Origin of the sequence: Flavobacterium sp. Root901 (assembly GCF_001429765.1) — a bacterium.
Taxonomy (GTDB): domain Bacteria; phylum Bacteroidota; class Bacteroidia; order Flavobacteriales; family Flavobacteriaceae; genus Flavobacterium.
In genome coordinates, this window is the sequence record NZ_LMJB01000002.1 from 1 (window position 1) to 56,399 (window position 56,399).

General features: G+C 36.1%; 57 protein-coding genes and 2 pseudogenes. 29 read left to right on the forward strand and 30 right to left on the reverse strand.

The window, feature by feature from the left end; genetic code table 11:
- From ASE21_RS03400 to ASE21_RS03420, 5 genes and pseudogenes are all read left to right on the forward strand, one after another.
- The coding region (locus ASE21_RS03400; protein ID WP_242410212.1) for a dimethylarginine dimethylaminohydrolase family protein at positions 1 to 528 on the forward strand (528 nt) is incomplete at its 5' end.
- 71 nt (positions 529 to 599) lie between these two features.
- Positions 600 to 1,442 (forward strand): annotated as a pseudogene (ctlX, locus tag ASE21_RS03405) (citrulline utilization hydrolase CtlX); the annotation flags it as partial.
- 1 nt (position 1,443) lies between these two features.
- Positions 1,444 to 1,666: pseudogene (locus tag ASE21_RS22180) on the forward strand (arginine deiminase-related protein); the annotation flags it as partial.
- Positions 1,667 to 1,859: 193 nt separating this feature from the next.
- The gene (locus ASE21_RS21540) at positions 1,860 to 3,632 is read left to right on the forward strand and encodes a GEVED domain-containing protein (RefSeq protein ID WP_082603433.1); all 1,773 of its coding nucleotides are present in this window, start codon (positions 1,860 to 1,862) and stop codon (positions 3,630 to 3,632) included.
- Positions 3,633 to 3,842: 210 nt separating this feature from the next.
- Positions 3,843 to 4,823, forward strand: coding sequence for a fasciclin domain-containing protein (locus ASE21_RS03420; protein ID WP_057121176.1), 981 nt, complete (start codon positions 3,843 to 3,845; stop codon positions 4,821 to 4,823).
- Positions 4,824 to 4,882: 59 nt separating this feature from the next.
- On the opposite strand, the gene ASE21_RS03425 is transcribed toward ASE21_RS03420, so the two are convergent.
- From ASE21_RS03425 to ASE21_RS03440, 4 genes are all read right to left on the reverse strand, one after another.
- Entirely contained in the window at positions 4,883 to 5,302 is a 420-nt protein-coding gene (locus ASE21_RS03425; RefSeq protein WP_057121177.1) for a GtrA family protein, read from the reverse strand.
- Position 5,303: 1 nt separating this feature from the next.
- Positions 5,304 to 5,990 carry a CDP-alcohol phosphatidyltransferase family protein gene (locus ASE21_RS03430; RefSeq protein ID WP_057121178.1) on the reverse strand — a complete coding sequence of 229 codons (687 nt, stop codon included), beginning with the start codon at positions 5,988 to 5,990 and terminating at the stop codon, positions 5,304 to 5,306.
- Between the two features lie 152 nt (positions 5,991 to 6,142).
- Positions 6,143 to 6,949, reverse strand: a complete 807-nt coding sequence (locus tag ASE21_RS03435) for a phytanoyl-CoA dioxygenase family protein (RefSeq protein ID WP_057121179.1) — start codon at positions 6,947 to 6,949, stop codon at positions 6,143 to 6,145.
- A 232-nt stretch (positions 6,950 to 7,181) separates the two neighbouring features.
- Positions 7,182 to 7,970, reverse strand: a complete 789-nt coding sequence (locus ASE21_RS03440; RefSeq protein WP_057121180.1) for an SDR family NAD(P)-dependent oxidoreductase — start codon at positions 7,968 to 7,970, stop codon at positions 7,182 to 7,184.
- Positions 7,971 to 8,231: 261 nt separating this feature from the next.
- On the opposite strand from ASE21_RS03440, the gene ASE21_RS03445 reads away from it, so the two are divergent.
- Both ASE21_RS03445 and chrA read left to right on the forward strand, forming a co-directional pair.
- Positions 8,232 to 8,663 carry a DoxX family protein gene (locus ASE21_RS03445; protein ID WP_057121181.1) on the forward strand — a complete coding sequence of 144 codons (432 nt, stop codon included), beginning with the start codon at positions 8,232 to 8,234 and terminating at the stop codon, positions 8,661 to 8,663.
- Positions 8,653 to 9,783 (forward strand): chromate efflux transporter, encoded by a 1,131-nt coding sequence (gene chrA, locus ASE21_RS03450; RefSeq protein ID WP_057121182.1) that lies wholly within the window; start codon positions 8,653 to 8,655, stop codon positions 9,781 to 9,783. The genes ASE21_RS03445 and chrA overlap by 11 nt, the downstream gene beginning before the upstream one ends.
- 34 nt (positions 9,784 to 9,817) lie before the next feature.
- On the opposite strand, the gene ASE21_RS03455 is transcribed toward chrA, so the two are convergent.
- Positions 9,818 to 10,615 carry a helix-turn-helix domain-containing protein gene (locus tag ASE21_RS03455; RefSeq protein ID WP_057121183.1) on the reverse strand — a complete coding sequence of 266 codons (798 nt, stop codon included), beginning with the start codon at positions 10,613 to 10,615 and terminating at the stop codon, positions 9,818 to 9,820.
- Positions 10,616 to 10,721: 106 nt separating this feature from the next.
- Positions 10,722 to 12,134, reverse strand: coding sequence for an aldehyde dehydrogenase family protein (locus ASE21_RS03460; protein ID WP_057121184.1), 1,413 nt, complete (start codon positions 12,132 to 12,134; stop codon positions 10,722 to 10,724).
- 443 nt (positions 12,135 to 12,577) lie between these two features.
- Here ASE21_RS03460 and ASE21_RS03465 point away from each other — a divergent pair, with 443 nt between their 5' ends.
- From ASE21_RS03465 to ASE21_RS03515, 11 genes are all read left to right on the forward strand, one after another.
- Positions 12,578 to 13,003 carry a nuclear transport factor 2 family protein gene (locus ASE21_RS03465; RefSeq protein ID WP_057121185.1) on the forward strand — a complete coding sequence of 142 codons (426 nt, stop codon included), beginning with the start codon at positions 12,578 to 12,580 and terminating at the stop codon, positions 13,001 to 13,003.
- A 119-nt stretch (positions 13,004 to 13,122) separates the two neighbouring features.
- Positions 13,123 to 14,214, forward strand: coding sequence for an alkene reductase (locus tag ASE21_RS03470; RefSeq protein WP_057121186.1), 1,092 nt, complete (start codon positions 13,123 to 13,125; stop codon positions 14,212 to 14,214).
- A 328-nt stretch (positions 14,215 to 14,542) separates the two neighbouring features.
- The gene (locus tag ASE21_RS03475) at positions 14,543 to 15,121 is read left to right on the forward strand and encodes a Crp/Fnr family transcriptional regulator (RefSeq protein ID WP_057121187.1); all 579 of its coding nucleotides are present in this window, start codon (positions 14,543 to 14,545) and stop codon (positions 15,119 to 15,121) included.
- A gap of 185 nt (positions 15,122 to 15,306) precedes the next feature.
- Positions 15,307 to 15,738 (forward strand): DinB family protein, encoded by a 432-nt coding sequence (locus tag ASE21_RS03480; protein WP_206779243.1) that lies wholly within the window; start codon positions 15,307 to 15,309, stop codon positions 15,736 to 15,738.
- Positions 15,739 to 16,053: 315 nt separating this feature from the next.
- Positions 16,054 to 16,887 carry a helix-turn-helix domain-containing protein gene (locus tag ASE21_RS03485; protein WP_057121189.1) on the forward strand — a complete coding sequence of 278 codons (834 nt, stop codon included), beginning with the start codon at positions 16,054 to 16,056 and terminating at the stop codon, positions 16,885 to 16,887.
- A gap of 269 nt (positions 16,888 to 17,156) precedes the next feature.
- Positions 17,157 to 17,702: a carboxymuconolactone decarboxylase family protein gene (locus ASE21_RS03490; protein WP_057121190.1), complete on the forward strand. Its 546-nt coding sequence runs from the start codon at positions 17,157 to 17,159 to the stop codon at positions 17,700 to 17,702.
- Positions 17,703 to 17,721: 19 nt separating this feature from the next.
- A complete protein-coding gene (locus ASE21_RS03495; RefSeq protein WP_057121191.1) occupies positions 17,722 to 18,588 on the forward strand; it encodes an alpha/beta fold hydrolase in 867 nt (288 codons plus the stop codon).
- Positions 18,589 to 18,676: 88 nt separating this feature from the next.
- Complete coding sequence (locus ASE21_RS03500; RefSeq protein ID WP_057121192.1) at positions 18,677 to 19,579, forward strand: alpha/beta fold hydrolase; 903 nt, start codon at positions 18,677 to 18,679, stop codon at positions 19,577 to 19,579.
- Between the two features lie 3 nt (positions 19,580 to 19,582).
- Positions 19,583 to 20,347, forward strand: a complete 765-nt coding sequence (locus ASE21_RS03505; protein ID WP_057121193.1) for a sulfite exporter TauE/SafE family protein — start codon at positions 19,583 to 19,585, stop codon at positions 20,345 to 20,347.
- Positions 20,348 to 20,364: 17 nt separating this feature from the next.
- A complete protein-coding gene (locus ASE21_RS03510; protein ID WP_057121194.1) occupies positions 20,365 to 21,348 on the forward strand; it encodes a type I glyceraldehyde-3-phosphate dehydrogenase in 984 nt (327 codons plus the stop codon).
- A 107-nt stretch (positions 21,349 to 21,455) separates the two neighbouring features.
- On the forward strand, positions 21,456 to 22,076 hold the full coding sequence (locus tag ASE21_RS03515; protein ID WP_057121195.1) for a pyridoxamine 5'-phosphate oxidase family protein: 621 nt from the start codon (positions 21,456 to 21,458) through the stop codon (positions 22,074 to 22,076).
- A gap of 161 nt (positions 22,077 to 22,237) precedes the next feature.
- Here the strand turns inward: ASE21_RS03515 and ASE21_RS03520 are convergent, their stop codons facing one another.
- The 6 genes from ASE21_RS03520 to ASE21_RS03545 all read right to left on the reverse strand — a co-directional run bounded on the left by ASE21_RS03520 (position 22,238) and on the right by ASE21_RS03545 (position 27,090).
- The gene (locus ASE21_RS03520; RefSeq protein WP_057121196.1) at positions 22,238 to 22,699 is read right to left on the reverse strand and encodes a VOC family protein; all 462 of its coding nucleotides are present in this window, start codon (positions 22,697 to 22,699) and stop codon (positions 22,238 to 22,240) included.
- Between the two features lie 393 nt (positions 22,700 to 23,092).
- Positions 23,093 to 24,397 carry a glutamyl-tRNA reductase gene (hemA, locus tag ASE21_RS03525; RefSeq protein ID WP_057121197.1) on the reverse strand — a complete coding sequence of 435 codons (1,305 nt, stop codon included), beginning with the start codon at positions 24,395 to 24,397 and terminating at the stop codon, positions 23,093 to 23,095.
- A 260-nt stretch (positions 24,398 to 24,657) separates the two neighbouring features.
- A complete protein-coding gene (locus ASE21_RS03530; protein WP_057121198.1) occupies positions 24,658 to 25,251 on the reverse strand; it encodes a hypothetical protein in 594 nt (197 codons plus the stop codon).
- 19 nt (positions 25,252 to 25,270) lie between these two features.
- The gene (locus ASE21_RS03535) at positions 25,271 to 25,705 is read right to left on the reverse strand and encodes a hypothetical protein (protein ID WP_057121228.1); all 435 of its coding nucleotides are present in this window, start codon (positions 25,703 to 25,705) and stop codon (positions 25,271 to 25,273) included.
- A gap of 128 nt (positions 25,706 to 25,833) precedes the next feature.
- Positions 25,834 to 26,673, reverse strand: coding sequence for a DUF5777 family beta-barrel protein (locus tag ASE21_RS03540; RefSeq protein ID WP_057121199.1), 840 nt, complete (start codon positions 26,671 to 26,673; stop codon positions 25,834 to 25,836).
- A gap of 27 nt (positions 26,674 to 26,700) precedes the next feature.
- A complete protein-coding gene (locus ASE21_RS03545) occupies positions 26,701 to 27,090 on the reverse strand; it encodes an OB-fold protein (protein WP_057121200.1) in 390 nt (129 codons plus the stop codon).
- Positions 27,091 to 27,259: 169 nt separating this feature from the next.
- On the opposite strand from ASE21_RS03545, the gene ASE21_RS03550 reads away from it, so the two are divergent.
- The 6 genes from ASE21_RS03550 (at position 27,260) to ASE21_RS03575 (ending at position 32,232) form a co-directional block, all read left to right on the forward strand.
- Positions 27,260 to 27,628: a hypothetical protein gene (locus tag ASE21_RS03550; RefSeq protein ID WP_057121201.1), complete on the forward strand. Its 369-nt coding sequence runs from the start codon at positions 27,260 to 27,262 to the stop codon at positions 27,626 to 27,628.
- Between the two features lie 14 nt (positions 27,629 to 27,642).
- Positions 27,643 to 28,182, forward strand: a complete 540-nt coding sequence (locus ASE21_RS03555) for a YceI family protein (protein ID WP_057121202.1) — start codon at positions 27,643 to 27,645, stop codon at positions 28,180 to 28,182.
- Positions 28,183 to 28,226: 44 nt separating this feature from the next.
- Entirely contained in the window at positions 28,227 to 28,766 is a 540-nt protein-coding gene (locus ASE21_RS03560; protein WP_057121203.1) for a YceI family protein, read from the forward strand.
- Between the two features lie 867 nt (positions 28,767 to 29,633).
- The gene (locus ASE21_RS03565) at positions 29,634 to 30,812 is read left to right on the forward strand and encodes an IS3 family transposase (RefSeq protein WP_057121204.1); all 1,179 of its coding nucleotides are present in this window, start codon (positions 29,634 to 29,636) and stop codon (positions 30,810 to 30,812) included.
- Entirely contained in the window at positions 30,799 to 31,395 is a 597-nt protein-coding gene (locus ASE21_RS03570; protein ID WP_128414649.1) for an IS3 family transposase, read from the forward strand. The genes ASE21_RS03565 and ASE21_RS03570 overlap by 14 nt, the downstream gene beginning before the upstream one ends.
- Positions 31,396 to 31,803: 408 nt before the next feature.
- On the forward strand, positions 31,804 to 32,232 hold the full coding sequence (locus tag ASE21_RS03575; RefSeq protein ID WP_057121206.1) for a response regulator: 429 nt from the start codon (positions 31,804 to 31,806) through the stop codon (positions 32,230 to 32,232).
- Between the two features lie 784 nt (positions 32,233 to 33,016).
- On the opposite strand, the gene ASE21_RS03580 is transcribed toward ASE21_RS03575, so the two are convergent.
- From ASE21_RS03580 to ASE21_RS03625, 10 genes are all read right to left on the reverse strand, one after another.
- Positions 33,017 to 33,340 (reverse strand): hypothetical protein, encoded by a 324-nt coding sequence (locus ASE21_RS03580; protein WP_057121207.1) that lies wholly within the window; start codon positions 33,338 to 33,340, stop codon positions 33,017 to 33,019.
- A 480-nt stretch (positions 33,341 to 33,820) separates the two neighbouring features.
- Entirely contained in the window at positions 33,821 to 35,002 is a 1,182-nt protein-coding gene (locus ASE21_RS03585; protein WP_057121208.1) for a DUF3570 domain-containing protein, read from the reverse strand.
- Positions 35,003 to 35,019: 17 nt separating this feature from the next.
- Positions 35,020 to 35,253 (reverse strand): DUF4266 domain-containing protein, encoded by a 234-nt coding sequence (locus ASE21_RS03590; protein ID WP_057121209.1) that lies wholly within the window; start codon positions 35,251 to 35,253, stop codon positions 35,020 to 35,022.
- Positions 35,250 to 36,143, reverse strand: a complete 894-nt coding sequence (locus ASE21_RS03595) for an FAD:protein FMN transferase (protein ID WP_242410214.1) — start codon at positions 36,141 to 36,143, stop codon at positions 35,250 to 35,252. The genes ASE21_RS03590 and ASE21_RS03595 overlap by 4 nt, the downstream gene beginning before the upstream one ends.
- 40 nt (positions 36,144 to 36,183) lie before the next feature.
- On the reverse strand, positions 36,184 to 36,618 hold the full coding sequence (locus tag ASE21_RS03600) for a thioredoxin family protein (RefSeq protein WP_057121211.1): 435 nt from the start codon (positions 36,616 to 36,618) through the stop codon (positions 36,184 to 36,186).
- 103 nt (positions 36,619 to 36,721) lie between these two features.
- Entirely contained in the window at positions 36,722 to 37,411 is a 690-nt protein-coding gene (locus tag ASE21_RS03605; RefSeq protein WP_057121212.1) for a VIT family protein, read from the reverse strand.
- Between the two features lie 836 nt (positions 37,412 to 38,247).
- On the reverse strand, positions 38,248 to 38,445 hold the full coding sequence (locus ASE21_RS03610; protein ID WP_057121213.1) for a hypothetical protein: 198 nt from the start codon (positions 38,443 to 38,445) through the stop codon (positions 38,248 to 38,250).
- 60 nt (positions 38,446 to 38,505) lie between these two features.
- Positions 38,506 to 39,117 carry a porin family protein gene (locus ASE21_RS03615; RefSeq protein WP_157848767.1) on the reverse strand — a complete coding sequence of 204 codons (612 nt, stop codon included), beginning with the start codon at positions 39,115 to 39,117 and terminating at the stop codon, positions 38,506 to 38,508.
- A gap of 20 nt (positions 39,118 to 39,137) precedes the next feature.
- On the reverse strand, positions 39,138 to 40,178 hold the full coding sequence (locus ASE21_RS03620) for a hypothetical protein (RefSeq protein WP_057121215.1): 1,041 nt from the start codon (positions 40,176 to 40,178) through the stop codon (positions 39,138 to 39,140).
- Between the two features lie 6 nt (positions 40,179 to 40,184).
- Positions 40,185 to 41,618, reverse strand: coding sequence for a hypothetical protein (locus ASE21_RS03625; protein ID WP_128414650.1), 1,434 nt, complete (start codon positions 41,616 to 41,618; stop codon positions 40,185 to 40,187).
- A 759-nt stretch (positions 41,619 to 42,377) separates the two neighbouring features.
- On the opposite strand from ASE21_RS03625, the gene ASE21_RS03630 reads away from it, so the two are divergent.
- Positions 42,378 to 42,827, forward strand: a complete 450-nt coding sequence (locus tag ASE21_RS03630; RefSeq protein WP_057121217.1) for a response regulator — start codon at positions 42,378 to 42,380, stop codon at positions 42,825 to 42,827.
- Between the two features lie 175 nt (positions 42,828 to 43,002).
- Entirely contained in the window at positions 43,003 to 43,248 is a 246-nt protein-coding gene (locus ASE21_RS03635) for a hypothetical protein (protein ID WP_057121218.1), read from the forward strand.
- 25 nt (positions 43,249 to 43,273) lie between these two features.
- Here ASE21_RS03635 and ASE21_RS03640 read toward each other — a convergent pair whose 3' ends face one another.
- The 5 genes from ASE21_RS03640 to ASE21_RS03660 form a co-directional block, all read right to left on the reverse strand.
- Positions 43,274 to 43,588 carry a hypothetical protein gene (locus ASE21_RS03640; RefSeq protein ID WP_057121219.1) on the reverse strand — a complete coding sequence of 105 codons (315 nt, stop codon included), beginning with the start codon at positions 43,586 to 43,588 and terminating at the stop codon, positions 43,274 to 43,276.
- 54 nt (positions 43,589 to 43,642) lie between these two features.
- Positions 43,643 to 45,691: a DNA ligase D gene (ligD, locus tag ASE21_RS03645; RefSeq protein WP_057121220.1), complete on the reverse strand. Its 2,049-nt coding sequence runs from the start codon at positions 45,689 to 45,691 to the stop codon at positions 43,643 to 43,645.
- Positions 45,692 to 45,823: 132 nt separating this feature from the next.
- Entirely contained in the window at positions 45,824 to 46,003 is a 180-nt protein-coding gene (locus ASE21_RS03650) for a DUF3606 domain-containing protein (RefSeq protein WP_057121221.1), read from the reverse strand.
- A gap of 483 nt (positions 46,004 to 46,486) precedes the next feature.
- Entirely contained in the window at positions 46,487 to 47,395 is a 909-nt protein-coding gene (locus tag ASE21_RS03655; RefSeq protein ID WP_057121222.1) for a helix-turn-helix domain-containing protein, read from the reverse strand.
- A 173-nt stretch (positions 47,396 to 47,568) separates the two neighbouring features.
- Positions 47,569 to 48,378 carry an SDR family oxidoreductase gene (locus ASE21_RS03660; protein WP_057121229.1) on the reverse strand — a complete coding sequence of 270 codons (810 nt, stop codon included), beginning with the start codon at positions 48,376 to 48,378 and terminating at the stop codon, positions 47,569 to 47,571.
- A gap of 238 nt (positions 48,379 to 48,616) precedes the next feature.
- On the opposite strand from ASE21_RS03660, the gene ASE21_RS03665 reads away from it, so the two are divergent.
- The 3 genes from ASE21_RS03665 (at position 48,617) to ASE21_RS22190 (ending at position 50,905) form a co-directional block, all read left to right on the forward strand.
- On the forward strand, positions 48,617 to 49,633 hold the full coding sequence (locus ASE21_RS03665) for a hypothetical protein (protein WP_057121223.1): 1,017 nt from the start codon (positions 48,617 to 48,619) through the stop codon (positions 49,631 to 49,633).
- Between the two features lie 226 nt (positions 49,634 to 49,859).
- Positions 49,860 to 50,192 (forward strand): hypothetical protein, encoded by a 333-nt coding sequence (locus ASE21_RS22185; protein ID WP_242410215.1) that lies wholly within the window; start codon positions 49,860 to 49,862, stop codon positions 50,190 to 50,192.
- A gap of 122 nt (positions 50,193 to 50,314) precedes the next feature.
- Entirely contained in the window at positions 50,315 to 50,905 is a 591-nt protein-coding gene (locus tag ASE21_RS22190; protein WP_242410216.1) for a hypothetical protein, read from the forward strand.
- A gap of 354 nt (positions 50,906 to 51,259) precedes the next feature.
- Here ASE21_RS22190 and ASE21_RS03675 read toward each other — a convergent pair whose 3' ends face one another.
- The 3 genes from ASE21_RS03675 to ASE21_RS03685 form a co-directional block, all read right to left on the reverse strand.
- Positions 51,260 to 52,357, reverse strand: coding sequence for an L-dopachrome tautomerase-related protein (locus ASE21_RS03675; protein ID WP_082603435.1), 1,098 nt, complete (start codon positions 52,355 to 52,357; stop codon positions 51,260 to 51,262).
- Positions 52,358 to 52,462: 105 nt separating this feature from the next.
- Positions 52,463 to 53,035, reverse strand: coding sequence for a Crp/Fnr family transcriptional regulator (locus tag ASE21_RS03680; protein WP_057121224.1), 573 nt, complete (start codon positions 53,033 to 53,035; stop codon positions 52,463 to 52,465).
- 207 nt (positions 53,036 to 53,242) lie between these two features.
- Complete coding sequence (locus ASE21_RS03685; RefSeq protein WP_057121225.1) at positions 53,243 to 54,268, reverse strand: Gfo/Idh/MocA family protein; 1,026 nt, start codon at positions 54,266 to 54,268, stop codon at positions 53,243 to 53,245.
- Between the last annotated feature and the right edge of the window lie 2,131 nt (positions 54,269 to 56,399).

The window sequence follows — 56,399 nt, forward strand, 5'->3', positions numbered from 1 at the left end:
GAAGTTCATATCGAAGGCGGAGATGTTATGCTTTGGAACGATCATATTTTTATAGGAACTTATAAAGGAAGCGATTATAAAGATTATATCACTGCGCGCACAAACATGCATGGCGTAAATTATATCAAAGAGCTGTTTCCGGATAAAATTGTCAAGGAATTTGATCTGGTAAAATCCAAATTGGAAGCCCGTGATAACGCATTGCATCTAGACTGCTGTTTTCAACCGGTTGGAAAAGATAAAGGCATTATTTATAAAAGAGGTTTTCGTGAAGAAGCCGATTATTTGTACTTAGTGAATCTTTTTGGAAAAGAAAATCTGTTTCATATCGAAAGAGAGGAAATGTATCATATGTTTTCAAATGTATTTTCGATTGATACAAATGTGGTGGTTTCCGAGAAAAACTTTACCCGCTTAAACAATTGGCTTCGGACAAACGGTTTTACTGTAGAAGAAATTCCGTATGCCGAAATTGCAAAACAAGAAGGATTGTTGAGATGCTCAACCCTGCCATTAATTAGAGACTAAAAAAGTTCAGGTTTAAGGTTTCAAGTTGTCATAACTTGAAACCTTAAACCTGAAACAAAAAAATAAAAAACATGAAACAAACAACAAATGCAATCGTAATGATTCGGCCTGCTGCTTTCAGAATGAATGAACAGACAGCGGTAAATAATTATTACCAAAAAGTATTGGACGGATTACTGCCAAGTACAGTTAATGCCAAAGCACAACAGGAATTTGATGTTTTTGTTGAAAAGCTGAGAGCCGTTGGAGTTGATGTTACAGTAATCGAAGATACTTTAGAAACAGATACTCCGGATAGTATTTTTCCAAATAACTGGGTTTCCTTCCATGAAAACGGTGACGTGGCACTTTATCCAATGTTTGCAGAAAACCGTCGTTTGGAACGTCGTGAGGATATTTTAGACACACTTGAAGAAAAAGGTTTTGTGATTTCTAATATAATAGATTACACATCAGCAGAAGAGGATGGTTATTTTTTAGAAGGAACAGGAAGTTTACTATTAGATCGTGCTAATGCAAAAGCCTATTGTGCCTTATCTCCTCGCGCAGACGAAGAATTGTTTATAGAATTTTGTGAAGATTTTGATTATGCCCCGGTAATTTTTGAAGCTTTTCAAACCGTTGACGGAGAGCGCAGACTAATTTATCATACCAATGTAATGATGTGTCTGGGTGAGACTTTTGCCGTGATCTGTGCTGATTGTATTGATGATAAAAAGGAGAGAAAAATGGTTTTGGATAATCTAAAAGAAGATAAAAAAGAAATCATTCTGATTACAGAAGACCAGGTTAATAATTTTGCCGGTAATATGCTTGAAGTTAGAGGGACAAACGATAAAAAATATATTGTTATGAGCGCCTCTGCTCATCAAAGTCTAACTCCGAAACAAATCCAGCAATTGGAGAAACATGCTNAGTTAGAGGGACAAACGATAAAAAATATATTGTTATGAGCGCCTCTGCTCATCAAAGTCTAACTCCGAAACAAATCCAGCAATTGGAGAAACATGCTGAAATATTAAGTTCGAGCTTAGATACAATTGAAGCCTGCGGAGGTGGAAGTGCACGATGCATGATGGCTGAGGTTTTCTTACCAAGAAACCATGATACTTTATTTCACGGATTTAAATTGACTTAGATTTCTATACTTCTGTATTGAGATTTGATATTCCATTTTATAACATTTTAAAAGAGTAAACATTAAATTTCAATAGGAATTTATGAGTGTTTATTTCTTCTTGCGATTATTATCTGACAAATAAATCAAAAGTGGAAAATAGGGCTAAGTTGCTATTGTTGTTTTTAGATTTTAACATTAAACAAAAAACACTATGAAAAATTATGCACTTAATTGGAATCGTTTAACGATCTTCCTATTCCTTTTCGGGATAAATTTAAGCTACTCACAAACTTACACAAGCTGGATTACCGGAAGCACTTCAGACGTTACAACAACTACAACAGGCGGCACCTGTTTAATGGGCGGAGGAACAGATAATGATGATGCCATAAAATGGATGATACAAAAATCTGGAGGTGGAGATTTTGTGGTTATTCGGTCATCTGGTACTCAGGCTTATAATGATTATATCTATGGTTTAGGCACGGTAAATTCTGTAGAGACTATTTTAATAGATACAAGAGCCAAAGCAAGTATAGCAGAAGTAGCAGCAAAAATTAGAAATGCTGAGGCTTTATTTATTGCAGGCGGAGATCAGGCGACTTATGTGGCATATTGGAAAGATACACCTGTAGAAGATGCTATAAATTATCTGATTAATACAAAAAAAGTTCCAGTTGGAGGAACCAGCGCCGGATGTGCCATTCAGGGAAAATATTATTATAGTGCTGCCAATGCGAGTGTTACCTCTGCTCAGGCCTTGGCAAATCCGTATAATTCAGATATGACCATTGGAGCTAATGATTTTGTCAATAATCCGATACTTGCAAATGTTATCACAGATACGCATTATAATAATCCAGACCGCAGAGGAAGACAAACGGCATTTATTGCCAGAATGTGGAAAGATTTAGGTGCAGGATTAAATGCAAAGGGAATTGGAGTTTATGAAAAAACGGCAGTTTGTATCGATGAAAATGGTATTGCAAAAGTTTTTGCCCCAGCAGCAGAAAACTATGCATATTTCTATAAATTTGATACCACATCTACACCAGAAACAGTAGTTTCAGGATCTGCATTGACTTGGAATAATAATGGGAAAGGGGTGAAAATTGTTAAAATTGAAGGTGATACAACAGGTTCGACAACAATTGATTTGAACGATTGGACTACAGTTACTGGTTCAAAAGTAAGTTATGGAACTATTAAAGTTATAAACGGAACTTTGACCGAAACTGTGGGAAGCGGTGGAGGAGGCGGAACAATCTCTTATTGTTCTTCAAATGGCAGCGATTCGAGTAGAGAATGGATTAAGAAGGTTGCAATTGGAAGTATCAATAATTTAAGTAATTCTAATGGAGGTTATGCCGATTTTTCTTCTCAAATTACCAATATTGCTAAAGGCACCTCAGCTACATTGACATTGACTCCCGGTTATAGTGCAACGAGAAAATTATATTGGAAGGTCTTTATAGATTTAAATAATAATGGTGCTTTTACAGATTCTGGTGAAGAGGTGTATTCTATTTTTAATAATCAAACTTTAACACCGTCTATAACTATTCCAGCATCGGCTTCCAGCGGAAATATCAGAATGAGAATAATTGTAAGTTATAATTCAATTACTTCTCCATGTGGGCCTTTTAATTATGGAGAAACAGAAGATTATACATTAAATATTACGGGCGGAATGTCAAAATTTAAAGAAAACGAAAATCCAGAGTTAAAAAATACTTCCATGACATTATATCCAAATCCCGCTGTAGATATAGTCAAAATTGAGTTTGAATCAACAGGAAAGCAAGATATTCAGATTAATATTTTTGACCTTTCAGGTGCGTTATTAAAAACTTTAAAAACCAAGAGCTTAGCTGGTTTTAATAGTATTGATTTAAATATATCTGATTTAAAATCAGGTCAATATCTGGTTCATGTTAAAAAAGGATACGAAACTTTAAACGCTAAACTTATAATTTCAAAATAATTAATTTAATTAAAACAGTTTTTTCAATTTATAAAAAGATTTAAAGGTTATTTTATTTTAGAAATAGCCTTTAAATCTGTGTATTATATCTAATCAAGTTGTTGATTGTTAGTTGTTTGTGAAATATAAAATGACATTTTGTTTAATGTTTTTGTTGTTTTGTTAAACAAAAAATCGTAACTTAGTCTTACAAACAAAAAAAATTATATTATGAAAACAAACAAAATTAAATTAATTGCTCTTTTGGCGTTAGTTGCTTTCGTCAGTCTTTCATGTAATAATGATGATGATAATGATACATCGCCACAACCTCAAACTATTGTAGCGATTGCGAAAGGCAATCCAAATCTTACCTCTTTGGTTGCTGCTCTGGAAAAAGCAGATTTAGCGACTACTCTTAATGCTTCTGGTTCTTATACTGTTTTTGCTCCTACTAATACTGCTTTTAGCGCATTTTTGACAGCAAACGGTTATGCTGATCTTAATGCTGTACCTGTTCCGGCTTTAAAAGAAATACTGCTTAATCATGTTTTTGCAGCAAAAGTAAAGTCAACTGACATTGCAACGGGGTACGTAAAAACTTTGGCTAAAGGTGCTGCATCCAGTTCCAATACTTTGAGTATGTACCTCGAAAAAAATTCCGGGGTAATTATTAATGGTGGAAAAGCCAATGGGGGAGCAGCAGTGACAACTGCTGATATAGAAGCTTCTAACGGAATAATCCATGTCGTTGATGGCGTGATCGGATTGCCAACTATTGTTAATCACGCTGCAGCGAATAAAAACTTCACGACGCTTGTTGCCGCTTTGACCTATAATCCTGCTTCAGGATTTGCCGGAATATTATCCGGAACTGCAAGTTCTCCATTTACAGTTTTTGCGCCAACAAATGCCGCATTTACAGCATTTCTAACAGAAACAGGTTATCCTGGTCTGCCTGCGATTCCAGTAAATGTTCTTGAAACAACTCTTAAGTATCATGTTGTTGCTGGCGCTAATGTTTTATCAACCTCATTGACAAATGGACAAGTCGTGAATACTTTCGCAGGTCAAAGTTTTACGGTAGGTCTTACAGGAGGTGCAAAAATAACTGATGCCAGTGGAAGAGTTATTACCATTACAGCTACCGATGTCCAGTGTTCAAATGGAATTATTCACGTTATAGACAAGGTTCTACTGCCCCAATTTTAGAATTAATTTTAAAGCAAAAAAGCCATTAAACTACTATTTTTAGTTAATGGCTTTTTTACTTATAGTGAATTACTTCTCATTTCCCTAAAAACCCAATATCTAATCAATGGATAATTAAATCCATAAGAAACAAAAGTATCGGTAATTAATCTTCCAATTCTGTAATCGATCTGAAAACCTTTTTGCAAAATAAGAGTGCCTAATGATTTTAAGGAGATGCTTCCCAATACAACCAAGGCAAATTTTAAAAGCTGCCTATTGATTTGGCTGTTATACCCACATTGGTTTTTAAATACCCAAATTCTATTAATGCTGAAATTGATTATTGCGCCTAACGTTCCGGAGATTAGGATAGAAAAGGTGAAATGCAGTTTAAATATTTCCGTCAATAAAATCATAAAACCATAATCGGTACTACCGCCTATAAACGCCGCAACTTGTGCTTGCAGGAAAGTGAAAATGGATTTTTTACTTAACATATCAGATCTGGTTTTTATCTTTTAAATCTCCTAGTTTTAAAAGTTTTAAACTGTCAAAAATATTGATTATCAGTAATACAATTGTGATTGTGCCAGTCAGATAAAGTATTGATCCATGAAATAAAACTTCTACAATCAAAATTATGGCAATAATGAATCTAAGTTCTGTAGGCCCCGCAAAACCAGAATCTATGGTGTACTCATTTGTAATTTTATAGCGTAACTGGCTGATGATAATGGACCAGCCATATAATGCGACAAAAGCAAAGGCTATTATTTGTGTGTTATTTTCGGCATAAATGTAGTAGCCAAAGCCAATTAGTACAATACCTATCCAATCTGAAATTATATCAAGCGCAAAACCATACCAGCGGCGCGGAATATTTCTATAATAAGCCAACCTTCCATCTAAAGAATCTCCAAGCCAATTTACAGCTAATCCTGCAATACCCAAAAGCAGATAACGATTTGTTACATAACTGCCTAAAACAAAAGCTATAAAAATTAATCCGGAACCAATTGTACCAATTAAGGTAAGTACATTTGGCGTAATGAATTCAGGCACTTTCGGAAGCAAAAAAGCAATCGTTAACTGTTCCGCTCTTTTTAAAATATTAGTCCGTTTCCGGTCTGAAAATGTCCTTTGTATGATCGCACTTTTACTTTCAGCCTGTGTTTCTGTTCCCATCAATACACGTTATTAGTAACCTTTAAAATATATCTAGTTGCAGTTTCATAATTTTTGATTTTATCTTTCCCTGGGTATTTTTAAAGAAATCCACGGCTCTTTTTAGTTTACCTGATCTAATCAGATAACTAAATGCAAGAAAAAATAACATACTACTTAACAATTCCTGCAAAACGCTGGTAAAAAACCGTTGGACTATTCTCATTTTTTGGAGCATATTTTCCCGCAATGATTGGAATATAAATGACCCTTCTTCTGCTTTCTTCACCGCGTACGGCAGATTCTGCGACTCTGTGCCACAAACGGCCGTCGTGAATTGTTAAATCCCCAGCTTCTGGATTTATGGAAACTTCTTCCGGATCGGCTTTATGATCCAAAAAGTATTTTTTACGGAAAAGCATTTGGTAAATACTCTGTTTGTGAGTACCCGGAATGATTTTAAGACCTCCGTTTTCAGGCTTTAAAGTGCTTAAGTGTATCCCGACATTTAGCATCGGATTTAGTTTTGTGCCATAAAAAATATCTCTCAGACCATCCGTATGCCAGCCCATTTTAGCAAACTTACTTTCCGGTCCGTTTATATAATGATTAAAAACCATTCCATCTTTTTCCTCGGTGCCCAATCTTGCTCCATCACCTGCTAATTGTAATAAACCCTCAAATCTTGTATCAAGTAAAAGACCGCTCAAGGTTTGATGATGCTGATTGATAAAAGCAAAACGCTGTACAATAGGAGAACCGTCTAAATCTTTTCCATATTTAATTGGAACGCCATTAATTTTTTGAAGGTCACTGTCAATCCATTTTTGCTGCACTTCCTTTGAGGCATCGATGATTGATGAAACTGTTTCCGGATTGATGAAATTTTTAAAGTGGATGAAACCGTAGTGGTTGAAAAAGTTAATCTGCTCATCGGTTAATTGATCAGCAAGGGTAAATGTTTTATATGAAGATACCATGATAAATGTATTTAATAAATGAAATAATAAGTTTGAATTTTATCTAAAAGTTTAGCAGCAGTAACAACAACAACAACAGCACATTCGCATATCTGCGTGCATTTCGCTTTTAGGAAAATTAAACATATTTCTTTTATTAGACATATTCTATGGAATTAGTAGATATTTAATGCTAAGATAATATAATTTTTCTTTTACAATCATTTTTCTTTTAATTTTTTTTGAAAAAAAATTAAATTTTATAGATCCCTGCTGCTGTTTTTTCGATTAAGGCCTTTGGCAGTATACGGTTGGCATAAACCGAGATAATATTGGTGAAACCAGGAATAACTTCTGATTTTTTGCTGAACATGGCTTTTACAGCCATTTTTGCGACTTCATCCGGCTGCATATTAAACTTTTCAGCCATTTTGCTAAGAGCATCTAAACCAGCTCTTGAAGCAAAACCAGTATTAACAGGTCCCGGACTAAAACACGTCACTGAAATTGAACTCTTAGCAAGTTCGAAACGCAGGGCACGGGTAAATGATAAAACAAAAGCCTTTGTAGCGGAGTATACAGCCAGCGTAGGTACAGCCTGATAGGCAGCAGTACTCGATATATTTAGAATGTAGGCTTGCTTTTCCTGTAAAAGAATAGGCACTAATAAATGTGAAAGCTCTACAACTACATTCATGTTAAGCTGCATCATGCCAAGCTGATCGGTTAGCGAAGACTGACTGAAATCACCCCACACCCCATAGCCGGCATTGTTAACTAAAATGGCGACAGGATAGTTATTCGTTTTAATCCAATCGGTTACTTTTGTCGGTGCACCACTTATCGAAAGGTCAATCGATAAAAAAGGTGCATTGATGCCGTATTTGACTTGAAGATCATCAGATAGTGCTTTTAATTCCTCGTCACTTCTTGCGATAAGCAATAGTGAATATCCATTTTCAGCTAATTGATAAGCAATAGATTTTCCAATGCCTTTGCTGGCGCCGGTTATCAGGGCATACGGTTTAGTTTTTTCGCTCATCTTATTGATTTAATTATCAAATATAAACAATAATTGTGTTTTTGACTTTACCATAAAGAGTTTACAATTTATATTTAAAATAGCCTCACTAAAGGAACATCATTCGTACCACAGGTTGTGTAATTCTTTAACAGTTATATTAAATATTGATATTTAATTTACCAATGAAAGCGAGAAATGATAGAAAAGTTAAGTTAAATTTGTGTATGATAAAGAAATAAAATTAAAAAATGATATCTACAAAATAGAAAAATCACTAATATGTTCAGAAAAATCATTAATACGAATAACTCAAAAACCACGATCATAATCCGCTTGATGGTTGGTGCAGTTTTCTTTTCCGAAGGAGTTCAAAAATTTTTATTTCCAGCTATTCGAGGTGCTGGGCGCTTTGAAAAAATAGGATTGCCATCACCTGAGTTTTTGGGAAGCTTTGTTGGCTTTTTCGAAATTCTATGTGGAATTTTACTTTTATTGGGGCTGTTAACGCGTCTGGCCAGTATTCCGTTGATAATAATAATGCTTGTTGCTTTTGCTGCGACCAAAGTTGAAGTATTGGCAAATGAGGGCTTTTGGGAACTTCTTCACGGCAGCAGAACAGATTGGGCTATGCTTTTAGGTAGTATTTTTCTTTTAATTACAGGTGGTGGCAACTGGTCTATAGATAAAATTTTGATAAAGAATGGAGCGTGATATCCGCATAAAAGAAATTGCCAGGCTCTTTCTCAAACTCGGACTTATCGGTTTTGGAGGTCCGGCAGCCCATATTGCAATGATGCAGCAGGATGTTGTGGTCAAAAGAAAGTGGATGAGTGAACAGCATTTTTTAGATTTATTGGGAGCGACTAATCTTATTCCCGAACCCAATAGTACTGAAATGGCAATATATATTGGATACGACAAAGCCGGCTGGAAAGGACTACTGACAGCAGGTTTATGCTTTATTCTACCGGCTGTTTTCATTACGGGTGTTTTTGCCTGGCTCTATAAGCAATACGGGCAGTTACCCGAAATACAGCCTTTTATTTACGGTATTAAACCTGCAATCATTGCCATTATTTTAGGGGCAGTTTTTCCATTAGCCAAAAAATCGATTAAGTCAATTTTATTAGCATTTATAGGCATAGCTGTATTGGTGTTGTCTTTACTGGGAATAAGCGAAATCTATTTGATGTTTGGAGCAGCAGTCTTCGCAATAGTGGTGCTTTATATTCAAAATCAAAAAAATAATGTAGTGCCGAGTTTTATTCCGGTTCTTTTTTTTCAAATTGCAAACAATCAGTTCGTATCAGAAACAAACATCAGATTGCTTTGGATATTCTTAAAAGTTGGTGCAATTCTCTACGGAAGCGGTTACGTGCTATTTGCCTTTTTAGACAAAGAATTGGTAGCAAACGGCTTGCTTACGCGACAGCAATTGATGGATGCTGTTGCAGTTGGCCAGTTGACGCCTGGACCTGTCTTTTCATCAGTTACATTTGTTGGTTATCAGATCAATGGACTATCTGGTGCTGTGATCTCGACGATTGCGATTTTCGTTCCATCTTTTGTGCTGGTAGCATTACTTAATTCTCTAATGAAGATAATGCGAAATTCTAAAGCGCTTTCAGCTTCTCTGGATGCGTTAAATGCGGCATCTGTTGCCCTAATTATGGGGGTTTGTTTTACAATGGGAAAAGAAACCATTACCGATTGGAAGACGATCAGCATAGCATTAATCAGTGCCATTATGGTTTTTAAATTCAAAACAATCAATAGTGCATTGATTGTATTTTTGGGTGCATTGCTAGGTTATATCTTATATCAATTTTAATTATGAAATCTTTCCTGCAAAATTGAAGGTAACATCATTTTGAAAATACTTTTGATGGTGCTATTCCAAACTCTTTACTAAATGAACGTGAAAAATGAGAGATATTTTCAAATCCTACTTCAAGATAAACCTCAGATGGCTTTTGGCCTCTTTTAGTTATTAAATAGTATGCCTGCTGCAGCCGTTTTTGCAGAAGCCACTTTCCCGGAGCCATTTTAAAAATCTTTTTAAAATCACGTTTGAAAGTCGTTAAACTCCTGCCGCTCATATATCCGAATCGTTCCATAGATAAATTAAACTGAAAATTCCTGTTCATAAAAGCTTCCAAATCTATTTTTCCGGGTTCGCTAAAATCAAACAATACATTTTTGAGATCAGGATTTGTTTTTAATAACAATAACACAGCCTCTTTTGTTTTTATAAGCCGCATTTGTTCATTTTTACCATCTGTTGTAAGATCAAAGTAAGGCGCGAGTGACTGAATGTAGTTCAGTAAAAGTGGCTGCGTCTGAATGTTTATTATGGCATCGTTGACAGCCGGCATATCTGCTGTAAATCCGTACTCTCTGTTAAAATCTTTTAAAAAGCTTTGGTCGAGCCGTACTGATATGGTTTTATATTCTCCGTTTTGCGACGGAATTTTAATATACTTGGCTAGACGGTTTCTTCTGGCAAGACAGAATTCGCCTGTTTGCACGGAGTACTCTTTTTCGGCATCATTGATAACCAGCGATCCTGAAAACTGAAACAGAAAAATATGTTCAGGAATAAACTGCTCATTTGATAAATTTCGCGTTACGTAACAGGAATACAGAATATTGGGACTTATCATCTTATATTTTTTTTGTTCTATAAATTTAAGCAGAATTGAAATTGTAAGTCTTTCAATTCTGCTTAATTAAGCTTTTTCTATTAAACTAAGAACAGTTTTATAATTACTAAGCAATTACTTTCGGTTCAACATATTCATTAATACCATAAGACCATGAAGTTCTCCCTATACCGGACTGTTTAAATCCTCCAAATGGAGACATGGATTCCCTGTTTACTGCCGTATTTATTAACACTCGTCCTGAGATAATCTGGCGTGCCATCTTTTTCGCTTTTTCTGTATCAGCTGAACTGATATAAGCAGAAAGGCCATAAATTGTATCGTTGGCAATATTTACAGCCTCGTCTTCTGTTTTGTATGTTATAACACAAAGAACCGGGCCAAAAATTTCTTCTTTGGCAATAATCATGTCTGGTTGTACATTTACAAAGACCGTAGGTTTAGCATAGAATCCTCCAAGTCCTTCAGGATGACCAAGTCCTCCTACTAGAATTTCTGCACCCTGATCCCAGCCGGACTGAATGTAACGCTGAACAGTGTCATACTGTTTTTGACTTACCATTGGACCAATGTAAGAATCGGCGCTCCATAAATCACCAATTTTGATGTTTTTCACACTTTCTACAATCAGGCTTTTGATTTCTTCCAATTTGTTTTCCGGAACAATAATTCTTGTTCCTGCATGACAGGCCTGACCGCTGTTACTGAAACCTATCGCTAATGCTAAAGGAATGGCTTTCTGAAGATCAGCATCTTCTAATATTATGTTAGATGATTTTCCTCCCAGTTCAAGTGTAATTCGTTTCATGGTTTCTGCTGCTTTACTTCCAATCAGTCTGCCAATTTGAGTAGAACCAGTAAAGGTCACTACTGCAATATCAGGGTGAGCAGTAAGTGCAGCACCCACTACAGGACCGGTTCCGTTTACAATATTGATAACACCATTAGGAACACCAGCCTGATCAAAACATTCCGTTAGGATCTGCGTTTGAATGGCACTTAATTCACTTGGCTTAATAACAATCGTACATCCCGCTGCTATAGCTGGTGCAAGTTTGCCGCAAATATGCGTATAATCAGCATTCCAGGGTGTGATTGCAGCTATTACACCCAATGGCTCATTTACAATAGTGGCATACTCCAGCTGTTTTTCAAATTCAAATCCTTCCATGGCAGCTTTTGTGTCCAGAAATATTTGTGCGGCATATCGGGTTCTTCCTTTGGTTGCTGAAATTGGAGATCCGTATTCCTCAACTGCCGCATTATTAAGTGCTTCTTCATTGGCAAGAATGGCATCGTGCAGACGCTGCAGGATTTCACCGCGTTCCTTCAGGGTTGATTTTGAAAAAGTCAAAAAAGCTTTTTTTGCTGCCTCAATTGCTATATTAGTATCAACTTCATCACCTAAATAAACTACACCTATTTTTTCTCCTGTCGAAGGGTTGTGAAGATCATGTTTTTCTTTGCCGTGCGGTGCTGTAAAGCGACCCTCAACGTATATTTTATCTATTATTTTCATGTTGTATTATTTAATTTAACAGTGCAAAATTAGAGTGAAAACAAAGGAGCGACTTGACTCAAAAGTCCAAATTTGTTGTCTCTAAAGCTCACTCCAATTTGGTGTTAATCTTAAATGTAAAATTGCGACATGCCTTTCTATTTAAGCTTAACATCTTTTCCTCAATCGTTAACTTTTTTTCCCGTGCAATAAAAGCAGATAAAACTGCTTGAGATTTGTCAATTGATTTCTTATTATATATCAATATCGATCTTAATATTGGTCCCTAATTTTGTACTTCAATAATCCTGAATAAATGAAGACTTACAAATTAAAAATTGGCTTTAACAGCTATAATAATTTTCACAACGCAACTGCTCTGCTTCTTTTGGACACTGGATTAAAAAATAATTGGAAGAACTTCTAAAGAAATAAAATATTCAACTTACTTAAATTATATAAAAATGAGTACTAAAACAGCTAAAGAACTGCTTGTCGGTTATCTTGAAAATATAGACAGTCCGGAGACAGTAATACAATTATTTGCAGATGATGCTGCTATTGAACTTCCCTATCTTAAAAGTCTGGGGATGCCATGGCAGATGAAAGGCAAAGATGTGATATTAGATTTTCTGCAAAATCTTCCCACTATGTTTCCTGGTTTTAAATTTGAAAATGTTCAAATTCTTATTGATACACCAGATCAGGTATTTGGAGAATATGACGTTCATTGTACCAATGGAAAAACGGGACTTCGATACGATCAGTCTTATATGGGCAGACTAGTAGCCGATAACGGAAAAATTAAACTGCTTCGCGAAGCTTTGAACATGGCCGAAGTTGCTAAAAGTTTCTTCCCTGAAGCCACAGCTTATCTGCCTTTTGAATAATTAAATTATGAATATCAGTTAATTTCTAATATAAACACAAAAGAAAGCTTTTAAACTAAACCTGGATTTTAAACAGATATCAAAAATTACTGTCATTTTTAACTTAGAAACACATTACAATGAATAATAAATTATTTTCTGAATACCAATTAGGAGACCTTACTTTAAAAAATCGCATAGTAATGGCACCAATGACAAGAGGACGTGCGGCCAATCCTGAACTTATGGCTACTGATCTAATGGCTGCTTATTATAAACAACGCGCATCAGCCGGTTTAATTATTACAGAAGGATGCTGGGTAAGCCCGGATGCAATTGGATATATAAATGTACCCGGTATTTACACGGATAACCAAACCAAAGCCTGGAGTCAAGTTGTTGATGCAGTACATGATGCCGGAGGTAAAATATTTCTTCAGATTTCGCATGTGGGTTCCGTTAGCCATCCGGATCATCTTAATGGTAACCTGCCTCTTGGGCCGTCTGCTATTAATCCAAATGAACAAACATTTACACCTGAGGGGTTTAAAGATACTCTTGTACCTCGTGAAATGACAGTTGAGGACATTAAAGGTATTATTGAAGATTTTCGCATCGCAAGTCTTAATGCAAAAAAGGCAGGTTTTGACGGAGTAGAAATTCACGGAGCTCATGTGTATCTTTTTCCTCAATTTTTGAGTTCAGAGACCAATAAGCGAACAGATTCTTACGGAGGTTCTGTAGAAAACAGAAGCCGTTTTGTACTGGAACTTCTGGAAGCGGTAACCGGCGTTTGGGGAAAGGGAAGGGTAGGATTGAAAATTAGCCCTGCAACAAGTTCCGGAACTTTAAAACCTAATGCAGATACTGAGCCGACTTTCCGTTATTTAGCTCAGGCGTTAAATCAATTCGATCTGGCTTATCTTCATGTTTTGGGACTGGAATCGGTTGTTGGCACTCCGGCAGAAGTATTTCAGGATGCTGCTTCTTATTTTCGACCATTATATAATGGTACCCTTATGATTGGCGGTGGACTTGATTCTGAAAAAGGAGAAGCACTTTTAAGCTCAAACAACGCTGATCTTATTGCGTTTGGTCTGCCGTTTATTGCTAACCCTGATTTAGTAGAAAGATATCGTACAGGAGCTGCACTGTCTCTTCCAAAAATGGATCTTCTTTATACCGGTGGCGCTGAAGGTTATACTGATTACGGAACCTTTAAGGAAAATTAAATATTATATCTTTTTTTAAACTAAGTGAAACTCTTAACTATTTAAGAGTTTTTTTATTTAGGAAAGTTAAGTAGCATAAATTGCTGCTTGTTTCTACAAAAAAAAGATTAGGAAAATCGTTAACATATCAGGAATACAAAGAAATAAGATCTGTAAAATGTTTTAGGCCTCACTGATAAAAATTATGGATTCTCAGCGGGAATTCTATTTAAAGACTAAGATTCAGGTCGTAAATAATTCAAATTAAGTCCTGTTTTAATAAGTAAATCCATTTGGTAATTGTTTTATCTTTACGCTTTAATTAACCTGTATTTTAATTAAGATTTATATGTTTGAGATTTTTGCTCAATACTTGCAAAGTAAAATAGAACTCAGCGATCAGGAACTAAAAATGATCGAGGAGGTTTGCGTAGTGCGAAAACTGAGAAGAAATCAGTATCTGCTGCAAGAAGGGGATATTTGGCGTTTTAATGCCTTTATAACCAAAGGATGTTTGAGGACCTATAGTATAGATGACAGGTCTATGGAACATGTTTTGAATTTTGCTATTGAAAATTATTGGATAGGCGATAGGGAAAGTCTTCTAAACGGGACACCATCCCGCTTTAATATTGATGCCATAGAAGATAGTACCGTGTTGTTAATTAGTAAGGATAATTTTGCCGGACTTATGAAAAGCATACCTCAATTTCAGGATCTCGTTAATTTAATAATCGAGCGAAGTTTTGTGGCAAGCCAGGATCGTATCAATAACAGTATCAGCCTTAATGCAGAAGAAAAATATATTCGCTTTATTGAGAAACAGCCACAGATTGCGTTACGGGTTCCACAGCACATGATTGCCTCCTATTTAGGAATGACACCCGAAACGCTGAGTAGAATAAGAAAACAGAGTTTAAAAAAATAATCCGGAAAGACAATTCCATCCATCAGGCACTTGATATATATCAAGTGCTTTTTTATTTTATATCAATTGTTTATGGCTTTTTTGAAATTAGTTTTGTGTTATGTTTAAAGTCATAAAGATGATGACTTTAATAATTTCATTAGTATTATAATTTGATGGAAAAGACAAAAACATCTGAGGGAAATATGGAAAGAAGTATTATTTATCAGGCATGGCTCTTACAGAACAGGAAGATCAGCGATCTTGTTCACAAGCTTAGTGATGAAGACTTAAAAAAGGATGTTGCTTTTGGCAGAAACAGCGGACTTTATCTTTTAGGGCATTTAATTGCCAGTAATGATCTCTTGCTGCCTCTTTTTGGTTTTGGAGAAAAAATGTATCCCGAGTATGAGAAAATTTTCTTATGCTGTCCTGACAAATGCGCTCAAAATTTTCCGGCTGTCAAAGAGGTAAAATCGCATTGGTTTGCCTTAAATGAATACCTCAATCTGAAATTTGCCTCGATAAATGAAAAACATTGGATTGAGAACGATAAATCGTATTACCAATTAAAAACGATGCTAACTATTGTAAATCATCAGTGTTATCACCTGGGGCAGCTTGCTTTTCTCTTATAATAATAACTTTATAGATAAATAAATGCCTTGATATTTTATCAGGGCTTTTATTTTTTATGCAATGTTTAGATTTGAAGTAACAGCCTGAGGAGGATCTGGCTTTTTTATTCCACCATTTTAAACTTATAAAAAAAGTTGAATTTTAGTTATGTTAAGTGTGTTTCTCTACTGCATTCAAGCAGTTTCATCGATCGAAGTTACGCAGGAATTGCCTGAGGTTTTGTCCTTACTACGCTCCAACTATATTTGCGGTAATTGAAAGCCCATAGAATTATAATTTTATTAATTTTACTTTGAAATCTAATATATGCAGATATGATTTATAGCGGAGACAGCAAAGAGTTACTAATTCTGGAGGAATTGAATAACATAAACAAGGATATACTGTATAAAAGTGGTGATACCGATATGACCTTACTTTGGAACAAAGGAGAGGAAATGAAAATTATGATCGATAAAGTTGAATATAATTTAAACAGGAACGATGTTGTTTTTCTCACTGAATATCACAAAATTGACAGTTTAGATTTAGACTCGGTTCGATTTCTCCGCTGGAATCAATCCTTTTTTTGTCCCATTAATCATGATAACGAAGTCGGCATTAAAGGGCTCCTTTTTTTTGGTGCGACTGGTGTGCCGATTATAAATATTATAGAAAATGAAATTAAATCCCTTGAAAATTATTGGGAAAACTTTTCAAATGAGATGTCTGCAAAAGACAGCCTTCAGAAAGACATGCTGCAGTCTATATTAAAGCAGATTTTGATTTTTTGTGCCAGAAGTTTAAAGAAGTCTGCGAATTACGATCGGTTAGAAAAAAGCCAGGTAGATATTATTCGGGAATTTAACTTTTTAGTTGAAGGACATTTCTCAAAGCATCATGATGTGGCCTTTTACGCTTCTAAGCTAAATAAGTCTCCTAAAACGCTCTCTAATCTTTTTGCACTGGCTTCCAATCGTCCTCCCATTAGTATTATTCACGACAGGATTATGCTGCATGCCAGAAGACAAATTAACTATACCAATTTATCCATAAAGGAAATTGCCTACGATTTGGGTTACGAAGACATTCAGACCTTCAGCCGGTTTTTTAAAAACAAAGAGGGTGTTTCACCTATTCAATATCGCGAAAAATTAAAATTAAATTAGTCAACATCAAACTAATTATAAAAGTGCTCCGCTCAGGGCACTTTTTTTTATCTCAATTTTTATCTGACTTGGATACTGCTTTTTGTGGTTTTATCAGTTTACAAAACAGTCTAAACCTCATCCATACCTTATTTCTTTTTATTTCTCCTGTTTGGGAAAAATGGTTAACTCATCGGGAAAATGTGACTAACTCCCGCCGCTATAAGTATTGCAACTTTGTACTGTCAATAACGACAATCAAAACGAATATAAATTTAATAATTAATATCATGGCACGATTAACAGCTTTAGACCCAGATCAAACAGATGGGAAATCAAAAGAATTATTTACTGCGATAAAAGGTAAAATGGGCATGGTTCCGAATATGATGAGAACAATGGGAAATTCACCGGCCGTACTAAACGGGTATCTGGGATTGAGTACCGCACTTAACAGTTCATCACTTACACCAAAAACAAGAGAACTAATTTCTTTAATGGTTGCAAATGAAAACGGATGTGACTATTGTAATTCTGCACACAGTTTCATTGGAGGAAAAATAGGAATTGATGCTGATACCCTGGCTCAGGCGAGAATTGGAGTTTCATCAGATGAAAAAACAAACGCCGCTTTAGAATTTGCGAAAGCAGTACTTGATACAAAGGGAAATGTATCTGATGATGCTATATTAAAATTCAAAACCGCAGGTTATGGGGAGGAACAGATTGCAGAAATAGTGGCAGCAGTTTCATTGAGCATTTTTACAAATTACTTTAATAATACCGCCAAAACAGATATTGATTTTCCAAAACTGGCGCTAATTCACCAAAACTAACTTTAAACCAATAAAAATTATGAAAGCAACTTATCACACAAGAAAAATCAACGGAGTTGAAATTTTTTACCGCGAAGCAGGAGATAAAAACAAACCGACTTTAGTATTACTGCACGGTTACCCAACATCTTCTCATATGTTTAGAAATCTGATTGTAGATTTATCAGACAAATATCATTTGATTGCGCCGGATTATCCCGGATACGGAAGAAGCGAGCAGCCGCCAATGAAAGACTTTGATTATACTTTTGAAAATATGTCGAATATAGTAACTACGCTTTTGAGTGAGCTTGACATACAAAAATACAGCCTTTATTTAATGGACTACGGAGCGCCAATCGGGTTTAGGATTGCAAGCGCAAGCCCGGAGAAAATCGATACTTTAATAATTCAAAATGGCTGTGCTTATGATGAAGGTCTGGAAGCATTTTGGGATCCAATTAAAGCTTATTGGAAAAACAGCAATGATAAAGAAGCCGAAGCTACACTTAAAACTTTTCATTCTCCTGACGGATTAAAATGGCAGTACACTCATAATGTACCCGATGAAAGTGCCATATCGCCTGATAATTGGGAAATTGACTTAAGACACTTGGAACGTCCTGAAAACGGAGCGATTCAGCTTGCTATGTTTTATGATTATCAAACCAATGTGGTATTATATCCAAAATGGCAGCAATATTTTAGAGATCATCAGCCCGAAACTCTGATTGTATATGGTAAAGATGATTATATTTTTCCTGGTGTAGGAGCAGAGGCCTTCAAAAAGGATTTGAAAAATCTGGAATTTCATTTATTTCCAACCGGACACTTTGCTCTTGAAAGCTTCGGAACAGAAATTGGCGAACTTATCAGTGATTTCCTTGACAGAAAAGTAAACAAATAAGTATATAATTTCATTCTGCAATACTCACGAGAATATTGCAGAATGAAATTATAATAAGAAACTGTAAAAATCTTCAAAAGTATTTATCATGACAACAGCTGTAAATTTTAACCCGCAGGATATCGATAATAATGTTTACTACCAATATGTTACCATAGATGGAATACAAATTGGATATAGAGAAGCAGGCGTATCAAATCAAAATGTACTGTTTTTGCTTCATGGATATCCAAGTTCTTCTGTGATGTTCAAAATGATAATTCCCATTCTGTCGAAGCATTTCAGGGTTATCGCCATAGATCTGCCGGCCTTTGGATTCAGCGATATTCCGAGTGAGGACGATTTTGATTATACGTTTAAAAATTATGGTGAATTAATCTCGGCATTTATGCTGCAAATGAAAATTAGCAAGGCAAGTTTTTATCTTTTTGATTATGGAGCTCCTATATTGATGCACAGCATTGTTAAAAATCCGGATAGCGTAGAGATGCTCATTTTTCAAAATGGGAACATTTACATGGAAGGTGTTGGAGATAAATTAAAGGAAATAAAAAAATTGTATGATGCAAATACTAATGAAAGTGCTTTACAATTAAATAAATTTTTTGAATTGGATTATACCAAATGGGAATATCTCAATGGTGTTACAAATAAAAACAGGGTTATGCCCGAAACATATCTTTTAGATCAATTTCTATTGGAGAGAGAAGGCGTAAAGAAAATTCAAATCAATTTGAAAAGAGATTATAAAACCAATATTGAACTGTATCCGCTTTGGCAGGAAACCCTTAAAAAACTTCAGCCTCCCACTTTGATAGTGTGGGGAGAAAATGATGAATTTTTCAAAAGAGAAGGTGCAGAATTGCTGCACAAGGACATGAATAATTCCAAACTGCTTTTTTATCCTACCGGACATTTTGCGCTTGAAGAATTTGGATTAGAAATAGCCAGCGAAATCATCGCATTCTGGCAATTAAATTTTAAACATTAAATTATGGAACAATATGCTTTTGAGATTTTTTTATTCTTTGCCGCATTGGCCGGAAGTGTGCTCAACGCCGTTGCAGGAGGAGGAGGATTTATCACTTTTCCGAGTCTTGTCTTTGCAGGGGCTTCTCCGGTAAGTGCAAATGCAATTAGTACGGTAGCACTCTGGCCGGGCAATATTGCAAGTGCAAAAGCATTTCAGAAAGATATAAAAGCTTCCGGAAGAACCTTAATTTACCTGCTTTCAATATCCGGATTTGGCGGTTTTTTGGGTGCTGTGCTTTTAATTTTTGCTTCCTCAAAAACTTTTGAATTTTTAGTACCTTACTTTCTTTTGTTTTCATGGGTGATGTTTTCTTTCAGTTCCAAAATTTTGGCGTACTTTAATTCCAGAAAACAGGCTCAAAAAAGTTTTAGCTACGATCATAAAAAATTTTTCCCACTTTTAATATTGGGTATTTACGGAGGCTATTTTGGTGCAGGACTAGGAATGATGGTTTTGACCGTATTTACTTTTTACGGAATGAAAAACCTAAATGAAATGAACGGATTGAAAGTATTAATGGTAGCAGTAAACAATGGTGTTGCAGCGTTTACACTTTTATTCTCAGGATTTATAGATTGGCATTTTACCATAATTATGATTTCAGGAGCACTTATCGGCGGCTATTATGGGGCTTCGGTAACACGAAAAATAAATCAGGATATACTAAAAAAAATAATAATCGTAATAGGGGGATTAATAACCCTTTATTTCTTTATCGTTAAATAATTTAAAAAATAAATAAGATGAAAAAAATTGCAATTAATGGTTTTGGAAGAATTGGGAGAGCGTCTTTAAAAGTAATATTAGAATCTCCGGATCTAGAACTGGTAGGAATTAACGACCTTATGAGTATTGAAAATGCGGTTTACCTTTTAAAATATGACAGTATCTACGGTAAGTATGATAAAAAAGTAACTTTTGAAGGTAATAATATTGTAATAGACGACCGCAAAATAAGATACACTTCAATAAAAGATCCTTTGGAACTGCCATGGAAAGAACTGTGGGTAGATGCAGTTATCGAAAGTACAGGTTTGTTTACCAATAAAACAGATGCTGAAAAGCATATTACAGCGGGAGCTAAATTTGTTGTAATTTCTGGTCCTACAAAAGACACCCCGACAATAGTACATGGGGTCAATACAGCAGAAGGTAAAGTTTCTATTTTTTCCTGTGCCAGCTGTACGACTAACAATATCAGTCCTCTTATAGAGATTCTAGGCCGCAGAATAGGAATAAAGAAAGCTATTTTAAATACCATACATGCTTATACTGCTTCTCAAACCTTAGTAGATGCTCCTTCTAAAAGAGAGCCAAGAATGGGAAGAACCGCAGGTATAAACCTGGCTCCGGCTGCTACAGGCGCTGCAATTGCTACAACCAAAGCGCTGCCTGAATATGTCGGAAAATTTGACGGTGTTGCGGTAAGGGTTCCGGTTCCTGTGGGATCTATTTCTGACATTACTTTTGTGACAGAAAGAAATACAACACCCGAAGAGATTAATGCTATATTGTCGGAAGAAGCTTTAACAGAACGCTATGCGAAAGTGGTAGCAGTTACAGATGAACCACTGGTATCAACTGATATTATTAAAAGTCCGTATGCAGCAACAGTTGATATGGAAATGACAAGAGTAGTAGATGGGGATTTGGTAAAAGTTATGGCATGGTATGATAATGAGTGGGGATTTACCAACCAGATGATCAGACAAATTCAGGAATTATAAAAAAGTATTTTAATCCTAAAAAATGACGCTGAGCATCATTTTTTAGGGTTTTCCAGGCATTACAATTTGCCTGTAATATAAAATTCTAATAACTTAAATCTTTAATTATGAATTATGCAAAATTAGCTTTTACGGATGCTGTTAAAGACCTGCAGGAAAAAAAGGGAAGCAGAAATGGTTATGACAGAATGGAAAAAATGTCAGTCGTTGACGGACTTACCGATAATGAAATTTATTTTATAGAAGATCGCGACAGTTTTTATATGGCAAGTTTCGGTGAGAATGAATATCCCTATATACAGCATCGCGGAGGACCAAAAGGCTTTGTAAAAGTCATTGATAATAAAACCATTGGAATTGTTGATTTTGTGGGAAACAAACAATATATATCTACTGGAAATATTGCTACCAATAATAATGTGGCTGTCATTATGATCTCTTATCCGCACCGTGCCAGACTAAAACTTTATGCCAAGGCAAAGATTGTAGAATTGGAGGACAATCAGCAATTATATGATCTGTTAAAACCTGAAGACTATAAGTTCCGTCCCGAGAGAATGATAGTATTCGAAATTCAGGCATACGACTGGAACTGTCCGCAACATATAACGCCACGTTATACAACTCAGGAGATTGATGAGGCACTAATGCCACAAAAAGAATACATCGTAAGCTTGGAGAATAAAGTAAAAGAACTCGAAGAAAAACTGGGAATTAAGGAAGAGTAGGGATATGGGTACTACATTTAGCATTCAGTGCACATCCTGATGATGGGGATCTGGTAAACTCTTTTAATTAAAGACAACAGCAATTTTATCCATCCTTATAAAAAAGAGATAAAGCTGCAACGTTTATTGCTACAGCTCTTAAAATTTTATAACTATTTGTTTTAATTACCAATAATAGTATCAGTCTGAAAAATATTTATTTTATTTCCATCTACATCCTGAATCATTGTACAAAGCATTTTGTCGCCTGCAATATAAAGTTCGCGCCACACAAATGTCACTCCTTTTTCTTCAAGCTCTTGTGAGGCCGCTGCAAGGTCATTCACCTGCAGCACAATCGACTTATTACCAATTGGAGTCAGATGATGTGGTGCTTCTGCAAAAAGCTCTTCAATTCGTTTTGCATTTGGCACCTGCAAAAGTTCAAGACGAAGTTCCCCGGCTTTTATAATTGCTGTTTCTGCCGATCCGGCAGGAATAGTAAAGGTAACGCGGCTTACAAGATCAAAACCGAAAATAGATTTGTACCACTCGATAGACTGATCTAAGTCGGCAACCGTAAAAGCAACATTGTAAAGGGAAAAAGAAGCCAGACCGTTTTTATTTAATGAAGTAGTTTCCATATTAAAAAAATTAAAATTATTTAAACACCTGAAATGCGTATTATTTAAAGTGCAAATTTCCGTTAAAAGATCTTTTTAATTATTGACATTTAATAGGAAAGGAATTGATTTATATCAAGATAATACAAAAAAACAGCTACAGATCAAAAAGCATCTGCGCAATCTTGAGCAGCTCTGTAATCTTGTCGTACAATAATAATGTTGTTTAAAATTAAATTTTACGACATTTGAATCCAAAAAAAAGCCCTTTTCATCATGAAAAAGGTCTTTTAGCTTACATGGGTTTTTAGATTTTTCCGATCAAGAGATGTAGAAAAGATTTAGAAAAACCTGAAGCTCTTCTCGTTTTGGCCCTAATGTGACAATTTTAGAACCGGATTAGTTCTGTAATTTCTATGAAAGATTGACTTTGTATTTTTCTTGTATTTGTATGGAAGACTTGTTTGGCGCAAGCTGACCTATTTGAAATATTTTTTCAATAAAATCAATACTTTGATCCAGTGAAGTATTTTCATTTTTTAAATGACTTGCAAAGTGGTTTGTTAATTTTTGAATAATTCTGGAACTGATTAAATCAATCTGGACTTCATCAAAATTGGTTGTTTTCTTTTTTTGTAAAGCAAATTCAGCTAATACAATATCATTTAGCTTGGCTTTTAAGGCATGAATAGTGGGTGCAAATTTTCGATCATTTGCCCATGTATTCAATTCTAATTTCATATCATCAATAATAGCTTCTGCTGCAGGAATATGTTGTTTTCTCCTTTCCAGATTGTCATCAGTAATTTGAGATAAATGGTCTAAATGTATTAAAGTAATTCCCGGTATTTCTTCTACATTCGTATTTACATTTCTTGGAATAGATAAGTCCAGAATTAATAAAGGTTTCTTTAAATTCAGCGATGTTTTGTCAATAGTTGGGTTTTTTGCTCCTGTAGCTACTACCAGTACATCGGCCTTTTGAACTTCTTCTTGTAAATTGGCGTAATCTTTTACAATAACATTTAGTTTTCCGGCCAATAATTCAGCCTTGTTTTTTGTTCTGTTTATAAGGGCAATATGGCTGTTTTTAGTATGCTTTACTAAGTTTTCACAAGTATTTCTGCCAATTTTACCTGTTCCGAATAATAAAATATTTTTATTGCCGATATCAGTTACATTTCGGATAATATATTGTACTGATGCAAAAGAAACGGATGTTGCACCAGAAGAAATTTTAGTTTCTGTTTTGACCTTTTTACTTGCTTGAATTACAGTATTTACCAAACGGTCCATAAATGTATTTACTAAACCTTGTTGTTTACTATAATTAAAAGCGATTTTAATTTGGCTGATAATTTCAAAATCACCCAGAATCTGACTGTCTAAGCCTGTCCCTACTCGAAACATATGGTTAACAGCTTCTTCATTCTTGTAGATATAACCAACTTCCTGAAATTCTTCTACAGAACCATTGCTGTTTTTGCAAAGCAATTTAATTAACTCATAAGGATGATTGGCAAAACCATAAATTTCAGTTCTATTACAAGTAGAAATTACAATTAATGATTCTATACCTTCTGCTTTGGCTTGTAAAAATAAATCAGATTGTGCTTTAGTATCTAAACTAAATTTCCCTCTAATTGCCGCATCTGCTTTCTTATAACTCAACCCTAATGCGTAAAAAGTGGTGGAACTGGACATATTAAAATTTTCCATATTTATGCTTTCCTTAAAAAGTTCAAAAATTATTACTGACTAATTTATACAACAACGCTAGAAGTACCTTTAACGCTATGGAATAGATTGATTCAAATTGGGTAATTTATATAATTGCTTTTACTTATAATGACATCAGGTTTTCAAAAAAAATATTCTTATCCTAAATATTCCTTATCTTAAACATATATCAAAATATAAGACCTGGCAGTATGAAATTATAAAACGCCGCCTATTTCAGGCAGCGTTTTCAGAAGAAATTATTTTTGAACGATAGGAGTTCTCAATGATTCTAAAACAGCAACTATATCTGTATAAAGTTCCGTATTTGAAGCAACACCATTTGCATTGGCTGCAGCACCAACATATCCTTCAAATTTTGTATAATCTGCACTACTTGATTTTGTTCCCATACGAGGATTTTTTGCAGGATCATGTGCAGCTGACATACTCAATCCAGAATACGTATTTACAGCGTTTGTGCCTCCCGTATTAAACGAAAAGAAATCAGTTAAATTATCTGATAATTTAGCGATATTAGTAGATTGCGTAGTTCCGGTTTCTGCTAACAGCGGAGCAAAATGTGCCTGAAGATTACCTGAAGCATTAGATTGAATATCAGCAACAATTAATCCAATAGTTGAATTTACCACTTTACGGAAATTCAAACGTCCCTGTTCAATCATTTGACCGGAATTATCTGGATCAGCAACCATTTTAGTTCCGCCTAATCGCTCGTAGATTGAAGCTTTTGCGGGCGGTTGTGGTGTTTCGTCGTCATTACTGCTGCAGGAAATCATAGTTGCAGATGCAGCAATTATTACACTAAGTGTAAGTTTTGAATAAATTTTCATAAAATAAGGTATTAAAGGGTTAATTAAAAAAACGATTTATTTTTTGAGACAACTTGTAGCTCAAACTATTTTGATTCATAGGACAGACTTCTTTGCTTGCTAAATTTGCAGGTAAAATGTAACGCTTAGCATCATAACGCCCTTTAGCCATCAACTCATTGAAAACTTTCTCAGAGTTTGTAATTTTATTATTGTGGAAATACACCACAACATTTCTTTTAATAATAATAGAATCAGATGTCAGGCCTTTTATGCTTCTTAAGTCAGCACATATTTTTCTTGCTTGCAGAGAATCGATATCTGATTTAAAATCGATTCTGCTTATTTGCAGATTTGGAGTATCATAAACGGGTGGTTTTGCTGTTATAATATGAAAAAGCAAAATGGCAATAAATAGCACAAATACTCCGCCTAGTATAAAAAGTCCTTTTTTGATTGTTTTATTAATTTTCATAATTTTTTTGTTTTTAAAATTATCTACGTTTACATCATCCATCCGGTTTTAGAAACAACAGTAAATCAATAAATTTAGAATGATTATAAATACAGAAATTACCTAATAATTTAATTATAAAGGAGATACTAAAAAACTCGGGCAAGATTAAATCCAAAAAATATGTCTCCTTTTGTCCAGTCGCCGGTAGTTCTTCCCAGATATCCAGCTTCATCAATTGCCTGAGAACTGGTAAAATGCATTTGAAAAACGTGTCCGCCCGTTTCTAAATCAAAACCTATTGATAAAGGATTTTTATAAAGAGAGTTTGCAGCTCTGTTTAAATGAGCCGAATAATCCATATTTAAGGACCAGCGTTTTGCGAATTTATATCTGCCTCCAAAACCTACGGCATATTGAGTATTGCTTTGGTCTATGTCTTCAACAAAATTTTGATGAAAAAATGAAGGCACTATTTCTAAAGATAATTTTTCAGAAAATTTTCTAGAAATTAACAGCTGCGCAACATAAGTCAGCCTGTCTTTAAATTGAAGTTTCGGATACAGACTTTCTTTTAACGTGTTATTAATAGACAAACTATTAAACCCGGCGATAGTAACAGGAAAACCGTCTTTTATTTGAGGAAACAGCATATATTTTGTTGCAAAGTCATAAGCAAATTCACTTCTTGCAGCACTTACGTTTAGTCCATTTGTTAATCCGTAAATAAATTTTATTTGTGTATTGGCATTGTCCAATCCGTAGAAACCTTCAAAACCATCTTTAACAGAACCAAATCGGTGTGCGACAACAAAATACAAATCGCCTTTTGCGGCCAATTTTGTAGATTCGAGATTAACAATTTTTAGGGCTTTAAATGCAGATGTCACTTTTTCTTTTGCAGAAGGTGTTTCTACTCCAGACAACAAATCGGTTTGGGAGAAGGTTAATAGCGGGAATAAAAAAAATAATAGAATAAAGTTTTTCATGAGGTTAGTTTTAAATTGTTATTTGTATTAGTGCACAACTGAAGATTGGTCTATTTTAAATTCTTGGAGCAATTCGTCATATCCTAAAAAGCGCCCTTTAATCTTTAGGTTTTTCCCAGATATTATATTTTGGGGCAAACGTTTTTTGAATTTCACAAATATTTTTTCGCTCATAACAATTCCATTACTGGCTGTATCAATATTTGTTACTCGTGCAGATAATTCAATTGTTTTGTCCTGATATTTGATGTTCGCCAGACTATCGTTTGAAGCAAACTCCCTTTCCAGTTCGTTAACGGTTACAATATAATCGGCAGTTTCTGTTTCTATATTCCTGTGCCCTTTGTAGATGTAAAGGCACACCGAAATTCCGATTATTATAAAAAGGGAAATTGTAATAAGTATTTTTTTTCTCATAACTGGTTTTAGTATTTCGATTTATCTACGTTAAAAAATGCCTATTGGATTTAGACCATTAAATATGTCTCTTGCCAAATCTGTATTATTCATTTCAACGTATATGATTTTGAAACGCCTGATTATTCTCTTAAAATCATGCCTTTATTTATAACTAAAAACCAATCTTATGAATTTAAAAACCCTTTTAGCCATCTCATCATTAGCTTCAATCTTTGTAAGTTGTGCCAACGATGATCCCAGTACCTTAACTGACAATACACCGATTAATGGTTTGGCAACATACAATCAAAATGTAAAATCTATTATTGATAATAACTGTGTTGTATGTCATGCGGCGGTACCTAAAAATGGAGCGCCAATGTCTTTAGTTACCTATGAACAGGTAAAAAATGCAGTTTTAAACCGAGGATTGCTGACACGAATTTCTTTAGAAAATGGAGATAGCTCATTAATGCCGCAAGGTGGACCCCGATTACCTCAAACGACTATTGATATTATAAATAAATGGAATCAGGATGGATTATTAGAAAAATAATCTATAACAAGAACATGAAGAAAATCATAATAATGCCAATGATATTGGCTTCTTTTATTGTTTTTTCACAAGAAAAAATAGTAACTAAATCTGCAACAATAACTCTGGAAGCTTCAGTACCTTCTTTTCAGCCGGTTGCAGGAACAAACAGTAACGTAACTTTTGTTTTAAATCCCGCAACAGGAGAAGTAGCAAGCCTTGCTTTAATGAAAGGATTTCAATTTGAAATGGCATTAATGGAAGAACATTTTAATGAAAATTACATGGAAACTGATAAGTATCCAAAAGCTGTTTTTAGGGGACAAATTGAAAGTTTTGACATTAAAAATCTAACAGATGATTATAAAGATTACATTATAAAAGGAAAATTAGAAGTGCATGGAAAATCTAAGGATATAAATGCTGATGCAAAAATTACAAGATCGGGCTCTCGAATTACCTTTATTTCTGATTTTGAAGTAAATGCAAGTGATTTTAGTATTCCAATTCCGGCGCTTATTAAATATAAACTGGATAATAAAGTCAAAATTCAAATTATTGCTGTTTTAAAATAAGCTAAAAATAGAATGGTTTTAGACAAAAATATAAAGACGAAATAATGAAAAAAATCATACTCATTGCAATGTTATGTGTCTGCGCTATTGGTGTTTCACAAGAAAAAATGATTAGTAAATCAGGGAAAGTTACTTTTGAAGCTTCAGTTCCTTCTTTTGAAGAAGTTAAGGCAGTAAATAATAATGTTACTTTTGTTTTGAATCCTGCAACAGGAGAGATTGCAAGTTTAGCCTTAATGAAAGGTTTTCAATTTAAGGTTGCTTTAATGGAAGAACACTTTAATGAAAATTACATTGAAAGTGACCAATACCCAAAAGCGATATTTAGAGGGAAAATAGAAAATTTTGACATTAACAGCTTAAATGCAGATAGTAAAGTTTTTATTATAAAAGGTAAATTGGAACTTCACGGAAAATCCAAAGATATAAAAACCACAGCAAAAATATTTAAGTCAGCAATTGGAATTAGTATTTTATCTGATTTCACCGTAATTGCAAATGATTTTAATATTAAGATACCAAGTCTCGTTAAAAACAAGGTTTCCGATAAAATAAATATTCAAATTGCTGCTGTTTTAAAGTAATAGATCAGTATTAAAAATGTTTAACATTCGGATTAAATGATTGCAGAGATTTAATTTTTAAAAAGCTAAATTAATGTGCCACGATTCTGCCGCAGAAGTTTTGAGTACTTTTATAAAAATCTGAAAAGTGCAGTAAATCAAAAAAGCCTGCGAATCTTACGATTTGCAGGCTTTACCACGTTTTTTGCGGGTTTTTGAAAAGATTGAAAAACTTTCGTTTTCGTTTCTTTACCCTTTTGGTGGGGAGAGCAGGATTCGAACCTAAGCTCGGCAGGGCCCGCTTATACTGCAATTATTGTTTTATAAAAGGTGAAGTGCCACGATTTTGCCATAAAACTTTTGTACTTCTTTTTTAATGCTTAAATACTTGATTTAAAGAGTTTTACTGTGTTTTTTTGTACTTCTTAAATTTATTTCACAAATATAAAATTAAAATTTTAAAATTGATTGATTGGTCCTGAAAATATGCTCTGAAACGCTTTGTTTTTAAAAATTCAATTAGATAGACACACAGAGAAAAAATGATTATCAAACACATAAAAAATATTCATTCTTCAATTTTCCAGTCATCTAGTGATTTAAGATCTTTTTCAAATAATAGAATGTATTTTCTTAAACCTAATTTATTTCTCATTACCAAATTACTCAACATAGGTAATCGTGAGATAAGTCTTCAAGTGGTCTGTCTATATTATTTTTTGTATATTTAGCATAACTCTATAATACATTTAGAAATGTTCGGTACTTTTTTGTCAATTAATCTCCAAATTAGTATTTAATCAATGTTATCAAACTGCTCGTAAAGATTATTCCCTTTTATTCTATACCATATAGTTTTCCTTGAATCAGGCATTAAAATCTAAGCTAATGACAAAAAAATATAAAAGATTCGACAGAATTTTTAAAAGGAATGCTGTTGAGTTAAGTTATGAAAAAATCAGTCTGAAAGGATTTGCAGAAGAACTTGGGATACTGCCATGCCTGTTAACAAGATGGCGCAAGGAATATCAGCAGTTTGGTGAAGGAAGCTTTGCAGGGTCAGGATACATTAGGGTACATCCGGATGACAAGCATGTTTTTAAGCTTGAGAAAAAATCTAAAGAATCAGCACTTCGATATGAGATTTTAAAAAATGCTTCCCCGTTTCTCAGCCAAGGTAAATTGGCCGTTTATCAATTCATAAATGACAACGAAGATAAATATTCAATTTTACTGATGTGTAAAGTTCTAGGAATAGGATATGGAAGGTATCATAGATGGAAAAAGAATGGGATTTCAGAAAAACAGCAGTATATAGTTATATTGAAGGAAGATATTACAAGAATATTTTTCCATAACAAGAAGTATTTTGGAAGAAATAAAATAACCAAAGAACTTAATGATCATGGCTACAAAATATCATATAAACAGGTTGCATTTTATATGAAGCAGTTAGGACTGCGCAAAGCTGCAAAACGAAAGTTTAAAGCCACCACCGATTCCAATCATACTTATTATACCCCTGCCAATGTTTTAAATCGAGAATTTACAGCAAACGAGCCCGCTAAAGTCTGGGTATCTGATATTACCTATATTCAGACACTAACAGGTTTTCTATATCTTACGATAATAATGGATTTATATGATAGAAAGATAGTCGGATGGAGTTTGGGTTCACGGTTAACAACACAGCAGACTGTTATCACAGCATTTGAAATGGCTGCATCAAAACGAATTATTTCAAATGGATTAATATTTCATTCTGACAGAGGAGTGCAGTATGCTGATAAGGTCTTTACTGCTTTATTAGATTCTTATAAATGTACAAGAAGCATGAGTCGTAAAGGAGATCATTTAGACAATGCGGTTTCAGAAAGCTTTTTCAGTACGCTTAAAAGAGAATTAATTTATAAAAAAGAAAAACTGCTCACTAAAAAGATGATGAAGGAGGAAATATGTGAATTTATTGAAAATTGGTATAATAGAGAAAGAAGGCATTCTGCATTGGATTATAAAACGATTGAGGAATTTATTAAAATCAATAATTCAGTTTATGAAAAAGTCTAGAAAAGAATATGATTTTGCCTTTAAAGAAAAAGCTGTAAGATTAAGCTACCAGAGGAAGTGCTTGTCTGAACTGGAAAAAGAACTGGACCTTTATGCCGGTGCATTAAGCCAATGGCGTAAAGAGTATAAAAAATACACCAGTGAAAATAGTCAGGAAAACAATTATTTAAAATCAAATCTCGAAAGCCAGAAGATTAAGAACCTTGAAAAGAAAATTAAACAATCAGATTTAAAATTTGAAATTTTAAAAAAAGCACAGCCTTATCTTTATCAAAACAATATAATTATCTTTAATTTCATATTGACGCATGAAAAAATATACTCTATTAAACTAATATGTGAAGCTTTGGATTTATGTAGAAATACCTATTTAGTATGGAAAAGAGAATCACTTACTGAAACACAAAAAAGGAAACTGTTAATTAAAAAGGAAATTACCTCCATTTTTTACGCTTCTAAGCAGCGATATGGACGTGTACGGATTATGGCGGAACTTCAAAACTTAGGATATAAGATATCCACCACTACAGTAAATAAGTACATGAAAGAACTGAATCTGTCAAATCATGTAAAAATAAAATAAGTTCACTAATTTAAAAAAACACAAACAGAGAGAAAATTTCAGCGTGGTGTGGATGATTCTTTTGATATATCATGAAATTAATAATCTGGAATTCTAAGACAGATTCGCCAGGCATAACCTCTATTAATTTTATATCGGCCTTACTGGCTAATGAATAGATCGATCTGTTAGAATAAATATTTTTATTTTATTTGAATTATTTTGTCGGCTCAATTATAAAAATAATAAAAATGATTAGTAAAATGTTTAATGTTTTTGTAATTTTATTAAACAAAATAAGACTAGCTGATTTTTGCGCCGAAGATGGCTGTTTTGTCCGCATAATACGCCCACAATGTGGTGTCGATCTCAGCGTTACATTAATCTTAGATTTATCTTAATGCAGTTGATCAAAAAAAAAACAATTATATGCAGACGATAAAGAATGTTTATTTAGTTGATGATGATCAGGATGACAGAATTATATTTGCAGAGGTTTTAAGGGAAGTAAGTCAGGCAGTGAATCTTCGCGAGATCACTGGAGGGGAGGAGCTGTGCAATATTTTAAATGATAACCCAGAACCAATGCCGGATGTAATTTTTTTAAATATTAATATGCCAGTTAAAAACGGTTTTGAGTGTTTGCAGGAAATCAGGAGCCGCAATGATCAACTTAGGGATATAAAAATAATTATGTATTCGACTTCCCAGAACCCGGACAGTATTTATACTGCACTCGAGCTTGGGGCGGACTTTTACGCTGTAAAACCGGCTGATGTTGCGTCTTTAAGATCCCTGTTAGAAAAAGTGATGACTAGCAATATTTTTAATGATACTTCCAGCTTCGTTTTAAGATAAAAAGTAACTTCTCATTTGTATCTATTTTATTAGGAAGGAGAGGCAGGAAGATGAGGTTTTATGAACTCTTACCTGCATTATCATAAATATATTTTAAGGAATGATGACGGCTTAAAGTGCTTGAAAGTTGGAGTTGATGAATTCCCTGTTATTTTTTTTATATCAATCCCTGGTGCTTCATATTTTAAATTACAAAAGTTGGCGCAACAATCTTCTTTCAAGTTAATTTTTTTCCCCTGTTTATAAGTGCTTCCATAATAGGAAATCCCCGCCTTATAGATCCTTTTTTTATACGAGAAATTTTAGATGTTACTTCAGGTTCAAGACTAGAACATTTTTCATTATGAACCAGTGACTGTAATTTCCTTTCTCCAAAATATCCATATGTATGCGTATGGATAATGGCAGAACTTCAAAACAAAAGAAATGACATATCCAGCACTACGTTAATAAGTATATGAAGAATTAAACCTATCAAATCATGTAACCCAATTAAGTATACTAATTAAAAAACATAAACAAAGGGAAATTTTCAGCCAGGTGTTGATGATCTTGTGCTATATTTCATAAAGTATTTTCATTTTGTACAAAAGTAATAAGCTTAGTGCGATCAGTTTGAAGTTACCCTTTACTATACTTTCAAGTTGTTATTGTCTTGATATCAGCGATCAAGATAGTGAACTTTTTTGGATTCTTAAACAACCTTAAGAAGTTTGTTAACAGGGACTCTACTCACAGATTTGTCATGCAGTGCCTATATTGATTTTTATATCAGGCCTTATGACTATTGAAAGAAATCCATCCTATCTAAATTTCCTTGTGAAACAAAAAAATTCCCTTCAATTAACTGATCAATAAAATACAAGCAGTCCTCCGTTTTCTGCAGCTTAATGCTTAATTTTCGATCCAGGTTTTCTCCGTAAATATAATGAAGACAGAGATTCTTATGTATTTGCAAAACGTTTAAACCTTCTTTGTCGACAACCCAAAATGCAGCACTTGGATTTTGAGTTAAAGAAAGTTCATTAAGTACTGAAAGAATCTCTTTTTTACCTACATTATCTATCGATGTCCCCCAGTTTGTTTCAATCCAGAATGTTTGGCTCATATCATAATTTTTTATGGTACTTGTAAGGTAAGAAAAAGAGGAATGTGGAATTAAATTTTAAATTATTAAATAAAATTCAATTAATGCTTTAGCAAATGTAATTTGTTAAATATATCTAAACGTTTAAATGTTGTAGTCTGTAACCTGCCGATTTTTTGATATTTATTTTTCCATATGCACTTTTGGGCTTTAATTATAATATAGACGATCATTCATAATAGGTTAACTCTTTCGTATTGTCATTATTTCAATAAACAGACAGTAAGGATCCTTATCCGCTCTGTACTTTTATATATATCACAACTTAAGTAATTCATATTACAATTGGTTACGATCCGGCCGATAAAATTGACATCAAATTTTTCTGATCAGCCGGACCATAGTTCTGGCTTTCAGTATTTACGTTTACCAATACATGAGTATTTGATCACTTAAACACAGAAAGAAGACTGGAATTATTATTTGGAACCATACTGCTAATTATTTATATTTTATATTGATGCTGATGATGTCTGAAGTCATATTAGTGGTTCGGGTGTAATGTCCATATCGAATCTCCAATGTGTTCCAGTGTCTGAACCCGAATACTCCATTCGGCGGCGTGAATTTCATACCCATTCCAAAGAAACTACTGTCGAATTTAGATAAATCATAATTACTCGTATAAAATTCATCTGCTGCCGTATGTTCGCCATATGGTTTGAAATATTTCGTACCTGTCTGGGTATAATATCTGTAGAAGGGACTAATTGAAAATGCCTGGTTTAATTTTACAGGAATTTCAAGATCAGCGGTATGCGCCTTCAGGCTCCAGTCATCCGTGTAATAGCGGTAGTAAGCCCTGATAATGATATTGTCTCCGGCAAAATAACTGGCCCTGATTCCAACAGGAATTTTCAGTCTGGTATCGGGCATTTTTTCCTGATGTACGGACCCGTCCTGAAAATAGACCCTATGAAAGGGAAGGCTTAAATATCCGTTCTGGCTTATAACGTCACCAATAAGCATGACCTGCAGGTTTTTATTGACAACCTGGGTATAACTTAAGGTTCCGGCAAAGGTATTTCGATTAGCACTGCCATAACCTTCATTTCCGGTGCGGAGTTCAACAGGCTCAATTAATTTCAGCTGGTCAATAAAAGTTTGAAATCTGGCTGTAAATTCCCCGTTTCTGTCTTTGGTTTTCTGCGAGAAGCTTATATTTCCCCCGAAAGACTGGTAATCAAACTCTGTTGAAGAAGAAACCCCAATCCCGAGCGTTCTTCCTTTCTGTTCGTTTTCTCTTAAGTATGTTAAAGATGGATAGAAGCGGTTGTCAGAAGAGGATGCGGAAGAATTGGCACTCAGGTCAATCATATCTGATGAGGCCGAGGTATAATGATCGATACCAGCTTCAATGTCAAAGGTATGCTTAATCCCCGTTTCCCCGTATTTTACCAGTTTAACGTCAATGGTATTGGCAATATCGGTCAGATGCTCTGAACCTCGTCCGCCCATAACGGCTGAGTTATCCCCATCCTGTGTGTAGTAACTTGAAACCAGGTTTACTTCCTCGATTTTTAGTTTTTTACTTTTATAACTTGTTGAATCTGTGGGAACATTTTGTGCTCTTAGCTGAAATAATGCCAGCAGAGCAAATCCTGTAATGAATATTCTTTTCATCTTAAAATCGTATCAAATTAATTACAGCCGCATCCGCCGCCGCTTTTTCCAGAATTAGCACCGGAAGCTCCTTCGCGGTAGGATTGGAAACTGAGTTCTGTTTTTTCAATCTTCCTGTTGGAGAGCACCATTTCAGAATCGTTGATTTTTCCTTTCTGATATTCTTTTACCGGAGTGCACGAGCTAATCAGCAGACCTGTAAAAACAATGCTGAATAAGAGTTTTAGATGTTTTTGCTTTGGTTTTTTCATCTTAGGTTAATGTTTTTGGAAGTATAAATTTTATTATTGTCGTCGATTATGATGCAATAGAGATCAGGTATCTGGTCTATTAAAAACAAGCCGGCCTTAATGCCCATAACTGAAATAGGCGTAGCCATCGCATCTGCAAATTCTGCATTTGGCGCGATAATGGTCACACTTTTTATACCCGTTATAGGAAGTCCTGTTTTTGGGTCAATAGTATGCGAATATTTTTTTCCGTCAATGATTACAAACTTTTCATAATTGCCTGAAGTAGCTACAGCCTTATTGGATATTTCCATGTACGAGAATGCCGCATTTGGAGAATCAGGGGATGCCACTCCAATGGTCCATTTTCTGCCATTGGGCTGCAGTCCCCAGGCAGAAAGGTCACCGCTTGCATTAATTATGCCGCTCTGAACATTGTTTTTAATCAGGATCTGCTTAGCCATCTCAGCGGCATAGCCTTTACCAATCCCGCCAAATCCAATCCGCATGCCTTTTTCTTTTAAAAAAACAGTGGTGTTTTCCTTGTCAAGAATAATATTACGATAATCAATAAGATGTACCATTTTGAGCGCCGTTTCGGCATCAGGGAGTCTGGTCATGGTTTTGTCGAAATTCCAAAGACTTTTATCTATGCTTCCGTAAGAAATATCAAATGCGCCTTGTGTAATTCTTGAAATGCCCACAGCTCTTTCGATAAGGTTAAAAACCTCCTGATCTACCCTGACAGGCTTAAGTCCTGCATTATTATTAATCAGGCTGGTCTGGCTGTCTTCTTTATAAGTAGTCAGCAATTTTTCAATGCGCCTGATTTCCTCAATGGCAAGATCGATATGCTCATTTGCTTTTTTCTCATTATCGCACACTACTGTAATGGTAAAGCTGTTGCCCATGAGTTTTAGTGTCCGGGAGTACTTTTGGTTTGCAGAGGTCTTATTTTCGGCTTTCACAGATCGCATTTATTTCTTCGACCCACTGCTCTGGTGCTGCATCAGGTTTTCCATGCCAGGTTTTCAGCACTTTTCCCTGGGCATCTAAAAGGAGTGTAAGGGGAAAACTTCCTTCTTTGTTGTAAATTTCGGCTAATGCTTCGTTTCGCTTTACTTGTTCCGGTGTTCCGGTATTTTTCTTTTTTCTGGGAAAATCAGCATTGACAAGTACTAAATTTTTGTCTGCCATCTCTGTAAATACAGCATTTTCAAGATAGTCTTTTCGAAGCACAATGCAGGGGCCGCACCAGTCTGAACCCGAAAAGTTCAAAAGGATCAGCTTATGATTTTGTTCTGCAGTTTTTTTTGCATTATTAAAATCAGGTTCCCAGTTTATAGGAAGCACTGTAAGGAGGATAAATAAGGAGATTAGTTTCATTTTGAAGTATTGTTTTGGATATATACGAAATAACGCATTGCAGTTTTTTTTATTTTATACGCTTATACTATACTAATTTTTCATGACGGTATTTATAAATCTATTAAGGTATCCGTACTCCAAAAAGGTAGCCTACAGCAGCAGATGCAGCCATTGCAAAAGTTCCCCAGATACAGATACGCAGTACTGCTTTAAATGTATGGGAGCCTCCCGCTTTAGCGGCTAGTATTCCGGATAAGGCTAGGAAAATTATTGAAAAACCGTACTGGTAAAATACCATTTGCCTGATCGGTGCAAAAACAGCTGTCAGCAGCGGCAGGATTCCTCCAATGATAAAGGATACAGCAGAGGCAAAGGCAGCCATGAAAGGATTGGCCTGAGTAATTTCGTCTATTCCCAGTTCATCTCTGGCATGTGCTTCAAGGGCATTATGGGACGTTAGTTGAACAGCGACCTGTTTTGCAAGCACATCATCTAATCCTCTTTGTACATAAATTTGGGCTAGTTCCTCAAGTTCGGCTTCAGGCGTATTTTCAAGCTCCGTTTTTTCACGCTGCAGGTCTGCAGTCTCTACATCTGCCTGAGAACTCACCGATACATATTCACCTGCGGCCATGGAAAGGGCACCGGCTGTTAAACCAGCTGCAGCAGCCAGTAGCACAGGCTCTCTTGTTACACTTGCCGCTGCAACACCGATCGCTATGCTCGTAGTGGATAAGATGCCATCGTTAGCTCCCAGAACAGCAGCCCTGAGCCAGCCGCTTCTATTGATGTAATGATTTTCATTCTTCATCAGTACTGTAATTTAAATAAGTTGGTACAACCACGGCTTTGAGGTGCTCTTGAAATGTTTACAAAATTTAAAGATCCCTGATTTGAAATTGACTTTTATTCTGCATAATATCATTCCATTCTCTAAGATATTAGGGATATGATATTCATTTTAAGCTGCCCTATTTTTTATAAGTAAAGTTACTTCAAAAAGCAGTTGTATTAAATGAAAAGGCTGTTAGAATGGTTCTAAATTTCTTAATCCTATTTCCTATATAGCCTTTTCTTGTTTGTCTGTACTGGGCAGTAATTATTTAAAGTTGTAGCTATTGGAAGCAGACAAATGTTGCCTGGTTGGCTGTAGCTTCGGTGGGATTGTAGTAAGCCAGTTGCAGAAGAGATTGCGCCTCAGATAAAAAGATCATTTACATTGCGGCTTATGTGTCAAAAATTGGAAAAAAGCCTGTTGACTATAGGTCAAACAGATGCAGAGAGTCATATTGGTAAAAATCTTATTGTAGATGAGAAAACTGGTGTTGCAAGTATAAAAGAATAAGGTATTGCTGATGTTTTCCAGGCAAATGCTCCTAAGCAGGCTGCAGATTACGTAAGCAATAATTTAAAACCGGAGCCATTAGCACCTATAGCTGCTGCTGCAATGCTGACTGACAGCAAATTTGGTAAATCCATAAATTATTTGTTTACAGCTAAATGATTATACAATAGTTTACTCGCTGCAGCAAAAAAATGACAAAGGCACCGTAATAGAGCGATTATATTCCCTTCCTTTAACGCCGGTCATTGATATCGAATGAACCAATGAGAACAGAGCTGATTAGTATAATCATTATTTTAAATTCAAACTTCAATAGCGGTTTCTGCTTTGCGGCCTTTAAGAACTGTTGCAGCAGCAGCGCAGTTTTTCTTTGAGGTAATATCTTCCGCCAATTTCAATTGTGAAATTATCGCGGTGTAATGTCTGCTGAAAGCTGAGTTCCCAAAAGTTTTTGTCTGGGGATTGGTTTTACACCCAATAACTTTAACTAGACCTGACATAGAACTAGTAAAATTTAAATGGCGGAAGTTTTAAGTGATAGAATGCTGTAGAATTAGGGATCAGATTCTCTTTTTAAAGAGTATATAACCGATGGAGAATCCAATATTTGAATTTTTAAGATGACTGTCATTTACACCGCTTGGATAATTCATAATATCAGCAAGCCCCTGTGTATAGGTTAGACGAAGCGTAATACCATTGTCAAAAAAATAACCAGCCCCTGCATTTACACCGTAATCACTTGTTTTATATGAATAATCACCATCATTTATCTTTAATTCGGCATCTTGTGTTTCAGCTGAAGCAAGATATCCATAGTAACCTCCGGCAGAGAAAAAGAAAGTGCTTCCAATGGGTTTGATTTTGTACACAAAATCAACAGGGACACTTACATATCCAAGTGTTACGGTAGTACTGCCGTCTCCATCCTTAAATTTGGTTCCCATGTTGCCATACGTTATTCCGGGATTGATTGAAAATCGCGCGTCTTGGAAAGGTATCCAGAAAGTAAATCCTAATTTACCAGATACGGTACCTTTATGGCCGTCAAATTTCTGCCCATTGTCTTTTTCGCTGAATTTAGTGATTCCTACAGTTCCAAAAAGTTCACCTTGTGAAAATGCAAATGTTGTAACCGTTAACATAGCGGCTAAAAGTAGTTTTCTCATCATAATCATAATTGTTTTTAAATTTATTTATAGTCTTTGAATACTCGTAAGGTAAGGGAGCTTTTCCATCGTTTTGGATTTTTTTCATCTACATAATTGTCACTGTATAAATGAACGCCTTTTTTGTCTGTTATAATCCAGCTCCATTGGTTCTGAGAGGCATAATAAGGAATGACATCTGCAGCCTTATCGCCGTAGGACTGAAATTGAGTTTTGAATTTTTCAACATATTTATCGGTCTGTGAAGCCGCTTCTGAGTATGTCAGGTTACCCTGTCCTTTGCTGTTATAGTAAAAAATCGTTTTCTGAAATCCAACTACTCTGCCGTTTTTTACCAGTACCAAATGTATGCCGGTATCATAAATAGGAACCCCTGTTGATGAATTATAGGGCAGCAGGAAGCTTTCCTTATTCTCAAAGCCGATACTTTTGGAGTGGCAGGCATAAATAAGATCTTCATCACCACCGGTTACCCATTTGGTTTTTGACATTTTGTAATTCCCGGGAAGAATATCCGGATGCTGTTTTTGAAATTCGTCTATGGTCTGGCCAAAAGGAAGATCGTCTATTGTAAATTCCTCAAAAGCTTTTCTGCATTGTTCAATCTGTGCAAGTTTTGTATTTTGTCTGTCCAGTTCTGCTTTTTCAATGCGCTGTTTTTCTTTTTTCCAATTTATATTATCCTTTGGTAAATTAAGTTTTTTCAAATTTTCACTGATGCCATACACTTCTTTGAATTTATCATCAAGTCCATTATTTCCGGTTGCCCTTATATATTTTGATGTGTTTTCAGTTAGTGAATTATAGAGTGTGAACTGTTTTTCATCTGTGTAAAAGCTGCCGGGCTTAAAGAGATTATACTGCGAAACTATCCGTAAATACAGAGACTTATCGGTAATACCTCCCAGAGTATTCTCAAATTCGTCGGTTTTTTGGATTGTAAGTTCATAATTACCATTGTTAAATGCGGTTTCGGCTTCTTCAAATTTAAGCTCGGCTACAGCATCCTGCGAAAAGATTCTAATGCTGAATAGCAGAAGGGTAAAAAGTAATGTTTGCTTCATAAATGGCTATTTAATAATTGTTCCGTAATTTTTGGCCTGGCTTTCCTTAGAATTATCTGCCTTAGGTTTTGGTGCTGTTCCATTATTCGGCCGCATGTCAACTTTTGCGGCCGCACTAATCACCGTGCCGTAACTGGACTCCTGCTTATCGGCAGCAGCACTGCCTGATTTAGCCGCGGAGCCTTTTCCTTTGTAAAAAATAGTATTTACGGCCACACCGGTATTCTGCAAAACAGCAATAAGTTCCTGTCTTTTCTGCTCGGCCTGCTGGGCTGTGTAATAATAACCGTGCAGGACTTCTGCATAAGGGCTGAGGTTCGCTATGTCATTTTTCACTGTTGCCGTATACGCCCGTGTTCCATCATTGTAACGGCCTATTTCAAAAACATTCGAAATATAGGCTGATGCTCCGTACTCGCTTTCCAGATTACTGTAGGAGTATATAAAATAATAGATGCTTGGCGCTTTGTCCTGTGAAGACAGCGGAATATCTTTTGACGGCAGTTCAGCAAAGGCATTTTTGCGGCTGCTGGTTTTTAGGTAAAGGGCGTACTGGCGCTGGCGCTCTTCTTCTGCACGCTGTTCCTCAAGGGCTTCTTTTCTTGCTTTGTCCGCCTGATTCTGCTGGATCCAGCCTCCAACAAGATTTCCCAGATCAGTGACTCCTTTGGTAATGATTTCAGTACGTTCTGCTTGGTACTGCTGGTTTCTGGCGTAGTCCTGCGTAAATTTTAGTGCTTGGGAGTCCTGCTGCTGTGCCGCTTCCTGATTACTGCTCACCGGTGTGTTTTTAGCTGCAGAAGACATAATGCGGCTGTAGGCTTCTTCACTGGTCTGATAATAGGAACCGTCTGCATTCCTTACATAGGGAAGTCCGTTTTGTCTAAATACCTGTACATACTGCCCATTTACTTTCACCTTTTCGGAAAGTCCGGCATTTGAACTCCCTGCTGTACTGTTTTTTGGTGCAGTGACACTTTGGGAAGCCTGCAGGCCTGCAGGTGTGCTTTCTGCGTTTTTTTGCTGATTTAGGAGCTGCTGTTCCTTCTGCGTCTTAGCGTCTGCCGCAGCTTTAGCTTTCGCCTGATCCGCAGCTTTCTTTTTTGCCTCGGATTCTTCTTTTTCACTGCTTATATCAACTATATTGCTGATCGTACAGCTTATGCCTTTATATAGGGTATAGCTGTTATTCCCTAAAGGGACTGCACACTCTTTTTTGCCGAAATATATAAATTGTGCCTGGTTCTCTGAATTATATCTGCCGCCCGGCAGCAGATGCAGGACATCTAAAATACCGGAACGCAGTGATATAGTTTTGATTCCGGCACAAGCCAGTTCAAGGGTAATGTTAACATTTAGTTCGTATTCCCTGTTTGTATTATTTTGAACATAGAAATAATAATACTCGCTGCCGCCGGCTATAGAACTGCTGCGCTGCACGGAAAGTGTAAAACGCGGATCGGTCTGCGCAACTGGAATGTTTATGCGCTGCGCAAAAGATGATAATGTTCCCAGCAGGAGGCATAATAAAGTAAAACTTTTCTTTTCCATATGTTTTTATTTTTCAGGCAGAACCTGCAGCAGGTAATAGTATTAAACTCAAAACTGACTGCCTTTATCCGCTTCACTTTGACTTCTGATATGTTAAATTTTTCAAAAATAAGAAAATAACATTTATTTTATAATTTTTTTTCATCTATTTGGAACAGTTTCATTACCAGTGGGCTTGGTAAATTTTTGTTAGGATTTGACATCAGCTGCCCCGATAGGACGATCAGCTAAACTGAGTAGAACAAACCTGCAGTGCGGCCATGAAATAAATTGGAAGAAGTTCCGTACAGTTTTTTCCGCCGCTGCTCGGAATACAGCTGAAATTATTATCTTAAATTGAAATGGATTGAAATACTTATTTTTAAATCCCGGTTTTATTTAGAAATTGCGAAGCGCTTTTAGCAGGCTTGCTGTTATCTCTGAAAAACTTTCAGTCCCCGGCTGAATTTTCACAAGCTAAAGCTGTGCTTTCCATATTTAAGCTAATTTAAATTCATCTTTTATAAGAAAAAGGCTTATATTTGTAAGCTATAAACCGCTCTACGGATATAATTCGATGATGTATCGATTTGCAGAGATTGTGTTCTACAGGTGCAGTTCTGCTGATTTTTAGATTTTTGTCTTCTGTAACTGCATAAAATATACGCCATGTTAGAAAAGCCGAATTCCCACCAAGTTATTTATCTGGCTGATGACGATGAAGACGACAGGATGATATTTCTGGACGCTGTTAAAGAACTTAACCTGCCATTGAAAGTGGAAGAAGCTGATGACGGACACCAGCTTTTGGATCACCTTTACAAGACAGCTGAAAAGATTCCTGAAATTATTTTTCTGGATATCAACATGCCCGGTAAAAACGGATTTGAATGCCTTAAAGAAATCAGAAACGGGTCAGAGCCTTACAGCAGCACTAAAATTATTATGCTTTCCACAAGCAGCAGTGAGCACAGTATTGAACTATCTTATGAACTGGGCGCTGATTTTTATGCTGTTAAACCCAGTACCTATCAGGGGCTTAAAAAACTGCTGCAGGGCATTTTCACAATGGATTGGAATACCTTTACACGGAGTAAAACAGAATTTCTTCTTGCCTGAAAGTTCAATAAGAGGAAAGAAAAGAGGTGCTGCATTATAATCAGGGGTTTTTGTGCACCGCCCTTACAGTAACGTAATACTTTGCAGAAAAATTAACAGCCGCATTTTTTGATGAACCGGATTAAATTATAAATTTGGGCAGTCGATCTGATTTAAAAATTAAACCAGTCCTGCCATGGAAAAAGCTATACAATTAAAGGTGAAAAAAGATCTGGACCCACGCCAGCAGCTTACTGTTATTAAATTGAAAGGCAGCCTCATTTCGAAAGGTTATACGGAGATCATTCACATATTGGATCATGATGATGAGTTTCATATCAATACTTTTGAAACCGGAGCAGAAAAGAGAAATGAGGTACAGCAGTATATTTCCGCATTCATTAACGCAGAAAATCTTCAAGATACAGTCAGCTTAAAATAACGAGCTGGAAAATTAAGCACGAAAATTACAGTTCCAGGTGATTTAAAATATAACCTTCCAGTTCTTTGTCAATGATCGGATCGCGCTGCGCCGAAACGAGTATTTTGCTGTAGAGGATTATAAAATTGCCGCTTAGGAATTGATCCATTGCGTCCAGACATTTTAAAAAATCCGGCTGCGAGGTTTCCCAAATACGTCTGCTGCCGTCAGCGATGTCCGTAAGGACAGTCTGGTAAACGGCTCGTAATTCAGCAGTTTTACTGTTTGTTACTGTAACTGTGAGTTCAAAATCGCTGTCCTGACCGTTACAAGATCCGGTAAGAAAGTAGGCGGTGGTCATAACGAGTGTTTTATTTAAAGATGTTTTATGTTTTGAATTTCAAATGCCTGAGTTTTAAAAGAAAAGGCTTTGTGCCTTTGCTACCGCTTTTTTCATATCGATTCCTTTTTTGAGCGATGCTTTAAAAATATCGCCCTCGCTGCGCATGCGCGCAATGGAATTTTCGATTGTAAAATCTTCCATGGCAAGTCCCTTTTTTATCTCTTCCCAGTACAAGGGCATAGAGACTGTTGCGCCAATTTTTGGACGGAGTGAATAAGGACAGGCTATTGTCGCGCCGGGACGGTTCTGTAAAAAATCAAGATACATTTTACCTTTTCGGTTTTTAATCTGGCGCTCCAGACTGGTAAAATCCGGCAGCTGTGAGTGGACGATAGAGACGATCATCTTGCCAAACATCTGCGACTGGTCGTAGCTGTATTTTGCGCCCAGCGGAATATAAATATGTATCCCTGTCGAGCCTGATGTTTTGACATAACCATCGATTTGCAAGGCATCAAGGATATTTTTTACTTGGCAGGCTGCCTGGATGACCTGCTCAAAAGTATTCTGATCCGGATCAAGGTCAATAACGCAGTAATCGGGATTGTCAGGATGCTGTACGCGGCTGAACCATGGGTTCATTTCAATGCAGCCAAGGGATGCCATATATAAAAGTGTTTTTTCGTCGCCCCCTACCAGGAATTCTTTACTTTCTCCATCACTTGTGGTGTAAGGAAATGTATCGGCCCACTCGGGGGCTTTCCCTTTTACATCTTTCTGGTAAAAACTCCTGCCGTGGATGCCCCCGGGAAAACGGTTAAGCGACAGTGGACGGTCTTTAAGATATGGCAGTATAAATTCGGCTGCCTGATAATAGTAATTGAACATGTCGCGTTTAGTGAACCCATCCTCGGGCCAATAGATTTTACTGAGATGTGAAAAAGTCAGATTGGAGCCCTTTATTTTTTTGGTCTGTGTTTCCTCTGATGGATTCAACAGCGTCCTGCGCTCAGATTTTTCAGGTGCGGTAAGAGGTGAAGAGGCAGATCTTTTTGGGTTCCCTTTGTTTTTTTTAACAATTGACATGGAGGAATTTTCTTTTTCGAGTACTACATCAGCTGCTTTTTTATCGCTGCGCATACCTTCAAAAGAGGGATGACGGAAAACTCCGTCCGATGTGATCTCCGCATAACTGACCTCGCATACCAAAACAGGTTTCAGCCAGACCGCTTCGGCGTGCGGCGGGTTGGGGCGGAAGCGGGAAGGTTTGTTGATATCAGGCTCTGATTCGAAAGGAATTGTTTTGGATATAAGAGGTTGGAACTGCAGCATCATTTCCTTCTGCATTTTATCGGTAAATCCAGTACCGACTTTTCCGGTATACACAAGTTTTGTGCCTTGATAAACACCTAAAAGAAGTGAGCTGAAGAGTTTAGATGAAGAATCGTTTTTGGTATATCCTGCAATAACCACCTCCTGTCTCTTGCTGACCTTAATCTTAAGCCATTGCTTATTGCGGCTGTCCGGGCTGTACCGCGAGTCCTTCCTTTTAGCCATAATTCCCTCAAGCCCCATCCTGGAGGCCGTCTCAAAAAAGTCGATGCCGCCGCTGAAAGGCTGGCTCAGACGGATCCTGTCTCCATCTGTCGGCAGAATCTGTTTTAGTATGAGCTGTCGCTGGTACAGTTCAAGTTCCATAAGGTTTGTTCCGTTGTACCAGAGAATATCAAAAACGTAAAAAACAAGGCGGCCGTCCGCTTCACTTCGCCAGTTCTGCAGTGCACTGAAATCTGCTCTGCCGTCGTGCTGCAGAACAAGGATCTCCCCGTCCAGCACAGCATCGTTCTTCCACTGCTCTAATGCATTAGTTACAGGATAGTACTTATCGGTAAAAGGCTTGTTGTTTCGCGAGGATAGTGTGACATCACCCTTATTGATATAGGCAATCGAACGGTATCCGTCCCATTTTACCTCGTAGCTCCACAGCGGGTCATCAAAAGGTTCATTCACAAGTGTTGCCAGCATAGGCTTAACCCCCGACGGCATTGGACTGGCGGTTCCTTGTTTAAGCAGCCGCTCTGGGTCATGCTCTATATTTGAAATATCTTTTTTCTCTTCCATTTTTAAATTATTTTATAACCTGATTAAAGCTGAAAGGTCTGTTCATAAACCCAGACCTAAAGAATATCGAGATGAAAAATCCCCTGTACATATTACCAGTATGCCGGGGATTTTTTTACGGTCCGCTTAAAGCTATTTCGAACGCAGCACTTTTGCTACGGCGTCTGCAGATCTGCCGGCCTGGTCAACTGCTTTCTGAAGTTCTTCCCTGCTTACATTGAATTTTTGTGTCCAGTACACAACCTCATGCTCTTCATTCATATTGATGCTTGATCTGTCCTGCTGGCCTTTTTTGCTTAAATCGTCGCTCATGGTTATTGATTTTAGGATTATAAGTTTAAAATTAAAAAGATAATGCGATGGACACTTACAGGAATACCGGCGGGATTTATTAAATTATCATGTGCTGCAGGTCTGTTCTCTGCGAATGCTGACTAGCAAGACAGCTGTTAATGAAAGGGGGTGTATGATGGACAGCATTATTTTGACAAGTCCACTTTTTACAAAATGCAGCAGCATACCTGCCGATGAATCTTTGAAAACAAAAAGTACCGATTTTTATAATTGTCCCACCATGATGGACTGCTAGTTTGCTGGATTCATTAAAAAGCAAAATAAAATTCACCAGCATCATATTTTTAATAAACAATAAGTACGACGGTATGCAGCATTGATGCCAGGATGGCCCAGCTGCTTTTTTATATTTATAATCAGCGGTAAAATATATTAAATAGATTTAGATTTTCTGAAGCTTGTTTACTGACCTTGTGCAGGCTGTCTAAATTTTAATATGGATTAATTAATGTTTCTAAATTCTGAGGGTGTTCTGCCGGTCTTTAACTTAAAAAGTCTGCTAAAGTACTGTGGGTATTCAAAACCCAGTGTATAAGCTACCTGGCTTACGGAAAAATCCGTAGTAGAGATGATCGTTTTAGCTTCTTCAATTAAATAATAATGTATGTGATCCTGGGTGTTCAGTCCTGTTTCTTTTTTTAGCAGATCACTCAAGTAGCCTGGCGAAAGACATAGTTTATCTGCAATATATTTCACCGTGGGCAGCCCGATTTGTCTTCCTTTGGAATCGTAAAAATAATCTTTAAGAAGGTTTTCGACCTGGATCAGAACATGGAGATTACTCTTTTTGCGGGTCACAAACTGGCGGCCGTAATAACGGAGGCAATAATTTAGCAGCAGCTCTATATTTGAAAGTATTAAACCCTCGCTATGGGTATCAATATTTTGCTCTAATTCATTTTTAATATTGGTTAAGCACTGATTTAAAACTGCTTGTTCTTTTTCTGACAAGTGGAGTGCTTCAGTTATTTGATAGGAAAAAAAATTATACTGTTTCATTTTCGCTCCCAGTGGCGTGCCATGCAGTAAATCAGGATGAAAAAAAAGGCCCCAGCCGATCATTTCTTCTTTCTTTTCAATTTTGTTATCAAGCGCAAGGACGTGTTTTGGTGCAATACATATTAAACTTCCTTCTTGAAAGTCGGAAGACTGTCTTCCGTAAATAAGTGTATTAGCACAGTAATTTTTAAACATAAGGCTGTAAAAATCAGCCCTGAGTCTCGTGCCCTCCTCCAGATGCTCATCAATTTTACTGAAATCAATAACAGCGACCATAGGGTGGGCAGTCTTCCAGCCGGGGATAACTTTTGCAATTTCCGAAATGGTCTTTAGTTCTAAAATAGTCTCCATTTATTAATTTGCTTTAAAAGTAACTTAATTTTCGATAAAAGTATAGTGTCCCATATTTGCTGCTTCACGCGATTGGGTTAATCCTTTTTTATGTTTACAGTCTCTATGCTTTAAATATAGTAAAATACGGCTATGCCATATATTCAAAATGGAGCAGCCATCATAATGCTTTTCTAAATTCGTTTCTCCACCTGACTGCGAACCATTGCCATAAACCAGGATAAAGGCAGTAACCAGCGCATAAACAACAGTAGAGGACCTTGTCCGCCTACCGGATAACGTAATCGGTAGGAGCCGTCGCTGGCAGCCTGCCATACTTTTTTTGCCACGACTTGGGGGCCTGGAGCTGTTTTGTAAGTATCGAGCATGGTTTGATGCACCGGTTTTGTATACCTGTCATATGCTGATATAGAAACAAATTCAATAGCGGTCTCGAATTCTGTTTTAATCGCTCCCGGCTCAATATTTTTCACCTTTATGTTAAAAGGCCTTAATTCATACTGCAGACTTTCAGCAAACCCTTCCAATGCCCATTTGGTAGCGTGATATACACTGTAAAGAGGAAAGGTAATAATACCGCCCATTGACGAGGTGTTGATAATTACACCTGAATTCTTACTCCTGAAATAAGGCAGTATAGACCTTGTTACATTCATAACGCCAAAAATATTAGTGTCGAACTGTTTTTTTATCTGTTCCTGTGTCATTGCTTCAAAGGCTCCCACCAGACCATATCCAGCATTATTAAACAGCACATCGATATTTCCGAATTTGATAAGTACAGCGTCAATGGCCTTTTTGATGCTGCTGCTGTCCAGTACATCAACCGCAAAAATCGCTATATTTGGGTGCTGCAGCAAATCTTTTCCCTTTTCCGGACTGCGCATCGTCGCTGCGACATTCCAGCCTTTTTTTGAAAAATAGACCGCTGTTTCCCTGCCTATCCCTGTTGATGCCCCTGTTATAAAAATTACTTTTTTCATTTTTTTCATTTAAATTATAAGGCAAATTTCAATCTTTATGCCCTTTTGCCCTTAATACTTATTCAGGATTATTGTATACTTTTTACCTGTTCCGGTTTTTGCCATGACTTGTGCTGTTTTTGAAAAGTAGAATGTCGAAATGATTTTTAATGTTGAATTTAATAATTATTGTCTATACTGGAATATGAAGAAGTTTTACTACATTAGCTGAACTTTCCAAAATAATAAACCTCTGTTAATGAAAATTATAACACGGCTTTTCTTTGTAATCCTTTTTCAATTTACTTATATTCAATCTTCTCAGGCACAATTTGGCGATATAAAAGACAAAATTTTAGGAGCGGGGACCTCATTAGCCAGTAAAAAATTAGGCATTGACAAAATTTTAAAACAGCCTGCCGCTATCACAACATCATTTGAAGATGTAAATAGGAATGGGGCAAAAATGCCCGATTTTTTAATTAAAGAAAAAGCACAGCCTCTATATTTATTACCTAAAGCCCCAAATGGCGGTTTTTTTCTTTGTGCCGGTCTGTATGAAATGACATCCAAAAGTTATTGCCTGCACGCCGGAACTTTTGCCCCCTCATCAGGTGACGGCTATATGTTTGCTCCTGTTCTTGGCCCCAAAGAAGAAATTGTCACCGCAATTTTGAAAAGTGCCGAGAAACACCCTGAAATTAATCAGCACGATATTCAGATTTTATTATGGACAATCATAGCAAGGACAAAATTCGCCGACTATAACGGGAATGTTAAATTAACCGCTGTTGCTTTACTGACTCCTATACAGCTTACCCAACTTGAAGGCGGGGTATTAGGTATTCTGCCTGGAAATTTAATGGAAAAAGCTAAAGATAAACTGCCAGATAATTTAAAAGCTATTTTTGAAGCAGAGAATAAAATACGTCAATTAGTAGCATCAGGGAATTATTCTTACGATGAAATGGAAAAATATGCAATACTTGCAGGAATTGCACCTGCAAGAACAGATATTCCAAGCGGCATTTGGACCTTGCATCCAGCTGGTTATTACGTTCGTTATTTTCCTGCAGGATATTCTAAAACCACGGTGCAGGTTTATGTTCCGAAAGAGCTGATACTCTCTTTAAAGGATTCAAAAATAATTTATGACGCCACAAATGATATTGCATGTCCTGCAAATGCGGGGTCTCAAAGATTAGCGCAGACAAATGAACCTTTAAACCCTGACTATACAATCAAATTAAAAACTTTGTGCGTTGGAATAAAATAACTGGTATTTATTAAGGTATGAATACCGGTATACCATTATTTTTGCAATATTTATTTTCGAAATACAATTTGCGACGATTGCCGCCAAACTTAAACAGGCAAGAAATATCAGTAAATTTAGCTTTAAATTTTGGCCAAAAAATATCCGCTTCAAAATAATAAATAAATAAATGGCAGAATTAAACCATTCTATATAAAAACAGTCTTAAGAAATAATCTTAAAATAAATGAAAATGAAATATCGATTTTTATTTTGTATCTCTTTTTTACTGTTACTATCGTGCTCAAAAAATGAAACAGATGAATCAGCTTATATAGACGATGATTTGGCAGGGCCTGTTTCAAGGCCACAAAGCGGATATGGGTCCGATGGGAACTATGAAGTTGCAAAAATTAATTTTCCGAGTCCATCATATAGTGGGAAAAATGTTGAAATTTTTTATCCAAAAGGAATAACTTCACCCAAACCCGTTATTTTTTATTCGCACCCCTACGGGGGGGAAGAAAGTACCTATAATATAGGATTGTATGAGTTATTGCAAAGAAAGGATATGTTGTAGTATTTGCACCTTATCCCACCACCGGAGTTACAATTGATGAGCGATACAGCACCCTATGGCAGAGCTTTAAAAAAGCTGTGACGGATTATCCTAATATAATTGATACCAAAAAAGCAGGCTTTATGGGGCATTCATTTGGTGGAGGTGCCACTTTTGCTTTGGCTCATAAAGGATTTGTTGATGAAGGCTGGGGGGAGAACGGCCGTTTTATTTTCGCAATGGCGCAATGGTATTCCTATCAAATAACACAGACAGAATTACAAAGTTTTCCGGAAAACACAAAACTAATAACCCAGGTATATAATGATGATGTAACAAATGATCACAGGCTGGCAATTGATATTTTTAAAAATATCAATATTCCAGACTCTGAAAAAGATTTTATTTTAATAAAAAAATCAGTTTTACCGACTTTTACTTACACAGCTGAACATAATCTTCCTAATACACAGAGTTCTTATGACGCCTATGATTATTATGGTATTTACAGATTACTTGACGCTGTGATTGATTATAGTTTTAATGGAAATTTGACTGCTAAAAATGTAGCACTTGGAAATGAATCTAAAGAACAGGTAACGATGCCGAGTTATAATGGTCTGGCATTATCTCCATTGGAAGTCACTGATAATCCTGCTGCTTTTTATCCACAAAGTAAATATTCTTTCCAGTGTGGATCCATCAGCAATCCCAGACTTGACCATTGTAATTAATAAAATCAATCTTTACCTGATCTTCGGCAGAGAACAGATGGTTTTGAAGAATTACATTTTCAGTCAGATTTGACAAGTTCGGAACAAAACTTCCATACGTAGATATCGTTATAGAATATGTTCAAAAGATATTACCAAATTGTCGAATTATCCGCGATGCGGTGAAAATTTCTGTAAAATATTAAAATAATATGCCAAAAATCCTGAAAGTAATTTCAGGATTTTTAGCTTGGTATTATACGCTGATTTTTGATCTTTCAACTATTCGAACCTTGTTTTTGTTTTAAATTGAATCAGCAATGAAATAAACGGGTTCTTATAAAAAATACTATCCTTCATTTCGATCTCCAGTTACTAATCTAATTTGATGCGGAATACATAATAGGGAGGTTTACTGCTGTCAGCTCCATTATTTAGAAGCGGCAGATGATTTAATTGATTAGCTGTGATATATAAATAACCGTTGCTGATTGCCAAACCGTCGGGCCAGGAAAGTCTTTTGTCGGTGACTAATTTTTGGTAGCCCTCAGCGCTGCTGATTCCAACAGCATTTTGCTGGACGTCTGTTACATACACCCGCCCGTTCTCTCCAACTTTAAAACCATCGGATATAGGTTTTTCAGCGTAAAAAGAAATGAATTTTGCCGTATCTTGGTCTGTAAGGCTTTCATCGGCAAGAACTGAAGCGGGAATTCGGTAAATTTTCTTAGCGCCCATAGCGCCAAAATAGATAAAATTATTTGCTTTGTCAATAGCAATAGGATTTAATGCATTTTTTGGCTGTATCGACTGGCCGTCTGGTTTTTTGTGTGTAACTTTTATACCATCAACAATAATAGGTTCATCAAGGGGCAGAAGCGATGAATGGTTTTCTAAAACCCTGCGGGCATATCCTGTTTCAAGATTGATGACTACAAAGGCAGGGTTAATTGTACTGTTCATTGAACTGGTCATATCGGCAATTACTGCTGTGTTGTTTTTTAGGTCTATAACAAAATCCTGAAGAAAGGAAGCGGGACTAAGTACGGTATCCGGAAGAATGTAAACTTTTGACAATTTACGTGTGGCGACATCCCAGCTGATTAATTTTGGATTTTGTTTAGGATTTGCATTGGGGTTACCCATGTCCAACACCCACAAGATATTATCAGCAGTTACCTGGATTCCGATCGTGCCATTGATACCTTTGATAGTGGAATTTGCTGCAGGCTGTGAAGCCCATTGCTCGTCGGGAAATGCAATTGTTTTTCCGTCGGGGAGTATTTCCCTAACCATATATTTACTGCTTACTAAGGCTGACATTGTGATGAATATTCTGCCTTCCGGGGAGACGGCGATATTACCGGGTCTTTCGCTTGGAAATTCTGCAACCACTTCTAACTTGTTCTGTGCAAAAATCTGCGGTGATAAAACTATTATCACAACTAACAGCAATTTTTTAATTTTTTTCATAATTGTAGTGTTTAAATTAACACTGCAAAATTCAAACGATTAGATTACATTATAGTTGAGCTAGATCAATCTTTTGAAGTGACATACATCACATCGAATGAGCTCTTAACCTTTCAATCGGCTTAATGTCTCACGGGTTACGCCAAGATAAGAAGCCAAAAATTTTTTAGGCACCCTTTGTACCAGGCCGGGGATTTTTTTGATCAAATTATTATACCTTTCTTCAGCAGTTTCGGTAAGTAAAGACATAATACGATGCTGCAGTGCGATATACCCTAGATGGGATTTTACCCGAAAGAAATTTGCCATTTTTGGAATTTCATTACATATGTGCTCCCGGTCTTTAAGGTATAAGCAAAAAAACTCTGAATCTTCAATACAGTCAATATCCATAGCTGACGGGATCTGATTCTGATAAGCCTCAAAGTCACTTGTCCAATATTGTTCCAAAGCAAACTGAAGGATATGTTCCCTGCCTTCATTATCAGTGGCGTACGTTTTTAACAGCCCTTTAATGATCCAGTATTGAAACGGGACTAATTCATTTTTCTGTATAAGGAACTGATGCTTTTTTAATTTTTTATAGGCAAAAAAAGGTTTTACATAATTCCATTCTTCTTCTGTCAGGCGGCTAATTTCTTCAATATGTTTGCGCAGCAATGTATATTTTTCTTCCATGTAGTAAATTTTATCAAATATAATACAATATGCAGAAATCAAATTTTGAGTCTGCATCAATTTTATACATAAGTCCATTGAAAGATTTTAGCAGGCAAAAAATAAAAAGAGCTGAAGCGGTAAACTTCAGCTCTTCATTTTAGAGTCCTGAGTTTAAATAAAACTAAACAGAACCTTAAAAAGCAATATCATTTTATCACCATCGTTTTATTCTTCGATGCTATTCCAGATAAGATCAAGTATGAATTGCGTGTCTTCAGCTTTTTGTATTGCTTTTTCTACAGCAGTGGGATCCTGCTTAAGTATTATGTTCGAAAAATTCTCAATCATATATACTGTCTGCGCCTTATCGCTTGGTGTTTCGAAATATTTAAATTCCTTTGGAGGAGCCATTCCTTTGCGAAGTGTATAACCTGCAATATGGTTCTCATCATTAAAGGCGAATCCTTTGGACCAGTCTAAAACAAAATCATCCATACTGATAAGGCCTTGACTGCCCAATAGATCAAGGTCCATAATGCAGACCCCTGCATTATAGCCAATATCCCAATTAGAAGTATAATTACCTTTAAATTCTAGCATTCCAGCCGCTCTGTAAATTGCATTGGTTTGCGGATCCCTTTGTATAAAGGTCTTAATGCCGTTTAACTCTTTTGCCATAGGCAGATATTCAACTATAGCACGCGCTGCATACCAACCCATATCCCCTACAGCGCCGGCAGGCTCCAATTTTTCATTGTATCTGATATTGGTCCTGTCCAGAAAAGGAAAAAAAAAGGAGGTATGCACGGCCTGTACATCTCCAATTTGTTTTTGTGAATGCTCCTGAATTGCTTTTGTTCTTGGATGATGGCTAAAATGAGTAGCATCCATTAGGACAACGTGATTTTCTCTCGCAGCTTTTGTTATGAGTTTGATTGACGCATAATCAGTAAAGGGCTTCTCAATTAATATATGCTTTCCGGCCCTGGCAGCATTTACTGCGATTTCTTGTTTTGCCGCAGTGGGAACCCCGATATAAACAGCATCAACCATTGGGTCGTTGATCATCTCATTCCAGTCTGTAAAGTATTTTTCAATACCGTGCTGCTGTGAAAAAGTTTTAAGTGTTTGTTCATTTCTTCCAGAAGCTGCAACAATTGATGCATTGCCTGCTGCATTAACTGCCTGTGCAGTAATGTTAGAGATCATGCCTGTGCCGATGATTCCAATTCTTATTTTTTTTACTTCCATTGATTTTAAATTTGATGGTGTAAAATTCAGGGATTCTATTCCTGCTGGGAATGATCTATATCACATATTTCATGTGAGGTACATCACATTACTTGTACTGGATTTACTGGAACGTAAACTACAAGAATGTTTTAAATTTTGTAGACCCTTTTTTGATGTGCCACGGATTCAAAAATTGTGTTTGAAAATCATACTTTTCAGTACGAAGTAATATTTTTTATTGCAGAGCAATAAAGCATGTCTTCTTATGAAGTCAAAAACAAGAAACGGCATCAATATTTTTTGATATTATGTTCAAAACCTAGATTCAAAAAAAAGCTAAAATTATTATAACTTATTGTTGGTTAGTTATTTATGAAAATGACTTGCTAATTTTAGATTCTGATTCATTATTAATAAAAAGAAATCCTTATTTCGATAAAACAAATACTTGCATACAGCAATGTCTAAGTTTTGTTTAAAATGTAATAGATTTTTCACTCATAAATTTTATTCAAAAAGATAACTTATTGAGTTGAAATCTAACGATGTCCTTATTAAAATTCAGTTTAAAATTTACTGATGAAATATTAAATCTTATTTACAATCTTCAAGATTTAATAACAAGATCATCTTTTTTACAGCTTATTAGTTAGTTAATATTTGATAACCCAAATTTCTGAATCTTATGAAAAAAAGATTACTTCTCATGTTTTTATTTTTAGGAAGTTTTGTCACTTATTCGCAAGTAGGTATTGGAACGCCAATGCCAAATTCATCTTCACAATTAGAAGTTATTGCTAGTGATAAAGGTATATTGATTCCAAGAATAAAGTTAACTGGTTCAACAGATACTACGACCATTTTAAATGGCAATGTAAATAGTATGCTGATTTTTAATACTGCGACTGTTTCAGATGTTTCTCCGGGATATTACTATTGGTATATTAATAAATGGAATAGAATTGTTGTTTCTACTGAGATTATTTCAAATCCAGGTACAGTTATTTTTAATCCTACAACTAAAAGTTTTACTTACATAACTGCATCTGGCGCCGAACAAACTTTTGATTTTTCAGAAATAGTAGCTTCTAATCAGACAATAACTACAATTACCAGTAACGGTGCAGGATCTTACACCTACAAAAATGAGCTTGGCACAAATTTGACTATTGATGTTCTTGGTGATGTTGCCTCGAATTTCAGTACAATTGCCAATACACCATCGGTTAAAAACCTGATCCAGGCTATCTCGATGCAGTCATCCGGCAGTGTGGTTTTCGATGCGGGCACGAACGTATTCAGTTATACTGATCCATCGGGGAATCTTCAGACAGTGGACATCAGCAGTATAGTAAAATCCAATGAAACCCTGACCACCCTTACCAGTAACGGTGCAGGATCTTACACCTACAAAAATGANTACTGATGCGTCGGGGAATCTTCAGACAGTGGACATCAGCAGTATAGTAAAATCCAATGAAACCCTGACCACCCTTACCAGTAACGGTGCAGGWTCWTACACCTACAAAAATGAACTTGGCACAAATGTGACTATTGATGTTCTTGGTGATGTTGCCTCSAATTTCAGTACAATTGYCAATACCCCATCGGTRAAAAACCTGATCCAGGCTATCTCGATGCAGTCATCCGGCAGTGTGGTTTTCGATRCKGGCACGAACGTATTCAGTTATACTGATGCGTCGGGGAATCTTCAGACAGTGGACATCAGCAGTATAGTAAAATCCAATGAAACCCTGACCACCCTTACCAGTAACGGTGCAGGNAGTTATACTGATGCGTCGGGGAATCTTCAGACAGTGGACATCAGCAGTATAGTAAAATCCAATGAAACCCTGACCACCCTTACCAGTAACGGTGCAGGATCTTACACCTACAAAAATGAGCTTGGCACTAATGTGACTATTGATGTTCTTGGTGATGTTGCCTCCAATTTTAGTACAATTGCCAATACACCATCKGTTAAAAACCTGATCCAGGCTATCTCGATGCAGTCRTCCGGCAGTGTGGTTTTCGATGCGGGCACGAACGTTTTCAGTTATACTGATGCGTCGGGGAATCTTCAGACAGTGGACATCAGCAGTATAGTAAAATCCAATGAAACCCTGACCACCCTTACCAGTAACGGTGC

Coding starts and splice junctions, on each gene's coding strand:
- ASE21_RS21540 (WP_082603433.1), top strand. CDS start 1,860: ATGAAAAATTATGCACTTAATTGGAATCGTTTAACGATCTTCCTATTC.
- ASE21_RS03420 (WP_057121176.1), top strand. CDS start 3,843: ATGAAAACAAACAAAATTAAATTAATTGCTCTTTTGGCGTTAGTTGCT.
- ASE21_RS03425 (WP_057121177.1), bottom strand. CDS start 5,302: ATGTTAAGTAAAAAATCCATTTTCACTTTCCTGCAAGCACAAGTTGCG.
- ASE21_RS03430 (WP_057121178.1), bottom strand. CDS start 5,990: ATGGGAACAGAAACACAGGCTGAAAGTAAAAGTGCGATCATACAAAGG.
- ASE21_RS03435 (WP_057121179.1), bottom strand. CDS start 6,949: ATGGTATCTTCATATAAAACATTTACCCTTGCTGATCAATTAACCGAT.
- ASE21_RS03440 (WP_057121180.1), bottom strand. CDS start 7,970: ATGAGCGAAAAAACTAAACCGTATGCCCTGATAACCGGCGCCAGCAAA.
- ASE21_RS03445 (WP_057121181.1), top strand. CDS start 8,232: ATGTTCAGAAAAATCATTAATACGAATAACTCAAAAACCACGATCATA.
- chrA (WP_057121182.1), top strand. CDS start 8,653: ATGGAGCGTGATATCCGCATAAAAGAAATTGCCAGGCTCTTTCTCAAA.
- ASE21_RS03455 (WP_057121183.1), bottom strand. CDS start 10,615: ATGATAAGTCCCAATATTCTGTATTCCTGTTACGTAACGCGAAATTTA.
- ASE21_RS03460 (WP_057121184.1), bottom strand. CDS start 12,134: ATGAAAATAATAGATAAAATATACGTTGAGGGTCGCTTTACAGCACCG.
- ASE21_RS03465 (WP_057121185.1), top strand. CDS start 12,578: ATGAGTACTAAAACAGCTAAAGAACTGCTTGTCGGTTATCTTGAAAAT.
- ASE21_RS03470 (WP_057121186.1), top strand. CDS start 13,123: ATGAATAATAAATTATTTTCTGAATACCAATTAGGAGACCTTACTTTA.
- ASE21_RS03475 (WP_057121187.1), top strand. CDS start 14,543: ATGTTTGAGATTTTTGCTCAATACTTGCAAAGTAAAATAGAACTCAGC.
- ASE21_RS03480 (WP_206779243.1), top strand. CDS start 15,307: ATGGAAAGAAGTATTATTTATCAGGCATGGCTCTTACAGAACAGGAAG.
- ASE21_RS03485 (WP_057121189.1), top strand. CDS start 16,054: ATGATTTATAGCGGAGACAGCAAAGAGTTACTAATTCTGGAGGAATTG.
- ASE21_RS03490 (WP_057121190.1), top strand. CDS start 17,157: ATGGCACGATTAACAGCTTTAGACCCAGATCAAACAGATGGGAAATCA.
- ASE21_RS03495 (WP_057121191.1), top strand. CDS start 17,722: ATGAAAGCAACTTATCACACAAGAAAAATCAACGGAGTTGAAATTTTT.
- ASE21_RS03500 (WP_057121192.1), top strand. CDS start 18,677: ATGACAACAGCTGTAAATTTTAACCCGCAGGATATCGATAATAATGTT.
- ASE21_RS03505 (WP_057121193.1), top strand. CDS start 19,583: ATGGAACAATATGCTTTTGAGATTTTTTTATTCTTTGCCGCATTGGCC.
- ASE21_RS03510 (WP_057121194.1), top strand. CDS start 20,365: ATGAAAAAAATTGCAATTAATGGTTTTGGAAGAATTGGGAGAGCGTCT.
- ASE21_RS03515 (WP_057121195.1), top strand. CDS start 21,456: ATGAATTATGCAAAATTAGCTTTTACGGATGCTGTTAAAGACCTGCAG.
- ASE21_RS03520 (WP_057121196.1), bottom strand. CDS start 22,699: ATGGAAACTACTTCATTAAATAAAAACGGTCTGGCTTCTTTTTCCCTT.
- hemA (WP_057121197.1), bottom strand. CDS start 24,397: ATGGAAAATTTTAATATGTCCAGTTCCACCACTTTTTACGCATTAGGG.
- ASE21_RS03530 (WP_057121198.1), bottom strand. CDS start 25,251: ATGAAAATTTATTCAAAACTTACACTTAGTGTAATAATTGCTGCATCT.
- ASE21_RS03535 (WP_057121228.1), bottom strand. CDS start 25,705: ATGAAAATTAATAAAACAATCAAAAAAGGACTTTTTATACTAGGCGGA.
- ASE21_RS03540 (WP_057121199.1), bottom strand. CDS start 26,673: ATGAAAAACTTTATTCTATTATTTTTTTTATTCCCGCTATTAACCTTC.
- ASE21_RS03545 (WP_057121200.1), bottom strand. CDS start 27,090: ATGAGAAAAAAAATACTTATTACAATTTCCCTTTTTATAATAATCGGA.
- ASE21_RS03550 (WP_057121201.1), top strand. CDS start 27,260: ATGAATTTAAAAACCCTTTTAGCCATCTCATCATTAGCTTCAATCTTT.
- ASE21_RS03555 (WP_057121202.1), top strand. CDS start 27,643: ATGAAGAAAATCATAATAATGCCAATGATATTGGCTTCTTTTATTGTT.
- ASE21_RS03560 (WP_057121203.1), top strand. CDS start 28,227: ATGAAAAAAATCATACTCATTGCAATGTTATGTGTCTGCGCTATTGGT.
- ASE21_RS03565 (WP_057121204.1), top strand. CDS start 29,634: ATGACAAAAAAATATAAAAGATTCGACAGAATTTTTAAAAGGAATGCT.
- ASE21_RS03570 (WP_128414649.1), top strand. CDS start 30,799: ATGAAAAAGTCTAGAAAAGAATATGATTTTGCCTTTAAAGAAAAAGCT.
- ASE21_RS03575 (WP_057121206.1), top strand. CDS start 31,804: ATGCAGACGATAAAGAATGTTTATTTAGTTGATGATGATCAGGATGAC.
- ASE21_RS03580 (WP_057121207.1), bottom strand. CDS start 33,340: ATGAGCCAAACATTCTGGATTGAAACAAACTGGGGGACATCGATAGAT.
- ASE21_RS03585 (WP_057121208.1), bottom strand. CDS start 35,002: ATGAAAAGAATATTCATTACAGGATTTGCTCTGCTGGCATTATTTCAG.
- ASE21_RS03590 (WP_057121209.1), bottom strand. CDS start 35,253: ATGAAAAAACCAAAGCAAAAACATCTAAAACTCTTATTCAGCATTGTT.
- ASE21_RS03595 (WP_242410214.1), bottom strand. CDS start 36,143: ATGGGCAACAGCTTTACCATTACAGTAGTGTGCGATAATGAGAAAAAA.
- ASE21_RS03600 (WP_057121211.1), bottom strand. CDS start 36,618: ATGAAACTAATCTCCTTATTTATCCTCCTTACAGTGCTTCCTATAAAC.
- ASE21_RS03605 (WP_057121212.1), bottom strand. CDS start 37,411: ATGAAGAATGAAAATCATTACATCAATAGAAGCGGCTGGCTCAGGGCT.
- ASE21_RS03610 (WP_057121213.1), bottom strand. CDS start 38,445: ATGTCAGGTCTAGTTAAAGTTATTGGGTGTAAAACCAATCCCCAGACA.
- ASE21_RS03615 (WP_157848767.1), bottom strand. CDS start 39,117: ATGATGAGAAAACTACTTTTAGCCGCTATGTTAACGGTTACAACATTT.
- ASE21_RS03620 (WP_057121215.1), bottom strand. CDS start 40,178: ATGAAGCAAACATTACTTTTTACCCTTCTGCTATTCAGCATTAGAATC.
- ASE21_RS03630 (WP_057121217.1), top strand. CDS start 42,378: ATGTTAGAAAAGCCGAATTCCCACCAAGTTATTTATCTGGCTGATGAC.
- ASE21_RS03635 (WP_057121218.1), top strand. CDS start 43,003: ATGGAAAAAGCTATACAATTAAAGGTGAAAAAAGATCTGGACCCACGC.
- ASE21_RS03640 (WP_057121219.1), bottom strand. CDS start 43,588: ATGACCACCGCCTACTTTCTTACCGGATCTTGTAACGGTCAGGACAGC.
- ligD (WP_057121220.1), bottom strand. CDS start 45,691: ATGGAAGAGAAAAAAGATATTTCAAATATAGAGCATGACCCAGAGCGG.
- ASE21_RS03650 (WP_057121221.1), bottom strand. CDS start 46,003: ATGAGCGACGATTTAAGCAAAAAAGGCCAGCAGGACAGATCAAGCATC.
- ASE21_RS03655 (WP_057121222.1), bottom strand. CDS start 47,395: ATGGAGACTATTTTAGAACTAAAGACCATTTCGGAAATTGCAAAAGTT.
- ASE21_RS03660 (WP_057121229.1), bottom strand. CDS start 48,378: ATGAAAAAAGTAATTTTTATAACAGGGGCATCAACAGGGATAGGCAGG.
- ASE21_RS03665 (WP_057121223.1), top strand. CDS start 48,617: ATGAAAATTATAACACGGCTTTTCTTTGTAATCCTTTTTCAATTTACT.
- ASE21_RS22185 (WP_242410215.1), top strand. CDS start 49,860: ATGAAAATGAAATATCGATTTTTATTTTGTATCTCTTTTTTACTGTTA.
- ASE21_RS22190 (WP_242410216.1), top strand. CDS start 50,315: ATGGGGCATTCATTTGGTGGAGGTGCCACTTTTGCTTTGGCTCATAAA.
- ASE21_RS03675 (WP_082603435.1), bottom strand. CDS start 52,357: ATGAAAAAAATTAAAAAATTGCTGTTAGTTGTGATAATAGTTTTATCA.
- ASE21_RS03680 (WP_057121224.1), bottom strand. CDS start 53,035: ATGGAAGAAAAATATACATTGCTGCGCAAACATATTGAAGAAATTAGC.
- ASE21_RS03685 (WP_057121225.1), bottom strand. CDS start 54,268: ATGGAAGTAAAAAAAATAAGAATTGGAATCATCGGCACAGGCATGATC.